At 47.8% G+C, this 57671-nt stretch carries 50 protein-coding genes (2 of these 50 only partly in view); 8 read left to right on the top strand and 42 right to left on the bottom strand.

Annotation, left to right across the window (positions count from 1 at the left end):
- The 16 genes from tssM to LRP49_RS04725 all read right to left on the bottom strand — a co-directional run.
- A protein-coding gene (gene tssM, locus LRP49_RS04800; protein WP_274140584.1) for a type VI secretion system membrane subunit TssM crosses the window boundary here: on the bottom strand, positions 1-2205 show its 5' portion. Its footprint begins 1341 nt before the window's first position; 2205 of the gene's 3546 nt are visible here — the first part of the coding sequence; the start codon lies at positions 2203-2205; its stop codon lies beyond the left edge, outside the window.
- 19 nt (positions 2206-2224) lie between these two features.
- Positions 2225-3637, bottom strand: a complete 1413-nt coding sequence (gene tssA / locus LRP49_RS04795; RefSeq protein WP_274140583.1) for a type VI secretion system protein TssA — start codon at positions 3635-3637, stop codon at positions 2225-2227.
- A 2-nt stretch (positions 3638-3639) separates the two neighbouring features.
- Positions 3640-4317 (bottom strand): type VI secretion system-associated protein VasI, encoded by a 678-nt coding sequence (gene vasI, locus LRP49_RS04790; protein WP_274140582.1) that lies wholly within the window; start codon positions 4315-4317, stop codon positions 3640-3642.
- A gap of 3 nt (positions 4318-4320) precedes the next feature.
- A complete protein-coding gene (locus tag LRP49_RS04785; RefSeq protein ID WP_274140580.1) occupies positions 4321-5871 on the bottom strand; it encodes a sigma-54 interaction domain-containing protein in 1551 nt (516 codons plus the stop codon).
- An 80-nt stretch (positions 5872-5951) separates the two neighbouring features.
- A complete protein-coding gene (gene icmH / locus LRP49_RS04780; protein ID WP_274140579.1) occupies positions 5952-6743 on the bottom strand; it encodes a type IVB secretion system protein IcmH/DotU in 792 nt (263 codons plus the stop codon).
- Complete coding sequence (gene tssK / locus LRP49_RS04775; RefSeq protein ID WP_274140577.1) at positions 6744-8078, bottom strand: type VI secretion system baseplate subunit TssK; 1335 nt, start codon at positions 8076-8078, stop codon at positions 6744-6746.
- A 2-nt stretch (positions 8079-8080) separates the two neighbouring features.
- On the bottom strand, positions 8081-8548 hold the full coding sequence (gene tssJ / locus LRP49_RS04770; protein WP_274140575.1) for a type VI secretion system lipoprotein TssJ: 468 nt from the start codon (positions 8546-8548) through the stop codon (positions 8081-8083).
- Positions 8536-9981 carry a type VI secretion system-associated FHA domain protein TagH gene (tagH, locus tag LRP49_RS04765; protein WP_274140574.1) on the bottom strand — a complete coding sequence of 482 codons (1446 nt, stop codon included), beginning with the start codon at positions 9979-9981 and terminating at the stop codon, positions 8536-8538. The genes tssJ and tagH overlap by 13 nt, the downstream gene beginning before the upstream one ends.
- A 26-nt stretch (positions 9982-10007) precedes the next feature.
- A complete protein-coding gene (gene tssG / locus LRP49_RS04760; RefSeq protein WP_274140573.1) occupies positions 10008-11039 on the bottom strand; it encodes a type VI secretion system baseplate subunit TssG in 1032 nt (343 codons plus the stop codon).
- Positions 11003-12769, bottom strand: a complete 1767-nt coding sequence (tssF, locus tag LRP49_RS04755; RefSeq protein ID WP_274140572.1) for a type VI secretion system baseplate subunit TssF — start codon at positions 12767-12769, stop codon at positions 11003-11005. The genes tssG and tssF overlap by 37 nt, the downstream gene beginning before the upstream one ends.
- A gap of 3 nt (positions 12770-12772) precedes the next feature.
- Complete coding sequence (gene tssE / locus LRP49_RS04750) at positions 12773-13210, bottom strand: type VI secretion system baseplate subunit TssE (RefSeq protein ID WP_274140571.1); 438 nt, start codon at positions 13208-13210, stop codon at positions 12773-12775.
- A 3-nt stretch (positions 13211-13213) separates the two neighbouring features.
- Complete coding sequence (gene tssC, locus LRP49_RS04745) at positions 13214-14689, bottom strand: type VI secretion system contractile sheath large subunit (RefSeq protein WP_274140570.1); 1476 nt, start codon at positions 14687-14689, stop codon at positions 13214-13216.
- Positions 14690-14717: 28 nt separating this feature from the next.
- Positions 14718-15227, bottom strand: a complete 510-nt coding sequence (gene tssB / locus LRP49_RS04740) for a type VI secretion system contractile sheath small subunit (RefSeq protein ID WP_274140569.1) — start codon at positions 15225-15227, stop codon at positions 14718-14720.
- A 388-nt stretch (positions 15228-15615) separates the two neighbouring features.
- Positions 15616-15900 (bottom strand): type VI secretion system PAAR protein, encoded by a 285-nt coding sequence (locus tag LRP49_RS04735; RefSeq protein WP_274140568.1) that lies wholly within the window; start codon positions 15898-15900, stop codon positions 15616-15618.
- Positions 15901-16218: 318 nt separating this feature from the next.
- Positions 16219-17064, bottom strand: coding sequence for an MORN repeat-containing protein (locus LRP49_RS04730; protein WP_274140566.1), 846 nt, complete (start codon positions 17062-17064; stop codon positions 16219-16221).
- A gap of 168 nt (positions 17065-17232) precedes the next feature.
- A complete protein-coding gene (locus LRP49_RS04725) occupies positions 17233-18009 on the bottom strand; it encodes a phospholipase A (protein WP_274140565.1) in 777 nt (258 codons plus the stop codon).
- Positions 18010-18332: 323 nt separating this feature from the next.
- Between LRP49_RS04725 and LRP49_RS04720 the strand changes: the two genes are divergently transcribed.
- From LRP49_RS04720 to LRP49_RS04705, 4 genes are read left to right on the top strand one after another with little or no spacing between them, the layout of a single operon-like run.
- Positions 18333-19106, top strand: coding sequence for a class I SAM-dependent methyltransferase (locus tag LRP49_RS04720; protein WP_274140564.1), 774 nt, complete (start codon positions 18333-18335; stop codon positions 19104-19106).
- Positions 19103-20659 (top strand): transporter substrate-binding domain-containing protein, encoded by a 1557-nt coding sequence (locus LRP49_RS04715; protein ID WP_274140563.1) that lies wholly within the window; start codon positions 19103-19105, stop codon positions 20657-20659. Before LRP49_RS04720 ends, LRP49_RS04715 begins: the two co-directional genes overlap by 4 nt.
- A gap of 5 nt (positions 20660-20664) precedes the next feature.
- Positions 20665-21285, top strand: a complete 621-nt coding sequence (locus LRP49_RS04710; RefSeq protein WP_274140562.1) for an ABC transporter permease — start codon at positions 20665-20667, stop codon at positions 21283-21285.
- A complete protein-coding gene (locus tag LRP49_RS04705; RefSeq protein WP_274140561.1) occupies positions 21285-23309 on the top strand; it encodes a hypothetical protein in 2025 nt (674 codons plus the stop codon). The genes LRP49_RS04710 and LRP49_RS04705 overlap by 1 nt, the downstream gene beginning before the upstream one ends.
- Positions 23310-23406: 97 nt before the next feature.
- Here LRP49_RS04705 and phnR read toward each other — a convergent pair whose 3' ends face one another.
- The 4 genes from phnR to LRP49_RS04685 form a co-directional block, all read right to left on the bottom strand.
- Positions 23407-24111 (bottom strand): phosphonate utilization transcriptional regulator PhnR, encoded by a 705-nt coding sequence (gene phnR, locus LRP49_RS04700; protein ID WP_274140560.1) that lies wholly within the window; start codon positions 24109-24111, stop codon positions 23407-23409.
- 9 nt (positions 24112-24120) lie between these two features.
- The gene (locus LRP49_RS04695; protein WP_274140559.1) at positions 24121-25845 is read right to left on the bottom strand and encodes a putative 2-aminoethylphosphonate ABC transporter permease subunit; all 1725 of its coding nucleotides are present in this window, start codon (positions 25843-25845) and stop codon (positions 24121-24123) included.
- A gap of 12 nt (positions 25846-25857) precedes the next feature.
- Positions 25858-26982 carry a putative 2-aminoethylphosphonate ABC transporter ATP-binding protein gene (locus LRP49_RS04690; RefSeq protein WP_274140557.1) on the bottom strand — a complete coding sequence of 375 codons (1125 nt, stop codon included), beginning with the start codon at positions 26980-26982 and terminating at the stop codon, positions 25858-25860.
- Between the two features lie 192 nt (positions 26983-27174).
- Complete coding sequence (locus LRP49_RS04685; RefSeq protein ID WP_274140556.1) at positions 27175-28182, bottom strand: putative 2-aminoethylphosphonate ABC transporter substrate-binding protein; 1008 nt, start codon at positions 28180-28182, stop codon at positions 27175-27177.
- Between the two features lie 286 nt (positions 28183-28468).
- Here LRP49_RS04685 and phnW point away from each other — a divergent pair, with 286 nt between their 5' ends.
- From phnW to phnX, 3 genes are read left to right on the top strand one after another with little or no spacing between them, the layout of a single operon-like run.
- A complete protein-coding gene (phnW, locus tag LRP49_RS04680; protein WP_274140555.1) occupies positions 28469-29572 on the top strand; it encodes a 2-aminoethylphosphonate--pyruvate transaminase in 1104 nt (367 codons plus the stop codon).
- Between the two features lie 14 nt (positions 29573-29586).
- Entirely contained in the window at positions 29587-30972 is a 1386-nt protein-coding gene (locus tag LRP49_RS04675; protein WP_274140554.1) for an aspartate aminotransferase family protein, read from the top strand.
- Between the two features lie 13 nt (positions 30973-30985).
- Positions 30986-31807 carry a phosphonoacetaldehyde hydrolase gene (phnX, locus tag LRP49_RS04670; RefSeq protein ID WP_274140553.1) on the top strand — a complete coding sequence of 274 codons (822 nt, stop codon included), beginning with the start codon at positions 30986-30988 and terminating at the stop codon, positions 31805-31807.
- A 78-nt stretch (positions 31808-31885) separates the two neighbouring features.
- On the opposite strand, the gene LRP49_RS04665 is transcribed toward phnX, so the two are convergent.
- Positions 31886-32830 carry a hypothetical protein gene (locus tag LRP49_RS04665; RefSeq protein WP_274140552.1) on the bottom strand — a complete coding sequence of 315 codons (945 nt, stop codon included), beginning with the start codon at positions 32828-32830 and terminating at the stop codon, positions 31886-31888.
- Positions 32831-33098: 268 nt separating this feature from the next.
- Between LRP49_RS04665 and LRP49_RS04660 the strand changes: the two genes are divergently transcribed.
- The gene (locus LRP49_RS04660) at positions 33099-33959 is read left to right on the top strand and encodes an urea carboxylase-associated family protein (protein ID WP_274140551.1); all 861 of its coding nucleotides are present in this window, start codon (positions 33099-33101) and stop codon (positions 33957-33959) included.
- Between the two features lie 144 nt (positions 33960-34103).
- Here the strand turns inward: LRP49_RS04660 and LRP49_RS04655 are convergent, their stop codons facing one another.
- The 21 genes from LRP49_RS04655 to LRP49_RS04555 all read right to left on the bottom strand — a co-directional run.
- Positions 34104-34640 carry a M15 family metallopeptidase gene (locus LRP49_RS04655; RefSeq protein ID WP_274140550.1) on the bottom strand — a complete coding sequence of 179 codons (537 nt, stop codon included), beginning with the start codon at positions 34638-34640 and terminating at the stop codon, positions 34104-34106.
- A gap of 73 nt (positions 34641-34713) precedes the next feature.
- Entirely contained in the window at positions 34714-35289 is a 576-nt protein-coding gene (locus LRP49_RS04650; protein ID WP_274140549.1) for a DUF6714 family protein, read from the bottom strand.
- Positions 35290-36567, bottom strand: a complete 1278-nt coding sequence (locus tag LRP49_RS04645) for an eCIS core domain-containing protein (RefSeq protein WP_274140548.1) — start codon at positions 36565-36567, stop codon at positions 35290-35292.
- Positions 36568-36600: 33 nt separating this feature from the next.
- The gene (locus LRP49_RS04640; RefSeq protein ID WP_274140547.1) at positions 36601-37035 is read right to left on the bottom strand and encodes a hypothetical protein; all 435 of its coding nucleotides are present in this window, start codon (positions 37033-37035) and stop codon (positions 36601-36603) included.
- Positions 37036-37049: 14 nt separating this feature from the next.
- On the bottom strand, positions 37050-40382 hold the full coding sequence (locus LRP49_RS04635; RefSeq protein WP_274140546.1) for a DUF6519 domain-containing protein: 3333 nt from the start codon (positions 40380-40382) through the stop codon (positions 37050-37052).
- 10 nt (positions 40383-40392) lie between these two features.
- Positions 40393-42477 carry a hypothetical protein gene (locus LRP49_RS04630; RefSeq protein ID WP_274140545.1) on the bottom strand — a complete coding sequence of 695 codons (2085 nt, stop codon included), beginning with the start codon at positions 42475-42477 and terminating at the stop codon, positions 40393-40395.
- Positions 42474-45173, bottom strand: a complete 2700-nt coding sequence (locus tag LRP49_RS04625) for a baseplate J/gp47 family protein (RefSeq protein ID WP_274140544.1) — start codon at positions 45171-45173, stop codon at positions 42474-42476. Before LRP49_RS04625 ends, LRP49_RS04630 begins: the two co-directional genes overlap by 4 nt.
- A 1-nt stretch (position 45174) precedes the next feature.
- The gene (locus tag LRP49_RS04620) at positions 45175-47700 is read right to left on the bottom strand and encodes a baseplate J/gp47 family protein (protein ID WP_274140543.1); all 2526 of its coding nucleotides are present in this window, start codon (positions 47698-47700) and stop codon (positions 45175-45177) included.
- Positions 47697-48080, bottom strand: coding sequence for a GPW/gp25 family protein (locus LRP49_RS04615; protein WP_274140542.1), 384 nt, complete (start codon positions 48078-48080; stop codon positions 47697-47699). The genes LRP49_RS04620 and LRP49_RS04615 overlap by 4 nt, the downstream gene beginning before the upstream one ends.
- A gap of 15 nt (positions 48081-48095) precedes the next feature.
- Complete coding sequence (locus LRP49_RS04610; protein WP_274140541.1) at positions 48096-48419, bottom strand: hypothetical protein; 324 nt, start codon at positions 48417-48419, stop codon at positions 48096-48098.
- A gap of 18 nt (positions 48420-48437) precedes the next feature.
- The gene (locus tag LRP49_RS04605) at positions 48438-48953 is read right to left on the bottom strand and encodes a phage baseplate assembly protein V (RefSeq protein ID WP_274140539.1); all 516 of its coding nucleotides are present in this window, start codon (positions 48951-48953) and stop codon (positions 48438-48440) included.
- On the bottom strand, positions 48950-50077 hold the full coding sequence (locus LRP49_RS04600) for a hypothetical protein (RefSeq protein ID WP_274140538.1): 1128 nt from the start codon (positions 50075-50077) through the stop codon (positions 48950-48952). Before LRP49_RS04600 ends, LRP49_RS04605 begins: the two co-directional genes overlap by 4 nt.
- On the bottom strand, positions 50077-50421 hold the full coding sequence (locus LRP49_RS04595; protein WP_274140536.1) for a LysM domain-containing protein: 345 nt from the start codon (positions 50419-50421) through the stop codon (positions 50077-50079). Before LRP49_RS04595 ends, LRP49_RS04600 begins: the two co-directional genes overlap by 1 nt.
- Before the next feature lie 49 nt (positions 50422-50470).
- Positions 50471-51091 carry a hypothetical protein gene (locus tag LRP49_RS04590; protein ID WP_274140535.1) on the bottom strand — a complete coding sequence of 207 codons (621 nt, stop codon included), beginning with the start codon at positions 51089-51091 and terminating at the stop codon, positions 50471-50473.
- Positions 51092-51301 (bottom strand): hypothetical protein, encoded by a 210-nt coding sequence (locus LRP49_RS04585; protein ID WP_274140534.1) that lies wholly within the window; start codon positions 51299-51301, stop codon positions 51092-51094.
- A gap of 82 nt (positions 51302-51383) precedes the next feature.
- Positions 51384-53453, bottom strand: coding sequence for an ATP-binding protein (locus LRP49_RS04580; protein ID WP_274140532.1), 2070 nt, complete (start codon positions 53451-53453; stop codon positions 51384-51386).
- Positions 53453-54760 (bottom strand): Pvc16 family protein, encoded by a 1308-nt coding sequence (locus tag LRP49_RS04575; RefSeq protein ID WP_274140531.1) that lies wholly within the window; start codon positions 54758-54760, stop codon positions 53453-53455. The genes LRP49_RS04580 and LRP49_RS04575 overlap by 1 nt, the downstream gene beginning before the upstream one ends.
- Positions 54757-55722: a hypothetical protein gene (locus LRP49_RS04570; RefSeq protein WP_274140530.1), complete on the bottom strand. Its 966-nt coding sequence runs from the start codon at positions 55720-55722 to the stop codon at positions 54757-54759. Before LRP49_RS04570 ends, LRP49_RS04575 begins: the two co-directional genes overlap by 4 nt.
- Positions 55723-55734: 12 nt before the next feature.
- The gene (locus tag LRP49_RS04565) at positions 55735-56541 is read right to left on the bottom strand and encodes a hypothetical protein (RefSeq protein WP_274140529.1); all 807 of its coding nucleotides are present in this window, start codon (positions 56539-56541) and stop codon (positions 55735-55737) included.
- 10 nt (positions 56542-56551) lie between these two features.
- Positions 56552-57079: a phage tail protein gene (locus LRP49_RS04560; protein WP_274140528.1), complete on the bottom strand. Its 528-nt coding sequence runs from the start codon at positions 57077-57079 to the stop codon at positions 56552-56554.
- Between the two features lie 72 nt (positions 57080-57151).
- Positions 57152-57671: the end of a phage tail sheath family protein gene (locus LRP49_RS04555; protein ID WP_274140527.1), read on the bottom strand. The gene runs 1427 nt beyond the window's last position; the window shows 520 of its 1947 coding nt (coding positions 1428-1947); its start codon lies off the right edge, out of view — the gene reads right to left on this strand; it ends in the stop codon at positions 57152-57154.

Here is a 57671-nt window from a genome sequence, read left to right as displayed (position 1 = left end):
TAACTTAGGCATAAAGAACTGCTCAAAACCATCATGAGACAGGAACTTCGGTATATCTACGCCTTCTCTGTTCGGGTTTTTCAGTGTAAATACAACATCAAACACTGGGCCGATAGCCGAAGAGAGATTAATGGGCGAACCCAACACCAGCGCAGCCTCTTTCTTAAGACCCATATAGACCCGTTGTTCCAAAGGAATGTTCAGTAAGTACTGCTGTGTCGATTTAACGAGATCATCATAAGGAGCGAGGCTGCGTTTTGCCCTTGTGTTGCCTGCTAAACGTTTCGCGCTCAAGTCGGTTTTCACGAGTGCGTATTGTAAGTGGTTCATCAGGCTATCTTGTGTTTCTCTCTCACCTTCGTATTTTTCTTGCCACATTGTTGCAAAGTACGTTTTTACAACATCACCATGGCGACCTGAACCATCGGTCAGCATGCGGAAAACCCTGAGGGCGGTTAGTGTTTTTTCATCTGTCGAGGCATCCGCGATATCGAACGCGAGCACACGTAACAACGCCGGCAGATAGCGCGTTTCGACCAGATCTTGATAAGTTTTATCAAGCTCTACACCAATTTTGTTACCTTGATGAAGTCCGAATCCAGACAACAGCACTTTCCTGTTATCGGTCTCATCCATCAGAGCTTGCGCTTCTCTGACAAGGTTCAATTGCGCTAAAAGGCCCTCTCCTGTTGCAGGATAGCCCGATGCTTTCGTCACTCTGTCAAACTCTTGTACCTTCGCCAGAGCAATGGCCGAATGCTTAACGTTGGACTCGTAGTACTTGTGCCAGGAACTTATCAACAATACAGAGAAAATCGAACAGGCAAACACCGTGAGCCCGAGCGAGCGACGATAGGATTTTTGCGATGTATTGCTGTCTAACGCAAGGCCCGCTTCAGGATAGAAAACGTCATTAAAAAGCCGTTTAGTGAAATACGTGGTCGAATTCGTCGCATTCTGCGCACTATTCACCACTTGAGATAGCTGATATCGACGCGCTGCCGAGTCAACAAACGCATTGACGGGCACCCCTTGTTGATAAACCGAGGTGAAATACAGCCCTCGAAGTACCGGCGGTGTTGAAAATTGGTCCGCACTGAACGTCGATTTTAAGAACTGAGCCAGCACATCTTGAAGTCCTGCCATCTGACGGTAGAAGCTATAAATGGCCGTTCTTTGCTCCGCGTCCGCAGACTGAATAAAGGCGGTCGGCAACAAGTGCTCAAAATCCTGCACCAATGCACTATAGCTGCGGTCAAACTCTTCTAGCCACTGATTGTCAGTATCTTTGTCATTAAATGAGAAGGTAAAGCCCAGTGCTTCTTCCCGTTCTTTTTGTTTGAGTCCACTAAAAAACGGGGCAAACCCATAGAGCAAATCGAGCTTAGTTAAAGATACGTACACAGGTGGACGATTGGAAAGCGTGTTCATCAACTCGTTTAGACGCGTACGAAGAATGGCGGCATGGGCCTTTCGCTCACTCACGCTAGCACTGGCTAATTTAGCAATATCAACGGTCACAACAATGCCATTTAGCGGTCTGCGATTACGTGTTTTGTTTAACCAGTTTAAGAAATGCGTCCAGAGCCTTTGCTCCATCTCACCATGCCCATCTGCATCAGTGATCCGCTGAGTAATCAGCTCACCTGCGGGGTCTATTAATACCGCATCTTCGCCAACCCACCAGTCAAATGAAAAAGGATTTTTACTTTTGGTTTCTTGGTTTGCACGCAATGCAGAGGAAAACCCAAAGTCTTGGCCTGACCGATTAATTAAGCTGGTTTTACCGGCATTTTCTTCACCTAATAATAGGTACCACGGCAGCGCGTAGAGGTGGTCTTTCTTCCCCAAACTGTCTTTGAGCGACTTAACAATTCGATTAAGTTCTATGTCCTGTTGCTCTTCAAATCGTTTGATTGGGTCTTCTTGCTGCTCAACCTCTCTTCTCGCTCTATCTTGATAAACAGAAAGCTTCCGCCATTGATTGATCCCCCATATCCCAAGCCAAAAAAGGATGACGATAGAGCTTGCCAGTGCTCGCGCCCAAACCGAGTGCAACGGCTGGGTATCACGAATCGTTAGCCAAGGGCCAGCCCACCAAATCGCAACGTTTAACATGATAAGCACCAATACCATCAGAACAGGCAATGACGATCTGATTGACGGTAACATGGCGGAAAAAAGTATTCTTAGCTTACTGAACATAGTAATCGTTCCCTGACCTCTATCTTGCGTCGGTGATGGTTTCTAGGTGTTTGATTAGAGAAGGCTCCCAATCGATCAGTGACATCGATGAAATCTGGCGTAGCAAGGTGCCGTACTCTTGTTCCGCCATTGCCGTGAGTTGATGGTGCTCCAAAAGATCTGCTGATAGTAATCGCCAGTAGAAGCGATCTCTGGGTTCTTCCGCTTTTGACAGCCCACCGTTTAACATGGTGAGCGCATCAGACAACCCCTTCTCTTCCGCAAGGGAAAAGGCTTCTTTTCGTTTGCTGTCCCAGCTTGTTTCTCCACTGGCGCTCAGTGGGTTTTTATCGCCTTCTCTCAGCCATTGTTGGGTCGACGCCGAAATAAAAGGCATTCCCCCTTTAAACTTCAGTTCAAACAACACAGGCATGCGAAGCACAAAACTTTTTACTTCAGAAGCAATCGCATTAGCGGCATCGGAAAGTCCAAGCTTCATGGCAATGCGGTAACTCAAGTAGTGCCCGTCTATCCAGTACGGCGATACTGTTAAACTCTGTTCCACTTTTCGCCAAAGAGAATGGTCTGCTTTCAGATTCAACAAATCCTCGTATTCAGAGATACGCTCTGCAGAAACAGGCATCAAAGGTGTTTCAAAATCAGCATCATGTTCGGGAGGGGAACTTATCGAAAACCAGATAGCGAAGCGTCGTAATCTCAACGACGTAGAGCGTCCGCCTTCCATTTCGTTCATAAAGTCCGCCACTTTCAGTAAGGTGAGCTTTGTTGCTCTCTCCGAACTGATGTCAAATGACAACGGGCCGTCACTGGCAGCCCCCTTCTCATCACTTTTTTGCTCGGAGACTTCATTTTTTTCCGTCCCACCTGAGGCTGAAGTGGCTGGTGTGGCTTTTACTCGCTTACCGATTACTGCTGTAATCGTACCAATACTGTCATTCGATAATTGATGGGTACTCGCTGCCAAACTAAGGGCATCTAGTGCGCTATTTAGCTCCGATAATTGCGTTTCACTTATACGTGAAACGTCGAAACTTTCTGCGCTACTTTCCGTCCTCTGAAGAATTTGCCCATAAAATCGCTTCCGTACTGGCTCCCCCTTCGCCCCGGGGGCAGGAAGGCAGGTTTGCCAAAAAGCATTGATAAAATCCGTCAACAAATAGATTGATAGGACAAATCGCTCGACATCGGCTTTGTGTTGAAGACAACGTAGTAAATGCGCCAATAGCTTTATGTCTTTTGACTTGGTTTCGAGCAGCGTAATCGCGTGATTTTCAGCTTCATCCCACTTCACCTCACTGTGAGACAGCGAGCCTATCTTCATCATCTGCGCGTCAACAAAATCCAATGCAGGATCGTCTTCTATTCTGTCGCCTACTGGATTATCAGAGGTGATTGGCGCAATAAGTCGTTTCCGGTAATGTTCCGTATCCACCTCTACCACCCACACATTTTTCTGAGAGGTTTAACCGCCTCGTTAATGTTGCTGATGTCAAAACGTACATCACCAACAATGGCAGAATTTGAACGCAGTGAAACTGACGACTGCGATAGCATGGACTTCATGAGAACAATTGCCGGCATTCCACGTCCTGCACTTAATACATATCCCGAGTCATCGCTCATCCATGCTCTTGTGTCTTTGTTCTTCGCATAGGTTGTGATGGGTACTCGCCCCGAATTAACCATGTTTGGGAGAACCAACTCAACACGGCTAATGTCGTCAATACAACCGAACATCAAAATGGCTGGAGCTTGGTCGGTTTCCACGACGGCAGGACTTGTCACCCACGCACCGGGCATCGATTCCATCTCGTCTGAAACGTTAACAATAAAGCCGGTTTGCAATGGCTGTCTTCGCTTTTCACTTTCCGCCGCCTTAACCCACAAAGCGGGCTTTCTCGGCGCAGTACTAAGAGCCAGCTCATGAGAAACTGGGGTATCAAATACCTTGTCAAAACACGCTAATCGCTCCAATCGGGATGGAATCAAGGTGCAAGTCTCAGCGGCAGAAACTTGATTATCAGCCACTGCATTCGACAATGCAGGACTAGTCTGAAATAACGCAAGAACACCAGCCAACTTCCACATCGCGTTACTACGAAATCTGTGCATGCCTCAATCTATCTCCATCTTCAGGCACTTGTGCGCGAGCGTTCTTTTTGGCAAACCAAGGCTTTCAGCCGCTTTAGATCGGTCACCACCAAAACTTGTCAGACGCGAGCGTATAACGTTGATCTCAAAGTTCTGAACGGCAGCCTTCAGATTGTTTATGTTTGCAATGTCCACACCCAGATAATTATCGGGAGCGGATTCATCATTACTTGCTGTAAACGGCACTCGCTGTTCAAAGAGACGCTCGCTAATACTGCAAGGGCTGATTTCTGTGCTGTTACCTGACAAAGTGCAGGCGTACTCAATCAGATTCTTTAATTCCCTCACGTTGCCCGGAAAGGGATGACGACTCAGTAAATCAAGCGCGGTATAGCTGATGCGATCAACATTCACATGCTGATTAGCGCGGTAGCTTTCGATGAATTTGTTACACAACTGAGGAATATCTTCGCGTCGCTCTCTTAGTGCAGGGACCTGGATAGGAAACTGATTCAGTCGGTAATACAGGTCTCGGCGAAACTCGCCACATTCCGTTTTTTTCTCCAGCTGAACATGGGTAGCCGACACCAACCTAAAGTCCACTTCGATTTCTTTTGAACCACCGACAGGGCGATAGACCTTTGTCTCCAAAACACGCAGAAGCTTCGCTTGAAGGCTAATTGGCATATCACCAATTTCATCGAGGAAAAGGGTTCCGCCATCAGATTCTGCAAGGAGTCCTGACTTTGCCCGTTCTGCGCCCGAAAACGCACCTTTGACGTGACCAAACAATTCACTTTCTAAGAGATTCTCGGGGATAGCTGCACAGTTGATAGCAATGAACGGTTTTCCTTTACGGACCGACAGCTCATGAACTGCTTTAGCAACCAATTCTTTTCCTGTTCCCGTTTCGCCGCAAATCATCACATTGAGCGAAGATTGAGCAGACTTAACGACTTTGTCGCGCATGTCTGACATTTTCTTGCTAGAACCAATAAGCACCTTTTTCAGTTCAAACGCTTGCTCGCGCTTATGCTCATTCTCGCGGATCTCCGCAATCGATGAGACCAAAGCATTCTTCTGCCATGAATCTTGGCCAAGCTGCGTAATCATCGCGCACTGGTTACTGTAAATTTGGGCAATGTGCTTCCAATGCTCACACGCCAGCACTTCGCTAAGGCTAGTGTAAGTGCCTGTCATCACTGAGATAGCGCGAATGACGCCGTCATTTCCCACAAAAGGCGTTATCAATAGACTGTCTTTTAACTGGCGACAGACAGCCAGCGTTTTGAAAACGTCGTTACCCATCCAATAGTTCAATTTTTCAGGGTCAAGCAACATGCTAGAAGCCGACTGCAACACGTGTGAAAACGGGTGGCTAAAGTCATCAACTTTCCATGCGAGATTTAGCCCATCCGCATTAATGCGCAACTCTCTCCCCTGTGAACACGGGTACAGCACCCAACAATTAGAAATACCACCAAGAGAATCTCCAAATTCACAAAACGTATTGGAGAGATCATCTACATCTCTTAAAGTGGTCATTTTTGCAGCAAAAGATATCCACTTATCCATTCCTTTCTCCGTGTTCAGTCATGCAAATTCAAGTTCAGAGATTGCTCGTAAGCCGCTTTCTATTTGTTACTAGTGCCTTATTACAATAAGGTGCTAAGTTGCAGTAATACGCTATCGATATTTTTATTAATCGACATTTGATAGAAGCCATATACTGCAAGGAGCATAAAAGAAAAACCGATAACAACACCAATAGGTGTCACTCTGTTGTTCACCTTGTAATTTTTCGGCATCACATTATGAGTGGCAGGTTTACGGTTAGAGTGTGTTTCTTCGTCATTGTCAGAAAGTAATGCATGTAATTCCAATAGCACTTTTCTGTGCTCATCCTTTCCCTTGTCCATTACTTTATAACGACCTTCAAAGCCCAACGTCATACAAATAAAAATGAACTCTAACAACTGACGATATCTTTCTGGGTCGCCTTTTAATCGCGTTAATATTGAGAATACTTTCTCACCACCCCATGTTTCATTATGAAAATAGGTCAGCAACGAGTTTTCAGCCCAATAACTCTCTGAGCCCCAAGGCGTGCTCATTACCGCTTCATCGACAACGGTGCATAAAATGTATCGGTAAGCCAAAATAATGGCATGGTCATATTGATTTTCAGCCAATTCAACTTCGATATTCTTTATTTCTTCTACCGCTTGGTTGTACAACTCTTCGATATTGTGGCAAAGCATCAATTTTCGAATGCGTAAACTTAATCCAATGAGCGGTGTTGCAGCACAAATCAGTCGGTTTGACTCACTACAACGGAGTTTGAACCAGTAATCTTGATCCGCATCGATATTCGAGACGTCATCAAAAAGTAAGTCATCCAGATGATGACGCTGTTTGGTTTTTTCTTGATAGATGTCCTGCACCATCTAGCTCCTAATCGCCCAAAACTGAAGTTCAACATCCGGAATATGCCCTGCTACGTGGAACGCAAAACCACTGCCGTTAATAAGCATGCTCCAGGCCTGACTAGATTTATCCAATTGGTAATAGATGTAGCCCGCGTGGTACGGCAACTGTCGCGGCGCAATAGGTAACGGAGACAAAGGAACCCCAGGAAGCTGCAGAGAAATAAGCTCACGAATTTTCTCAACAGAAGCCACTTTGGTCTGTTGAGTAAACAGCTTACGTAGCTCTTCCTGAGGCAGTTTTGCCCTCACTGCAACGATAAACTCAGCATCATCCAATAACCCAGGATCGTGTATTGGCGCGACCATCAATCCATATTTACGTTGGTGAAGCTGTATAGAGACGGCTTTAGGCTCCAATACAATGCTTAACGACTGCCTCAGCTTCATCAGTAATTCGTTTAGTGCTTCCGTTGGAAGATCGTGTCGATACGCTTTGAAGTCCGGGGCCAAACGGCTTTCATCGGTGAATGTAGAAAGCTCTCCGCAAATCGCACTTAGTTCGGCATAAAGACGTTCGGGGTGCAACGTGGGTAATTTGGACAGATGCTGAAGCATTGGCTGAAGACGGTTAAGTGCCTGCAACAACATGAAATCCGTCACCTCAGCCACACCACCTTGAGACGGCGTTCCTAACCGATAAGCAATGTTTTTCGCCCGTTCGTGCATCAGTCCTGCCATTTCTCCGACAAATCGATAGAGTCGTGGGACCGCAGAGATTTTCAAATGACAAGGAATGAACGTTTCATCCAGCAATACACTGCCATCCGGGCGTTTTTCGAGGATTCGCCCAATCGCAATCGACGCGTAGGCACTGCGATCGTGACTTTCCAGCATGATTTTCGGGCAGACTGGACTCACATCAATAACAACACCATCCCCATTCTGGCTATGCGTATCTCTAACGTTTTGCCTTTTTGAATTAAAACGGGCATTTATTTCACTGTCTGGCCAGTTTATTTCCGTCGTAGTATCACTTCTTAATGGAATCGATAAATAGACAATCTGATTTGCCACGTCATTACTGCTTATTTCCAATGCCGTAGGCAAAGTGTCTTCATTTGGAACGTTAAATACCGTGCCATCTGGCATTACACCTCCCACTCTTTCCAGCGCAACTCGACCAAAGCTTAAATATTCCGCATTAAATGCAAGGTCAGTAATACCATAAAGGTGCTGATTTAACGTCGCGACCCGTTCTTCAAGTTGATATTCAAAGTTTCGTTGCATTTGCTGAAAATGCTGAGGCTTAATAAATAGCCCTTCATTCCAAATCACTCGATTTCTGACTGTCATTTTTATTCCACTTTATCGAGAATGATTTCGTTTTCGTTTATATACATAAGCAAGTGATACTCGTGATCTTGTGGAAGCACTTTTATTACCTTCTTCCACTCACTTCGATCAGGATCAGCAAAGCGCCCCATGATCGCGATATATCTCGTATCGTGCTCTAACTCAAATGAATTAATAAACTTAAACTGGCCTGGAATAAGCACGAAGTCTTTATGGTCGACATAATTACTCTTGAGTGCCGTTTTCGCATTTCTGGCAAGATGCTCGTAATCCGAAGAAAGGAACATTGAATCATCTTCTAACTCGAACACTTGCACTTCAATGGGCGTACCATCGCCGTTTAAGTTCGGGTTAACGAGTTGCGTGGCTAACATACTGTAAGTAACGGTTGTCGGCTCGCTCAACGGCTCAGTGCTGGAGCTACACCCTGCAATTTGCAGCAATGCTAAAGCAAATATCAGACGGAACATTCCTGCGCCTCCCTGAGTTTATCGCGAAGGTTTCGGTCATAAGCTTGATCGAAGATTTCCCAGAATAGCTTTTCAAACCCACGTTGACGCGGTGAGATGAGCTCGTTGTAGTAGCTGTTGTACATCTCCCATGCCCAAGCACTGGCTTGCTCATTGGTTGGGTTTTCCACACGGCTATACGCTTTAAATCTGCGCATTAACACTGCTGGTGAGAATGCCATTAGAACTTGTGCTAACGCCTCTGTGGTTGCTGCTTGCACAGCGTCGTTGTGGTAACGAATATTGGCCAGACTTTCGCTGATGGCTGACGGTGCAGAGAGATGAACAGCACTTCTTTTGCCATCGAACATAATTTTCATGGTTTCTTCGTAAGACAAGCCCAATCTCAGTGGGTTATCTTCGATGGGTTGGAAATTTTTATTCATCACACCATAGCGGCTTTGTGCGACTTGATGATGCAGGTTCAACAAACCGTCAATGGCGGATTTCATCGACGCGCCGATCTCCTCAGAAAGAGCCTGCATCTCTGCCATATCGTCGGTTTGACCTACCGCCGTCTCTAACCCTCGCATCAGCGGGCCACTGATAACATGATTTGAGACACCAGACACTGGATAGCCTTCTCGATGCGGATCAGCGGAGAGATAGTCTTGCCTAGTGAAACCGTCTGATGGCTTTTTATCTAGCAAGTCATTTTCAACATCCCGCTCTAAACGCTCTATGCTTTTGAAATCCATCAACTCTCTCTCCTTAGGTGTGTATTGCGTAGTCGTCACGGCAGATGAAAGCTCGCTGCCCATGTCCTCGTAAAATCCCGCATCACTGTCGTACGATGGGTTATCCGTTAAGTTGTATGAAACGCGGGACGCAGTGCTACGATCCGCATCCTCAATCAATTCCGCTGCTAAATCCGCTTCTTGCAAGGAGGCCTGCGCTAACGCTTCGAGTGCTTCCAACGGGTCGTCGATGGCGGCTTCGAGGTTCGAATCCGCTTTCTCAGCAAGTTCGTTATTTTCTTCAGCAAAAATGTCGTCATCCAAACCGAATACAGACCCTAATGATCCTTCGCTCCATGCATCAAATCCGGATGTCGTTTTCAAACTCGCTCGGATCTGGTAGCCGCCAATCTGAATCACATCTTTATCTTTAAGCGCAACGGCTTTTCCTAAGCCAACAGGGATGGTAGAGCCATTAATAAAGCAGGCGTTATGCAGGTCAATCAGGCACATTTCATGGTCGATATGCACCAGTTCTGCATGATATGGCGCAACATCGCTTGTTCTGTTGTCCAAAATCCAATCGGCAGACGAGCTTGACCCAATCGTTCCACCATCCGTAGTAAAGACATGCGAAGCAGATAAGCCTGGCGAGAGAGATTGCGTATTTGCGACCACCAGAACGAGTTGCAATTCAGTTTGTGTTGAATCCGTCATCCGAGAATTTTCCTTTACGTCAGTACCTATTGCCGTGCTTGAATCGTTACATTACGAGGACCTGTTGCTCCCCCTAAAAATGATGACCATCCGAGGGATTGCGAACTATCTCGACCGAGTTGAAACGCGGGAACATCCCCTTCAACCAGTTCGAGCTCTAGATCAAACGCCATCTGCTCACGCAAAATGAACTCTACGAGCGTGATCAATGAAAGAAACTCTGTCCCAGAGGGTAAAAATTCATTAAAGCGTTCTATCGACAGCGTTTTTATACAGATAGTGAACTTGCCACTTCGGTCGGCAATACGGTCCCCAATCGATGTATCCACGCCCAATGCGCCATTACTTACGCCAAGGCAGCACTTTTGCTCCTCGGGTATCTCTACGTGCCTTAAGCACCATTGCCGTATTTCGACACAGTCCAAGTCAAAATAGTGTTGGATAATCCCTGACACGATCTGAGGAGACCGTGTTCTGCCCGCCAACAACCCCGAGTAAGACAGCATCTTGCACCAGTTAAGTGGTGTTTTTCCTCGTAGGTTTTCATCCGCCAGCCCCACCAAGGCAAACAGTTGCGTTGAGAATCTGTCTGATGCATCTTCACGGTATCGCACGTAATAGCGATATTTCCTCCACGCCTGAAATAGCAACGCAAGCAAACGATGATTGAAGAAATCCATGAATATCTTGCGCATGCCGGTTTCAGCATCTTCAGTAACGATGTCTTCCAGAAAGAACCCTGGCAGAGGTGATTGCGCGCCACTCATGCCAAAAAACGTGGTCTCTACATTTAAAATTTCTTCAGACAAATACTTCATGCCTGACACATCGCTAGCCGCAAACCCTAAGCTTGAACTCGAGCTAAAATGAAACTGTTCCGATGGCCAGGAAAGCGACTCTGGCTCTGACTCGTATAGGTCGCACAACAACTCTAATAACTGATAAAAGTTGTACTGTTTTACATCATCGAGTAGACCGCTTTTTTGTGCCGGAGACCCCTTCTCTTCGGTGTGGGGCTCAGCTATATAAGCGGGTACTCCCCGCTCTGGATGCCCCATGAGTAGCGTTCCTTGTTGTTGGCGTTTATCACTACCAGTTCGTGAAAAGAGTTAATGCTCGCGTAAAGCGAAAAAAAACGACTGAGTATAGAGCCAAACAAATAGAGCTCACCTTCTGAGCCAAACGCACTTTGATCGAGCGTAATTTCTGATTTCAACCCTCGAACCGGTAACCCCTTAATAAGCTTTTCGACCGGCGAAGTCTTTATGTCCACAATGCTCTCATTGCGAAGCTTCGAAATACGCTCGGCTTGTCTATCGACCAATGCCCGAAAGTCATAAGCCTTAATCACTGACGACAAAGCTTCTTTTGATAAAATGGATAAGTAGTTCAGCGAGAGATTCGAAATAAGCGTCCAGAGTAAGGAACCATCAAGTGCTGGACGAATGGGTGCTGTCGGTTCCGTGATGTTTTCGAACGTCGCAAAGGTCGGTGAGCTATCCGTCGCGACATGAATGTCCCCGACGCCAAGTTCTAAAGGCAACTGACGATTAGAGCAGGTCAACGACAAGGAGATGGCTTCACTGTCACCCACACACGCCGTTTCATCTCCCCGAATAAAAGAGATGTAGTGCTCGAGCCCAGCTAGGGTCATCCCCTCTTTCACTCGCACCCTGTAATACAACGCTACCCGGTTTTTTGCGCGCTCTATCTCGTGACTAAAGCTTTCAAACGGTTGATATTCACGAAAATGCCCACGGAATTTACCTTGTGCAGCATCAATCCAACCTCTCACCCCTTCAACACTGAACACTTCAAAGTGGCTTGGCGAACGGTTGGAAGGGCTTATTTTGTATTCTGTGCGCTTACCATTAAGATCAATGGGTTCGGCGTCGTGCTGAAAAAGGTTAATAGCAGGTGTGCAGTAGAGTGAAAATTGATTGTCCGTGACGCGCACATCTGAAGGCAGTGCTTTTGAAAAAACAAACCTGAGCGTAATGTCACCTTCCACATCCCCAAACAGAAAATCGTTTAAGTCCGAAATATCGAAGAACTTAAATACCACAGGAAATGACAGATATTCCTGAAGCACTCTGTAGCCTTCATACACATTTTGCGGATAAGGAAGAATGCCGTCTTCCGCGTCAAATCCCACCATGGATAAGCAGGATTTCGGAATGCTGACCGTCTCTTTGTTTGTGACGATCTCAATCTTGGACAAGTGGTGATTTAACCAAAGATAGAGCGTTTCAGAACTGTAGTTGTCGCCACCGAGGAAAAACCGCAGTTTGGTTAACCCAATTTGATCTAACTTCAGTCCATTTTGAATTTGCAGACCAACATCAACGATTGAGCTATCACGTGAGTGGACAGTCTTCGTCGTTGTCCTGTCAATCGGGTAAACATCAACGTCTCGACAACTGGTATAACGACAAGCCGTTCCATAAACAGGTGTAGATTCAACTTCCGTCGATTGTTTTACCGTCTGTTTTTCCGTGATGGACTTAGCCACCGGATTGAACTTTAAAATGCAAATGCTCGGTACTTGACGTAAATAATTCGGCCAAAGCATGTTGATGATCGAGTGCGTGAGCTCGGGAAATTCGTCATCGATTTTTTCCCGAAGTCGACCAGTCAAAAAAGCAAAACCTTCCAGTAAGCGTTCCACATCGGGATCGGTACTTCGACTGTTGAGAAAGCGCGACAGCTGTGGGTACACCTTTGAAAACTCAACGCCTTGTTCTTTTAGGAACGTGAGTTCTTCCCTGAAATAACGATTTTGGCCCACAGTTTAAGTCACTCTATATTTTCGGTTACTGTCTAACAGCAAGTCGATACGAACATTTCGGTGCATGGCACCAACGTTCACGGAGGCAGCAATTTGAAAGCGAAGGTTTAGCGGCGAGCTTTCATCCGGCAAGACCAAGATTTCCATGTCTTGTATCCGTGGCTCGTAAAGCCGAATACAACGAGTGATTGCGCGCTTAATCTGGATAGCCAAATCGTGAGAGCTCAGGGATGCATCGTTGAAGTCGATCAACCCCAACTCCGGTGCGCTGAGAGCCTCTCCGACTCTCGCGTTCAGCAAATTGGAAACACTGAGCTTTAACGACGCCAACACATCTTCGGTCGCCGGACCTTGTATGTAAGAGCTGTGTTGAAACCCAGTGTCCATACGCTGAAACAAGCTGACACCAAATGCTGTATCATCCGCATCAGGGATAGCCATGAATTACGCCTGATCCAGTCGCCCAACAAGAGACAGCTCAAAGCTCGCTCCCATGTATTTGAAATGCGGACGTACAGCAAGCGAAACGGAATACCAACCTGGCTCGCCTTCTACATCATTCACTTCGATTTTCGCAGCACGCAGCGGCCTGCGGCTTCTGACTTCTGCTGGCGGGTTTTCCTGATCAGCCACAAATTGGCGAATCCAAGTATTCAGCTCACGCTCAAGATCCTGACGTTCTTTCCATGAACCAATTTGCTCACGCTGAAGCACTTTGATGTAGTGAGCCAAACGGTTGATGACCATCATGTAAGGAAGCTGCGTACCTAACTTGTAATTGGTTTCCGCTTCTTTACCTTCTTTGGTATTCGGGAATTGTTTGGCTTTTTGAATGGAATTTGCTGAGAAGAATGCCGCGTTATCACTGCCTTTTCTCATTGTCAGAGAAATAAAGCCTTCTTCTGCCAACTCAAATTCTTTTCGATCAGTGATCAACACTTCGGTTGGGATCTTGGCTTGAAGCGCACCTAACGACTCAAATAAATGGACGGGCAAATCATCAACCGCCCCACCGCTTTGAGGACCAATAATGTTTGGACACCATCTGTATTTTGCAAAGCTGTCAGTCAATCTTGATGCGAATGCAAACGCTGTATTGCCCCAAAGATAATCTTCATGGCTGTTGCTTACATCCTCACGATAATTGAACGATCTGACCGGGTTTTCAATCGGATCATAAGGAGTTCTTAACAAGAATCTTGGTGCAGTAAGGCCGATATATCTCCCATCTTCTGACTCACGAATCGCCTGCCACTTGGCATATCTTGGGCTTTCGAACGTTGCAGAGAGTTCTTTGAGAGACGGCAACTCTTCGAAAGAATCGATACCGAAGAACGTTGGGCCAACAGAGGAAATAAAGGGTGCATGTGCCATGGCTCCGACAGAACCAACATATTGCAACAACTTCATGTCAGGCGTTGACGGCGTAAAGGCGTAGTTACCAATGATTGCCCCAACTGGCTCTCCACCGAACTGTCCATAGCCTGATGCATAGATATGTTTGTACAAACCCGATTGGTTGTTCTCAGGCGCGAATTCAAAGTCATCAAGCAACTCTTGCTTTGTCGCATGCAAAATATCGATTTTGATGTTTTCACGAAAGTCTGTTCTATCAACAAGAACCTTCAAGCCGCGCCACGACGACTCCATTTCCTGCACTTCAGGACAATGAAGGATTTTGTCCATTTGTGCACTTATCTTCTTATCCAGCTCCACAACCATTTGGTCGACCAGCGCTTTGTTAACCGGAGCTTGGTCTTGATTGGTGCTTAAAAGATTTTCGATAAACGCAGCGACTCCGCGCTTTGCGATTCCATAGCCATCCTCAGAGGGAACGAGGCGCGTTTTAGCCATAATATCGTCAAGTAAACTTCCTGACTCTTTCGTAGCTACTTCAAGCTGTTTTTCTTGCAATGACATTTAAGAAGTCCTTTTCAACGTAGTTCTGTCATTCATCGACGGATGGCGCAGGTGAAGCAGCAAGCTCCAATTCAGCCAGAAGTTTCTCTCTCGACTCTTCGGAAGATAAAAGCTCCTGCAACTTACTGCGAAAAGCCGGAATGTTGCCAAGCGGGCCTTTCAATGCGACCAATGCGTCACGAAGCTCAACCAGTTGATTCAGCTCTGGAACTTGTTTAGCAACTTCATCAGGGGAGAAATCAGCAAGCGAAGAGATCTTTAATTCGATTGGTAATTCTTGTCCGTCCTCCTCAGCGAGGACATTAGCGACCGTAGTAGAAATAGAAAGGTCACTCTCTTTCATAACTGCGGTAAAATTATTTTTATCTACAGACACCGCTTCACGATCTTCAATTTGGGTTTCTTCTGGGTGGCCTTTAAAATCACCCAAAACGACCATTCGAAGCGGCAACTCGACTTCAGCCTGAGTATCACCATTAGCGGGAACGTACTTAATATTAATTCGCTCTTTAGGAGCGACACTTCCTTCTTTTGCCATTACAAGCCCTCTGTCTTACGACAACTAAAAGTTAGCCAACTTACACGAAAAGATGTATTCCGAGCGTATTTTTATCGATTAGATATTCGGCGAGAGGACAGTAACAAGATTATGACTATTAATAATTATGTAGAAAACAACCTTCACGACTAACAACAAAAACAATTGCATGCAAATTCAACATGCATTCAAATTTTATTGATTTAGATCGAAATTGAACAGAGGAAAATAAAAGATAGAGATGACTATAGTTAGTGTTAATTATAAATAAAGTAATCTAAAGATAAGATTGTCGTTAGATTACTTTATCGTTGAAAATTGAAACACTTTGAAACAAATAGCCAAATTTACTCATTGTTTTGAAAATTTATTTCGTCTGTCTTTTTTCTTAACCAACGTTGACAGTTCCACCACCCACCACAACGCCTCCACATCCAACCGCATCACCGCTTCTTGCAACAGGTTTACCATTTGCAAAAACTGTTGAAGAACCGCCGGAAATTGCACGACCATGAGGCGGGCTTTTAGGCTTATCATGTGCTGCGACAGAATCCCCTTGCCGCGCAAGCGGTGTGCCATCAACATTTACGTTCGGCGACGCTGACGTAACAGGTGATGGATGAAACCCATCATGCCCCGTACCGATATCGCCCAATACAACAGCATTACCCATATCACCCTCTTATTTAAATCAGAAAAACAAATAACAATTAGAGGGTAATTAAATTCATCTTTCAATAGTTAGGTTGAAAATAAGCAACTCAAACCTCCTTGGGCAAAAATTCGCCCATACAGGCAATATATTACTCAAAAGGAATGATTTACCAATGGGCGGCATTCCTTAATCGTCGGCCCATAAAAATAAAGGTGTGAATACACGATATATAAAAAGAGACATGAAGAAGTTTGGAACCCAGCAATAAGGCCAAGTAATTGAATGAATTTAATGCTGTGTTATTTTCTATAAAGTTGCCATACATCTGTTAATCATTTAATCCTGGCAAATTAACTCATCAAGACGGCGGCCATTAGCAAAATGTCCGGTGTACTTGCATCCATTTGTATATGTTATCTGGCCATGACCATGCATTCGACCATTTTCCCACATACCTTTGTAGCTGTGTCTATCGACAAGCGTTTCGATGCCAAAACCACTGCGACGATTATCTTTAAAACCGCCTTTATATGTAGAACCATCAGGGAAAGTAATCTCCCCTTGTCCGTTCAACATATCACTAGACCAATCACCTGAATAGCGGATACCAGAGTTCGGATGTATAAACTCTCCCTTTCCTGAACGCTGACCGATATCATCATATTCACCCACATATGATTGCGCCATATCAATCGGTTCCCGCCTACTTACAAGTAAGCCATGATTGTAAAATTGGACTAATGTTATTTCAGTGGATTCATAAAGGTGAAATTTACCGTGCCTCCTGCCATCAACATAGGGACCAACCAATCGACTGCCATCTCTTCTTTGCTCGATAACTCGACCGACTAGTGTACCTTTGATATATAAGCCATTAAGAGAAACATAGGCCTTTGACTGGGTGCCGATACCATGTGGTAAACCGTTACAAAATCCACCTTGATAATACCAACTCCCTATCTCGAGGTTTTCAACATATTCGATAGGAGAGCATGTCTCTTTTAACTGCTTGCCAGTTTCGTCAGCAAAGCACAAAGACGACATGTAAGCGGAGACGATAACAAGCACGTTGATAGATTCTTTGATGGCGCGTTTAATTTTTGCACAACGCATGTCAGTATTTAACATCTTGTTTCGAAACTCTATGCCGAAAGTGATTAATGAATACCAAATTTTCAGCATGTTAACATACACCTATGTGATTTAAGGTGTAGAAAATGGGCGTCCTGATCTAGAAAGGCACAGCTTTTTACTCTGCACACTCAACTGAGTATTCACACTGCACGCTCAATGGTGCTTTTGAGGAAAGCACCATCGGCAAAACGTAGGTTTCGTTTTTTTGTCCAATCACTAAAAACTAAACGCGAACCCTACCCCATACGCGGTTTCATCAAAGTTATAGTTTGAAATGGTTAATCCGTAGCCTGTTTCGGCTTTCATATACCCTCGCAAGCCTTGGTATAACGGGAAATTCCACGACAAGCGATAGAAGCCGTTATTCCAATCCTTCGTGAACATATTTGCCAGCTGAAGCTTAATTTCGTGGGAGCTGTAAGGGAGCCAACCTAACTCTACTTCGCCATAACCTAAATAATCGGAAATATTGGGGTTGTAATTCACAGGTCCGACACGAATCCATGGCTTAAAGCGCACATAGCCCTTTTCGAAATCACGCTGTATATCAACGTAAACACGATCCCAACTCACTTCTACATCGCCACCCGCCCCATTAGATTGGTGCTCAAAGCCGAGCGAGAATTGCCAAGGGTCGTATTGCAAACGGTAGAATATTTCAGGGTTATATTGATCGTCTCGGAAGTAAGCTGAACTGTCATACGCTTCCCAATTGGAGCGTTGTGTATAGGCGACGTACAGTCCATCTTCATCAAACGAAATGAGTTTGTACTTAATGCTCAGCTGAAATTGGATGAACGTGTCTTTGGCTGCGTGTCCATTTGGGTTCAAAGGCGCAAAGCGCGCTTGGTTGACATGGGATTCTTTATAAAATGGGAGAAAATAATTGTCTTTGTGGGCGGAGAATTTGCTTTCTTCGGCCTGAACTGGCGACACAAAGATAGCACTTGAAAGTAATGCTGCCACACCTGACAACGTCCACGCTCTGATCATGTTTATCTGCCTTCTTACATCATGTTTATCGCTTGCTCCATGCGTCCAGCAATGAGGTAAACGATTCCGTCAGTAAGGATTATAGGAGCCCTCCTTTGCGCCTGTGTCTCAGTTATTTGCATTGCTGAGAAAGTCCTTCGGCGGGAATTTTTGATCGTTCATCAATCTTATTCAACCCATATCTCCGAACACAGTTTCACAAATGTCTCTCCCCCCTCGTCTTGAACAGGTGATTTTTGCGGCTCGATAACACGTTGTCGCGAAAAGAAAAATAGAAACCGTCTACCTGAACCCACTTTTTAGGCCAAAGAAGGAAGTCACTAGTGAGAGACCCTCAAACGAAGTTAATCGCTCAATCATACGATGACTATTACGAGATAGGTTTATATAAATCTCGCTACCCCTGTGCGAACCCTCGCGTCCTTTCTCTCATCCTTTCTCTCGTTAGAAAAGAAAACCACACCGCCCCAATTCTAGATTTTGGCTGCGGCCGAGGACGGTATATCGATCCAATTTTGCAGCAGACTGATGCCCAAGTAATGGGCTTTGACATCAGTAAAGTGGCACTTGAGCAGACGTCCTCTATTCAGCGTTTATACCCAGACCGATTGGCTCTATTTAGCAAACATGACGATCTGCACCATTACATTATGGAAAACGGTGCACCTCACCTAACGCTCCTCTTGTTTGGTGTACTCGCACATGTGAAAGGTAAGCAGCAACGCATCGCGCTGCTTCAGTGGCTGCATCGCAATATGTTGGATGAAGGCAAACTGGTGATTTCAGTGCCTAACCGTCATCGACGTTTTTTCCTCCACCAGTTTTCACAGGCAACACCTTCATCGGATATTCAATATGAAAGAACGGGCGCCGGAAAAACGATCCCGCTTTTCTATCACCTATTCACCACCAAGACGCTAAGAACGCACCTTGAAGCATCGGGTTTTGAAGTGGAAAAAATCCTTGCCGAAAGCATGCTGCCTGAGAGCTGGGTAAATCGCTCGCAACATCTATCAAAGCTAGACCAACTGCTTTGCCGCATGCTGCCAGCATCGTGGGGTTATGGCCTGCTTGCGATTGCTAGGAGAATAAAGTGACGCGATTTCAATCAACACTCCTGTGTCTGTTACTTTTCATTTCAAGTCATGTCTTCGCACAAGATTTGCTAGAAACAGTAAGACAAAAAGGCACTCTGGTCGTGGGTGTGAAAGTTGATTACCCACCATGGGGTCACCTTGACGCTGATGGCCGCAACGGTGGTTTTGAAGTTGATCTGGCTAACGCCATTGGAAAAAGCCTTGGCGTTGATGTTCATTTCAAAGCCGTTTCTACTGCGAATCGTTTTCAAAAACTGAATTACGGCCAAGTAGATATCTTGATTGCAACAGTGGGCGATACGATTGAACGTCGCAAAAAAGTAAACATGGTTCTACCCCACTATTTTCGCAGTGGGGTAACCGCAATATCGAGAAAGTCTTACGGTATTGATGGCTGGGAAGATCTGATCGGCAAGCCTGTGTGCCTGACAGCCGGGGCTTACTTTAATAAATCCTTGATTCGAAACTACCGTATTGAGCCAGTGATTCTAAGCAATAACCGCGACCTAAAAATCGCCTTGCTTACCAACAAATGTCAGGCGTGGGCTTATGACAGCGGCATCTTATATACCCTAAGCAATCAGCCGGCTTGGAGCGAATATGAAATAGCGCTCGAAACCATCATGCCCACACATTGGTCATTTGTGACACGAAATGATGCGAACTCTAAGTCGCTAGATACTTGGTTATCACGGTTTCTATCCAGCAGGATCCGAGACGGATACATTAAAAATCTTGCTAAAAAGTGGGCACTACCTGAGCAAGATTACCTCACTCAACAGCACAGCAATTGGAATCAAATTGATGCCGAATCTCGCCCTCTTTGCAACATTAAAGACAGACATGACCAAGCCAATACGTTTTGCTTTGATGCTGTGACCGATTTGTCAAAATCTGCTCAAAGTGATGGCCCCCTTATCGACAATTTTGATGTAAAGATGATTGTGCAGTCATTGCTTCATACAGCGTTGTTTACGGCTATTGTTATTATTTCCGCTATATCGCTCTCTGTTTTTTTGGGGTTTTTAACCCTCAAATCACCACATTGGATAGGATCTACTGTTTTATCTCTGACCAATATACAAAGTGCCATCCCACCAATTTTAATGCTGTATTTCACCTATTTTGGTGCTTTGGCAGGATTCCAAGAGCATGCCCAATCTTGGTATACCAGCGGCGCAACAATTGCTTGGCTCATCTTGTCACTTTATACGGCATCAGGAATTAACAATCTCATCACAGCAGATCGCCATAAGAATATATCGATGACAAGCCGCTATGCCGCGCATCGGCTTGGGGTTAAAAGCAATTTGGTGAATCTGGCAAAAGCAGCCGGTATGGCAAGTGTCATAGCCTCGCCCAATGCGGTCCTTATCTTCAACTCCGTCTCTTCAAATTCAGAGTATCCATTCCTTCTTATGAGCGCACTGGCCCTTTTTTATTACATTGAAGTGCTTGTATTTGCTCACTTCATTAAGCATTTTCTGTCGATTATCCCTGACCAAAGAAAGATTAGTGAAACTGACACTCAACTAGATAAGCAGGAGGCTTAAACTAGATGTTTGAACTGAATGTGATTTATTCGTTTATTGCGGCGTTCATGGTTAATTTGTTCATCTCTGTCGCCGCCATGGGGGTGGGATTTCCTTTGGGTTTTTTGCTATTCAAGGCACTCACAACACGCATTTCATCTCTGAAATATATAGCGCAAGGGTTTCGCTCTCTTATCGGCAATATTCCTAGCTTTGTCATGCTGTATTATTTCACCATTGTCATCCCGATGAGTGGGTCTATTTGGGGGATCGCTTACACGCTACCTCCGATTTTCAATGCCGTGTTAGCCCTGTCGTTACCTGTTATCAGTTATAGCTGCGATCTTTCTCTACAAAAGCGTAGAGAGGGCAAAAATGTATCTTTTCGCGCGCTTAATCAGTTTTTCTTAGTCATTTTAATGGCTTCAACAACGGCTTCCGCCATTGAGGTAACGGAAGTGTTAGCGACTGCCAATGCTTACATTGCATCCACGGGTGATTCCACCGTCATGCTCAAAGTCTATGCAGTGGTCGCCGCGATTTTTATGCTCACGGGGTTACTGTTTAGCACATTGGCTTTGTTTGTTGAGCGTCGTTTTGGTCATAGTAAGTCAGCTATGACACCTTTTCAGGGAGTGCATATTTAATGAAAGTGCAGACTCGACTTGACAGGCTTCGCGGTCAAAACTTGATTTGGTTTTCATCTGTTATTTGGCTGCTATTTTGCGTGGCAGCCTATATCAAACTCAGTTGGCAAGAAGAGGTAGACACTAAAATCCGCCGCTATATTGTCAATGAAACCATTTCTGCATCCCATCTTGTGAATAAAAACCTCAATAAACTCACCGAAAGTGTCACTGCGATTGGTCAACTGGCAACACACAGCAGCGACAATCACGACAGATTAAGGCATGTTATTAAACAAACCGTGCTCAACACGCCAGGCGCAGTAAATGGAGGTGTCGCCTTTTCAGAAACTGGCTCCAAGCAACAACAGATATTTTTTTCTAACGACGCGTTGGTAGGCCCTTCAGACAATAGTTCTCGGACACGTTTACACGCCAACAGAGTTACTACCGCGACATGGCTGCCACCGTATTACGATAAAACCGCAAAAGCATGGTTTTCTGAATACGTTTTACCTTTTAACACCCAACAAGCCTTAAGCACAGCGACGGCGAACAAGGGCGTTGCTTACCTTAACTTCTCTCTAGAAAGTTTAAGTCAGCAAATGTTGAGCTTTAAACTAGGCACGAAAGGGTTCGCATTTTTAATTTCCAATACCGGGCAAATTCTTGCTTACCCGAAAAACGCGGTATTGGGTCTTAATATTTCCGCTTTCGATGCGACCGATGAACCCTTGCTTTCTTCTCTGGCCTCTCAACTCCACTTGGGCAAACTTGGGAGTTTTAAACACCCAGTAACCGGAAGGGAACATTGGATAGTATTGGATCAGATTAACCATATTGATGCGAAGTTGGGCCTGGTTATTGAGGCAGATGAACTCAGACATAGCCTTTCACCAACCTATGAATATTGGGATCTGGTTTGGTTTATGGTACTCGCGGGCCTTATTTCTTTGTTGGCAGCCATTCACTTTCCCACTGACAATAAAACTAAAGCAAGTCGCCTTTTCACTGCGCTGTCTTTGTGCCTTTTCTCTTACTTGCTGTTGCTCTGGTTTCAAGCTCTGGCACCGAAGCCACTGAGTAAAGACGAGACATTATTGATTGATCATGAGAGTGCCACGCTCGCGGTAATGGAAAAAACACAATCTCCGGAAGACGTCAGTGATAAGAAAAGCTTAGAACTGAAGCTGACCGTTCATGCCATCAGCCTTGAAGATGCAGATAAGGTTAACATCGTCGGTAAAATCGTCACCGACAATACCAACACTGATACCCCACCGTTGCTAATCAACAACGCAACGGAAAGTGAGTGGACCTTGATGAGAAACCATCCAGACAGTCAGGTTTGGCAGTTCGTCGCGGTTGTTAAGCAGCCTTTCGACTACGGTTCTTTTCCCTTTGACCGAGAAGTGATTGAGCTTTCGATGATTCCAGCTCCGGACACACAAAAAGAGATATTGGTCCCGTCTTTCTCCTCGTACTCCTCCATGCGACCTGAATCCCATCCCGGCATTGCGATGTCAGAGCAAAAATTCGGAAACTGGAAGATCCTTCAAAGCTACTTTAGCTACTTAAACGAACCCATCAACGCACAAGACGTGCTCACGAATCTTAAGTACAACATCGTGATACAACGAAACATCACTGGCCCATTGATTTCTCACATCATGCCGCTTTTGGTCGTGAGTTTTCTTACCTATTTTATGCTTTTGCTTTGGACGAAAGATGAAAAGCAACAGGCGTTATGGGGCTTTAGCACTGCAACGGTATTGCAGTATTGCGCGTCACTGTTCTTCATCTTGGTGATTGCACACGTGGCATTACGCGAGGAATTGAATGCACAGGGGGTTATTTTCATCGAGTACTTTTACTTTCTCGCCTATCTGCAAATTATCTTTACCGCCATTGGCGCGCTGGCTTACACCACGGAGATAAAAATTCCAGTGCTAGAGCATGAGCAAGGGTTGAAACTTAAGCAATGGTATTGGCCGATCATTTTGTTTCTGTCACTCGCCATTACTTACGTATTCATTGATCATTGAGTCGGCCGTGATAGTTAAAATGGCCGTATTGAAGTGCATGATTGGCGTCTGCAGACGCCAATCATTTTTCAGAGATACTGCTTGGTGACACAGCAGGTTAGCGCGTGAGGTTAGCCACTGACTCTATGCTTATCGCATCATGTCGCCAGTACTCAATATCGCAATCTATCAACAAACCATGCTGGTTATAGTTGACGCGCTCCACCACCATCGCAGGCGTGCCTGATGTTGCACGAAGTGCCTGCGCCTGAAGGCCAATCAACGAGCTCGTGCTTATACGGTATCGGATGGACTGATAAACCATGCCATAGTGCTCACGGTAGATATCAGTCAACGAGTTAGCCAGATCGTGATCTAACAGTTTTGGGAAAATATCAGGACGGATGTAGTTGGTCACATACACCACGGGACGCTCATCCAAATAACGTACACGATTCACCTGATAAACATCCGAAAACGGCTTTAGCTCCAGTAAATTCGCCGCCTGTTTATTGGCAAGAATACTCTTTGCGCTAACAAGCTCTGTTTTGGGCTTGCGTCCTTGCTCCAATGCCATATTGGTGAAGTTCAGTGTTTGTGTCGGGTCGTAACGCAATGGCTCGGGAGAAATAAACCACCCACGGCGATCTTCTCGATAAATTCGCCCTTCTGACTCCAACAATGACAAAGCTTCACGCAGCGTGACACGCGTTGTGTCAAAGGTTTCAGCCAGTTTTCGTTCAGCAGGCAACTTCTCTCGTGGAGAGAGCATCCCCGCATCAATCTGTTCTACGATTGCATCTTTAATTTTGACGTATTGCACATGGTGTCCTTATCGTTTCCGCCATGCTTGGGTTCGGCTTTCTAGCCATTTGGCCACAGGCCATTGAATAAGCTTGGCGCACACCGCTGAGAGCATAATCATCACAGCCATTGCCGCTGCTGCGCCAGTTTGGCCTGCATCATCCATATTCAGAACTGAAACGGATGCAGGAATGGTATCTGTGGAATATAAGAATACTACCGCAGAAGTCGTGGTAAGTGCATTAACAAACAGGTACATACCGATATCAAATAACGCTGGCATACAAACCGGTAGCGTGACTTTGTAAAACAGTTTGAACTGCGGCATTTTTATCGACGCAGCCGTCGCTTCAATTTCCGCAGGCAGTTGCTTGAGGGCTGCCAGCGATGTCATATGCCCTACCGTGTAATAGTGCACCACCGTACTGATAACCAACAGAGCCATGGTGCCATATAGTGGGTTTAATAAATTATCACCATTATTGAAGTAGAAAATGTATCCCAAACCCAATACCATTCCCGGCACCGCCATCGGGATGATGCTAATCATTTGCAATGCCTGACGAATCGGCGCAAACGCCCTTCCTTTCTCGACTGCATAGGCCGCAATGAAAATCAGTGACGTACCGAATACCGCTGTCCAAAATGCCATTTCCAAAGAGTTGAAGAACGGACTCCAACCATACGTACTGATTTCAGTGAAATTGTAATTGTTCAGTGTCAGCGTTTGATTCCAAGGCCAGAAAGTCACCAGCGATCCGTAAACCGCCATTCCCAGAACCACCAGCACCATGATGGAGATGAAACTGCAGTAAATAAAACACAAGGTGTCTCGGGCTTTATTGGGTGAAGGTTGATACACAACAGACCGCGTATCAATCAGGCTCTTTTGTTTTTTCTTCACCCAACGATCTGCACTAAAAGCAAGAATGGCAGGAAAGAGCAAAAGGATAGACGTCACGGCACCCATAGCAAAGTTTTGCTGACCCACGACTTGCTTGAAGATGTCTGTCGCCAACACGTTGTCACTGCCACCAATGACCTTCGCCACACCAAAATCAGTGATAACCAGCGTGAAGACGACAATCAGCGTGCTAATAAGGCCGAACTTTGCGCCTGGCAAGGTAACAATCAAAAAGGTTTTTAAAGGCGACGTATTTAGTGCTTTTGCGGCCTCATAGAGCCTCGCGTCTGACGTTCGCATGGAGGTCGTCAAAATCATCAATGCATGAGGAAATGTCCAGAATATCAATCCCAATGAGATCCCCACCAAGCCATAAACGGACTGTCCACCGAGCAAAGATTTCGCAATTCCTTGATTACCAAACAGAAAAACAAGGCTGATCGCCGGTAATAGCGACGGAGCCAGAATCGGTGCGGTTCCCAGTGCTTTGAATACGGTTTTTAAGGGCATACAAGAGCGGGTCAGCGCATAGGCATACCCAAAGGCTGCCAATGTCACAACCATAGTGACAGTGATGCCTAATGTTAGGGTGTTAGATACCGACGCCCACACACTGGCGGAAGAAAGGTACTCGGCAAAGTTTGTGAGGCCAACAAACTGTCCGTCAGCATTCTGAACGCTTTTTTGTAGCATGCTCCACAGAGGAAACAGCAGAAAGAACGCGAACAGCGACATAACCAGTGAGAGAACCAAAATCAGTACCAGATTGTCTTTGCTGACCCGATGAAAAAGTGACGTTGGCTTACTCGGTAATATCAGTGCGTTCATCGTCATTGTTTTAGCTTCCATGTGATGTACTCGTTAGGCTGCGTTAGACAAGGCTTTGTCGCAAGATTTGTGGCAAGCTTCTTTGGCATAAGCACGAAGACCCGTTTCGGCCAGTTGTATATAACGCACTTCCCCACGCTTCAGTCCTAGCTGCATCGCCTGCTCTACCGACACATCGACCATGATCAGATTGGATTTACTGTCATGCAGCAATCGGCAATCGACGCGATAAAACGCACCAAGAAACTCGGTCGCCACAATCTTTACAGGAAGCGTATTTTTTGGGGAGTCCACAAAGCGAATTTGTTCAGGGCGAACGGCAAGATCACAAGCATCCCCGCGTTTTAACGCGTGATTATCCACTGTCGGCGTTGCAATTAATGACTCAGCGATACGCACCTGCGTATCGCTCGCCACAGACATAGGAATAAAATTCATCGTCCCGACGAAATTCGCAACGAAACGTGTGGCGGGTTGTTGATAAATTTCCTGAGGTGTCCCGACTTGCTCAATGACGCCGTGATTCATCACCACAATACGATCCGCCATTGATAGCGCTTCGTCTTGATCATGCGTCACCATGATCGTGGTAATACCCAGCTTGCGTTGCAAGCGGCATATTTCTTCACGAAGGTGGACGCGAACTTTTGCATCTAAAGCAGATAGCGGCTCATCCAGAAGCAGCAAGCCCGGAGATAACGCGAGCGCACGCGCTAGAGCAACTCGCTGTTGCTGACCACCAGAAAGTTGATTAGGAAATTTCTCTCCCGATGTCGGTAACCCAATGGTCTCCAACCACTCTTCCACTTTCGCGTAAGCGGCTTTTTTCGGTGTTCCTTGGTTAATCAGTCCAAGTGCTATGTTTTCTTTCACCGTCAGGTTCGGGAACAGCGCGTAAGATTGAAAGACAATGCCAAAGTCACGCTTTTCTGGAGGGAGAAAAGTGGTGTCTTTATTCGCTTGGTAGATCGCACCAGAACTTGGCAAGTCAAGGCCTGCAATGGCGCGAAGTAATGTGGTTTTACCGCAGCCAGAAGGGCCGAGGAAGCATACAAACTCACCTTTTTCGATACTAAGTGAAATCTGTTTTAATGCCGTGAAAGCACCGAATTGCTTAGCGACGTTATCAATTTGAAGGTAAGGTTGGTGGTTAGTCATATACACACTCCTAATGGTATATACCAGAATCTAAAGGAGCTATATTGCATCGACATGACAGGTTTGTAGTAGTTTGATGACACGTCTTCGAATACCCAAAAATCATCATTAAACCTGTCGCCAAATACGCCAGTGAAAATGAAAAAAGAGAGCAGAACGCTCTCTTTACTGTGCTTGAACCAGAACAGATTTTTATGATTTAGGTTCTGATTTCGAATCGAATTTCTCAGACCATGCTGCCAGCACGCTGACTCTCTCAATGCCCATCTTCGTGAAGTCCATTTTCGCCATCGATTTCTCTACTTCTGGGTAGTTTGGTACTTTCGCCTTAACATCTTTATGGCCTACAACAGGATATGCTTGCACATAGAGTTCATTCGCAGATTTTGATACCGCCCAGTCCACAATGCGTTGACTTGCTTCACTTGCTTTTACCAAACCGACTGCATCCACATCCCAACCAATGCCTTTCGGTACAATGATATCCAACGGTGCGCCTTGGTTTTTAAGTTTGGCAGCTCGCGTTGCCATTGAAATGCCAATGGCAACTTCACCCATGGCAGCCTGTACACACGGCTTAGATCCCGAATGCGTATAGTGCGCGATATTGCTGTTTAGCTTGTCCATGTAAGACCACGCGCCTGCTTCACCAAAACTGCTTATCCAACCGGAAACTTGCATATAGCCCGTACCGGAGGAAGCAGGATTTGGCATCGCAATATGGCCTTTATAAACCGGATCGGTAAGATCTTCCCATGAGGTCGGCTTAGGAAGATTCAACTGTTTCCCGACGATTTCGTTGTAACAAATCGCATTGAAAACCGCCAAGTTTCCGAACCAAGCTGGATCATGCTCGCCATCAATGAGTTGCTCTCGCAACTGTTCAACACCTTTGGGTGAATATGGCTTAATAATCCCTTCTTCCTTCAATAATGCCAATGATGAACCTGCCAGCCCCCATACGACTTCTGCGCGTGGGTTTGATTTTTCTGCGAGCAGCTTAGCCGTCATGATTCCGGTGGAATCTCGTACCCAGTTGATATTGATATCTGGGTTATCCTTTTCAAATGCCGTTTTGAATTTAGCGAGCAAATCCGTTTCGAATGCGGTGTATACCGTGACTTCCTGCGCAGCGAAAGCCTGAGCGGACATGAGTGTAAAAAGTGCAGTTACCGACGCTTTCATCATCTGTGTCTTCATTGTTTTCCTCTCCCTATAAGCCGCCAACTTTCTCGACGCCAGTGTTGTGCAGCCAATTTGGTGTGTACCAATTTGTGAAATACCCTAATTTCTACAGATGACGTTTATATGACCGGAATTTGGCATTTTGAAGAAATAAACCGGATAGATGTGCTGAAACGATCGGTTTAACGTTGGATGTGAAAGTTTTATGAAATTGAATCTCGCCCTATTTACCCCGTCAAACACCCACTGATAGAGTAATTGCGTATTTTGGTATATTCCAGTTTGAAGGATGAATACGTAAATGAAAAATGAATACCTGCTACTCACCCCGGGCCCGCTGTCTACAACAGAAACGGTTCGTAACGCCATGCTGAAAGATTGGTGTACGTGGGACGACGATTACAACAAAGACATTGTCGAGGTTATTCGCTCCAAGCTGGTGAGGCTAGCGACGTCTTATCAGGGTTATACCAGCGTCTTGATGCAAGGCAGTGGCACCGCATCGGTAGAAGCAACCATTGGCAGCGCAATCAGTAAAAACGGCAAGCTACTTGTCGTGGATAACGGAGCCTACGGTGCGCGCATCGCCCAGATTGCAGATTACTTGAATATTCCGTGCGCAGTAATTTCGCCAGGAGAGACCGCGCAACCTCAGCTTTGTGACATCGAAAATGCACTGCTAAGTGACACAGCAATCACCCACGTGGCCATCGTGCATTGCGAAACCACAACTGGCATGCTCAATCCAATTGAAGCGGTCGCAACACTGGCCAAGAAGCACGATAAAGTGGTTATTCTTGATGCCATGTCGAGCTTTGGCGGTATCCCTATGGATATCGGAGAGCTGGGTATCGACTTCATGATCAGCTCTGCCAATAAGTGTATTCAAGGTGTACCAGGCTTTGGTTTCGTCATCGCAAAGCAAAGCGAGCTAGAAAAATGTAAAGGTCAGGCGCGCTCTCTGAGTTTGGATCTGTTCGACCAGTGGCATTGCATGGAAACCAACCACGGAAAATGGCGTTTCACCTCCCCTACACATACCGTTCGTGCGTTCTATCAGGCGTTGCTTGAGCTCGAACAAGAAGGCGGTATTGATGCACGCCACACGCGTTACCAAACCAACCAGAAAACACTGGTCGCAGGTTTAAAAAGCCTTGGTTTCACGCCATTGCTGAATGAAGCCCTTCACTCTCCCATCATCACATCGTTCTATTCGCCTACCCACAGCGATTACCAGTTTAAAGCGTTTTACGATGGCCTAAAGGAACAAGGGTTCGTGATTTATCCGGGCAAAGTGTCCAATGCGGATTGCTTCCGAATCGGCAACATTGGCGACGTGTACCCAAGTGACATTGAGCGTTTGATCGGGGCCATTCAACACGCCATGTACTGGGACGTAAAGTAAACATGAGGCCCGTAATGACTGGCAAAGAACACGCCACGCACCTCCGCAGCGAAGGCGATATCAACACGACGCAGGCTCGCCAGCAATGGCACGCATCTCTCTCGGACAGTTGCACGCAATCATTACTTGAACGCGACAGTAAGGTGTTTTTACATCAAGCCATGTCAACGCCATGCTTGGACGCATTAAATGCGGCCGAAGGTATTTATCTTACCGACTGTACTGGTAAGCGATACATCGATTTTCATGGCAATAATGTTCATCAGTTAGGTTACGGGCACCCTCATGTTGTACAGCGAGTGACTGAACAACTGGCAATATTGCCGTTCTCACCTCGACGCTTTACCAACCCAATTGCCATCACTTGTGCTGAGAAGCTCACAGAGATATGTGGCGGTGACCTCAACCGCGTCTTGTTTGCGCCCGGCGGTACATCCGTCGTCGGTATAGCGTTAAAGTTGGCGCGTCACGTCACGGGAAATTTCAAAGTGGTGTCGCTTTGGGACTCCTTTCACGGCGCGTCACTTGATGCCATTTCTGTCGGTGGCGAAGCCTGTTTTCGACAAGGCATGGGACCATTAATGGCCGGCGTTGAACGCATTCCCCCTGCCACTACTTATCGCGGCGCATTTCCATCAAGAGATGGCAGTGATGTGCATTACGCCGACTATCTTGAATATGTCATCGAAAAAGAAGGCGGCATTGGTGCCTTTATTGCGGAAGCCGTGCGCAACACCGATGTTCAAATACCCAGCAACGCCTATTGGAAGCGTGTTCGAGAGATCTGCGACAAGCACAACGTGCTGCTGATCATCGATGACATTCCAAATGGCATGGGCCGAAGCGGTGAATGGTTTACCCACCAAGCCTACGGCATTGAGCCCGATATTCTCTGCATTGGAAAAGGACTCGGCGGCGGCATCATGCCTATTGCCGCCTTGATCACCAAAGACAAATACAACACCGCCGCTGACGTTTCTCTAGGGCACTACACCCATGAAAAAAGCCCTCTAGGATGTGCGGCAGCTCTCGGCACCATTGAGGCCATAGAAAACGAAGATCTCCTTACCAAAGTAAAAGCAGACAGTGCATTTGTCCGTGAACAATTGGAAAGGATGAAAGCCACCTACCCCATTATTGGCGATGTTCGTGGTATTGGGCTTCTTTGGGGCGTAGAGCTTGTCACTGACAGAGCATCAAAAGTGCGTGCCTATGAAGAAGCAGAAGCCGTGCTTTATGAATGCTTAAACCAAGGGCTGAGTTTCAAAGTTTCTCAAGGAAATGTCATTCAACTTAGTCCACCACTCATTATTTCACGCGAAAAGCTTGCTCGCGCCCTCGATATTTTCGAAGGCGCTATCGATAAAGTTTGCCGCGAATTCCAGTATCTTGAACTTTAGTAGGAACAAAAACATGTCTAACACTACATCATCTATTCAAGCGGTTATTTTCGATTGGGCGGGTACCATTGTCGATTTTGGCTCCTTCGCTCCTACAAGCATTTTTGTCGAAGCGTTCAAACAAGGTTTTGATTTTGATCTTTCTCTAGAAGAGGCCCGAGGCCCCATGGGTATTGGTAAATGGGATCATATTCAAGCGGTCGGCCGTATGCCGGAAGTAGATAAGCGATGGATTGAAAAATTCGGTCGTTCCATGACGAACGATGATATCGACACCATCTATGCCGCTTTCATGCCATTGCAAAAAGCCAAAGTGGCAGACCATGCAGAGCCTATCCTCAATGCTGTTGAGGTGGTAAATAGCTTGAAAGCCAAAGGCATTAAAATTGGGTCATGCTCAGGTTACCCTCGCCAAGTCATGGATGTGCTAATCCCTGTCGCCGCTGACTATGGTTATAAACCAGATTACATTGTCGCCACCGACGACTTACCACAAGGCGGCCGCCCTGCGCCGTTTATGGCATTAAAAAACGTCATCGAATTGGGTGCAACCAATGTGGGTGCATGTGTAAAAGTAGATGATTCAGCTCCAGGTATCGAAGAAGGTCATAACGCGGGCATGTGGACAGTGGGCTTATTGCTTTCCGGTAATGAAGCAGGCTTGACGTTTGAAGAGTACCAAGCGGCTGACGAAGCCACATTAGAAGCAGCACGCGAAAAAGCACACGCGAAACTGATCAAATGTGCGCCTCACTATCTGATTGATACTATCACTGACTTACCCGAGGTAATACGCGATATTGAGCGTCGTATAAATGAAGGTGAGCGCCCTTAGCGTTCCAAACCTTCATTCAAAAAATAAAGCCATCGCGCTGCAATGGCTTTATTTTTCAAACACCCTTTCCCTAGATGCTCATAAATACATCGGACTTAAGCATGTGTCATTTTCTATCGAAATCAAACGAAGTGCTTTATCCTCTCCTAGAATATCCTCTCCACTTTCAAGAAGGGTTATCGTATATCGCTTCTTGTCGTGATAGATCACTTCCTTTGGTGGACTAGAAGGTAAGAATTCTCTGCTGCCTATGTTTTCATTCGCACGATAAAGCAAACCTCTAAGCGTACTATTTGTTAACCAAAACTTATTGTTTTGTGTGCTTATCAGCTCTTCACTCGAACCTAACAGACTTTCCGCTTCGCGGTTTCTATCGATAACTTCTGAATGGCGGTTAACGATCAGTGCGGGATGGCACAGTTGCTCAATAAAGTATTTCAAGCTGTCTGGAGTAGCACACTTCGCTCTAAACTGCTGGCCGGCTTCCCAAACACCAGCCATTAGCGGCTGAAACGCAGATAACAAATCAAGCACTCTTCGTTTGATGTCTGGTTTTTCAATATCATAGAAAACATTAAGTGCTACCCAATGGTCTCTTGATGTATGCACAGAAAGGACTGCACAATCATTAATACCTTGAGGTTCAAGCCACTCTATAAACCCCGTTTTTATTAATTCTTCTCTATCAACGAATGTAGATAGTGCATAAGGAAATATCGGAGGATTATTTGCTTCTACCTCAGTCCAAGGATCGATGTCTTGGTAGTGATGAATGTATTCGTCAATTTCTTTCCCTGAGAAACCAAAAAACATTGGGCTTTGAAGCTCAACTCTAACATCCTTTGGAAAGTACAGATCAGCATCCTTTTTGTCTCTCAACGTCAGAATCGCTTTTTCCGCGCCAGATATCAATACAATACTTCTAAGCACGTCATACCAAAGAGTCATATTTGGTATTGTTTTATATAGTTGTTCTTTTAAACATTCGATGTCATCCATAACATCTATAGGCAAGTGACTCACATCCTCTCCTATGTTATTAATCAATAACGTATTTAAGCCAGCAGCAAGATTTTAATTCTTATAACACTATTTAAAATGGAACGATACATCAAACCCAATCATCGTTTAAAGATACGTTGTAATATATGCAATACAACCATCTCATGCCCACTTTTTCCTACAGCTGCGTTCTATTCTTGAGGATAGCTAAACCGCGCTATTTCAATAGTGCAACAGCATACAGCGTCTATGATTAGCTATACCAACTACTCTGGTTCCTGTGATCATAATGACGAGTAAACAATCTTCTGAGAAAAATACCACTGTCCCTATAGATGCCATAAGTCGCGAATCCGCTAAACCCGTTATCTGTTATTCAGGCGATTTGTGGCCTTTTGATGATGCTTTCTACCGCTCTGCTCGACAGTCAGCCACGTTAAGACAATCTCTAGAAATCATGCCACGAACAGGAGAGTGTTTCGAAGTCCCTGCCGGGAGTTTCTTTCGTATATCGTGCCTCTATGGCTCTCAAGTAGGTGATCTCAACCTATGGCAAAAGGACAATTTGGCCGAACGCTTTTTTAGTGGCAAAACACGTCAACTTCACGCAACGCACCTTACAAGGGGCGATCGCTTATGGAGCAGCATGCCTTACTTAAGGCCCCTCGCGACCATTACTGCTGATTCCTTAGAATGGTATGGCTGGGATGAGGATGGAGGCGGTGTGCACGATGTCATTGGCACCCGATGTGACCCTTACACGCATGAACGTTTACATGGTGATATCTACCACTATTGCTGTCATTCAAATCTAAGCAATGCACTCGCAAAACACCTCGGGATCCCATTTAGTCAGGCAGAATTTCATGTGCATGATGTATTGAACGTATTCATGTGTACGGGTTTTACCAAAGACACACATCAGTACTTCATGAAAGCAAGCCCGGCACGGAAAGGTGATTACATCGAGTTTTTCGCAGAAACAGACCTGCTTTGTGCGCTCTCGGCATGCCCAGGTGGTGATTGTAGTAGTACGCATTCAAGCGATGATGCACAGTGTTACCCGTTGACTGTTCACATCTATGAAACCGACACAGAAGCACTTCAAAACTGGGAACCTTTTGAAGTAAGCCGAGTGGGAACGGCATAATGTTAACGATCAGCCACCACGCTTAATCTAAACAGGAATAAACTAAGCAGCGACAAACTAAGCTGGTAGAGTGAAATGTCAGTCACCCTACCAACTGATGACAAGTATCGCGGAGATTCTGGGAACCATGCTCATAAGCAACGATTAACCAAATCGCTCCCTCATTGCGGCATCGATATCACTTAGCGTATAAATTTTCCCCGGATGCGACTCCGCTCTGGATTGCACGTGCGGCCAGTCTTTAAACGATCGCCAAAGCCCACCCGCTGTAATCCCTAATCGATTTGCGGTTTCCGCATAAAGTCTGTAACCATTTACATCGTTCACTTTTGTACGGTCAGACCATTCAGCTTTGCCATTTACCAGCCAAAAACAATCCATCGCCTCTCCCCACTGGTGCCAAGAGTAACCGGGAATTGCGTTGGTCACATGCCTGCCGTGTTGAGGACCAACTTGCTCTATGCAAGAGGCCAAATAATCTGCGCCACCGTCTCGCAACGCGGCCAGTTTTGATTGAATTTGTTCTGTTGAACGAGATTGTCGCCACAAGGCGGCTTGTTCTTGTGGCGTTCTCAGGGTGAAATAAGGGCGCATCTCCACACCCAACGAATTACATTCATTAATTAAGTCTTTCGCTTGCTGTGCAAATTCCGAGGTCAAATCACTTAACTTTCGGGACATAAATCCTCCCAAATCACACGTTGTTGATCCTTCAACGAAATGCTAAAAATTAAGTCCCTAACGTTTGTCCTATCTAGGACACATTCCAGTGACGCTCGATCACCTCCTTTATCTCATCTTCGTCATATTCATTTTTTGCGTAGGTTTGTAGCCATGTCAGCACAGCCAATACGGCTTGCTTCTCAGGCTCACTCAGTGTTCCATAACGATGTAAAAACAAGGTATCCGGCCAACCTGATGAATACCACTCGTGAAAAATCCCCCCTAGTTGAGCAATAAACTGGGATTCGCTCTTTCCCTCGAAGCGTTCGAGTTTCCTATCAGCATCACCTACACGCGGGCGCATCAAACTGTCCAGCATCTCATCTGAGAACAGACCCATATTTCCTTTATCTTTCAGCATCGCAGCAAGAAATGCCGGAAGGTAATAATGAAACGCCACGGGTGTGAACATCCATAAGTTACTACTCACCACATCGCGAATATCATCTGGCGTTAAATCCCAAGGTTCTTTTTGAATTAATAAAGCCTCTAAGGGCTCTCTTTCAGGGTCGAGCGCGTCAGTGACAAGCAAATGTTGATTGTCAGGCTTTTTTCTTTGGCTGAAGGCTGCTTTCAATTGCTCAATTATTTGTTCTTTTGACTGCATTTACGCTCCGTCGTCTTCGCTTGGTGAAATGGCTTCTTGCAATGATGTCAGTAATGCAATCAATGCCGTTGCAGTCGCCGTTATCGCTGCGGCCTCGCTTGCTGTTATAGCTGCTGCTGCCAGCGCTGCCAAAATGGCCTTAATTAACACAATGATCGCCGCAATCAAGGCGACGATAGCAGCAAGAGCCGCCATTGCCATGCCTGCCATAATCGCGGCGTGAGAGGACGCAACAACTGCTTCCATTGCCTCCAATAATTCAGGCGAACAGTTAGAGCCCGCAAAAAATCGCTGACAACGCATGATTGAATTAATAAGGTTACACACACGCTCTCGGTGCCCTCGATTACCGCCCCTAAAACATGTTGCATCTAACGAGATTCTTGACGTCATTTCTGTCGCCATGGCTGCGATTTTTATTGCCAGCAAAACACAACTGTCCGTCCCTGTACACCGTCCCAAAGGGTTAGTTATTTGCTTGGCCGCAACCACTGCCGCACGCAAGGGAACATAGGTAGCCCAGCTACAATCGCCAGGTGGTGCAAGCCCATCGCCAGGAAACGGCCCAGGCCCAGGCGGGCAGGCTCTAGCAATAAACGTGCGGTTTGTTCGAGTGGTGATTTCTGGTGCAACTGACCGCTGAATCGTCTGTCTTGCGCCACCTTGTTGAATAACGTGTGTTAGTTCATGTGCCAGAAGGTGTCTTCCTTCAAACGAGCTGGGGTTAAATTCACCTTTTCGGAACACAATATCACTGCCCCGAGTATACGCTCTGGCATTAACGGCGCGCGCAGCAGTATCCGCAGTGGAATCAGTATGAACACGAACGCGACTAAAATCCGCACCAAAACGTGACTCGAAAAAGGACTTCGATTCAGCAGAAAGCATATGCCCACCAGAAACTTGATTGAGCGCATCTGCTGTCTGAGCGGAATACTGTGTCGGAGCGTTCGGTGTTTCACTGTCACGCATCACCATGCCGTCTTCTTCTTCACACGCCGCACACTTTCGTTGAACTGCAGGCTCGGTAGCGGAATGAACACCTCTTTGCATTGGCGATCTATCATCCATGACAGCGTCTGCAACACTATCCGCTTCACGTTCATACATATCACCCGGTTCGCTGATACTGAGTTTGGTTTGGACAAAAGGATTTCGTCTGCGGCTAAACACACTCTGTGGCATAGACAGAACATTACTGACCTGACGCACCAACACTTGATGCGTTTCAGTTTGGCTTTTTCCTTGAGACAACGTCGGCTGTGTAATGTATGACATGGTTGATTACCTCATCGCACTGCATCAATTCGGCTATTTCTTTGTCGTGCGTCTTTTGGTTGTCGGTGTCGTCACCTTCCTCTTGGCTGTCGCTTTCTCGATCGCATCGGTATCGACGTTAAGCACTCGCGGAGTCCGAGGTTTCGGTTTTGGCTTTGGCCGTGGTTTTGGTGTTGGTTCGGGTTTCACATCTGTTGTTGGAGAGTCTTTCTCTTTCACCATGTCTTCAAAACGCCCAATTTCGCTGAGCTGTTTTTTCTCTCGTTCAATCGCTTCATCAATTTTCTTGTTGAAGGCCGCACGTTGTTGTTCCAACTCAGTGATCCGACTTTCTACCCGTGATTTTTGTGCGGTCGCCGCTTCCCGCGTTTTAATCAAGGGGTTTTTCACACTATTTGGTTTCGCGGCTTTCTGCATTTCGGCGACGAGCGAAACGTGCTTTTTCAAAACGGTGCTTGCCTTTGCCATGATTCACTCCTTAATTAAGCCTGTGTGTTGAAGCTCGATTCTGGGGACGGGAACTCAGGATGATTGATAACAGTTCCTCGCACCACGTTGCCGATATATGGCCCCGGCATATTGTTGAAATCGAACGATGGAAGGAAGAAGGTGCCGGATTTAACGTGATTACCCATCACCGAAGCGTGATGACCATTGAGGATCACCGTGGCTCCGGAGGCGATGTTGTCGTCATTGTTGCCGACATGCTCAATAAAATTGTTATTGAAAAGGACCCGCTCAAAACGAAAACGGATATTGTCAGTCAGGCTGCTAGAGCGAATTTGCACCATGGTGTCAGCACTTGAACCCAGAAACTTGTTATTGGCAACTTGTGCCGCATAGCCAAGAAGCACAAAGCGTCTGTCACTGATAGGGAACGAGAGTTCAAACAAGCCTTGCATCAACAGTGCCCGGTTTTCCAACACGCTTTGGCGAGTAAGTAAATCAGAATACGACACCAGATTGCTTTCAATTCTGGCTTCCAGCACAAACAAGGCACCAATACCTACAGCAGCCTGCGAATTTACAACCTCATCTTCACCCACACCGGTATTAAGCACTTCATTCGATTCAACATGGCATTCACCGAGCTGGAATAGCGCCATAATCGAAGAAACGAAAATACCTTGTGCAGCGGAGCCTACGTAGTTAAGACGATTAGCAATAACCCCTGCCCGCGCAATACACAGCAACAAAACAATACCGCCGTGAGTACAGTTGGAAATCTGGTTATTGCTAATATCCACACGAGTACAGCGTTCACAGGTAATGGCGATACCACCTTCAAGAATCTGATTGCTGATGATCTGAATGTCTTCACACTGGCTGGCAAAGACTGATACGGTGACATTTACAAAGGCGTTGTTCTCTACGCTGGCTAAATCGCATTCGGTTACTGACACGGCTAATTCCGTACCACCATCGCCAGAGATATCATTGTTATCGACGCGGAGCCCCGCAACACGCTCGGCAACCACACCCCCGTTACAACCTCGGATCCAGTTTTGCGCCACGGTGATCCCGCCAGAGAAAAGATCGCTATCACTGCCGACTAAGATTGCCACTTGAAGCTCAATCTGTTCTTCCGTCTCGATGCGATTGCGCTCTACCAGCGTTCCCACGCCGCGCACCATCACACCGATACTGTCTTCGGCTAACAATGTGATCTGGTTTTCAGACACTGTCCCGTTCGCGCAGTTACATTCCACCGCCACGGCGTCCAACTCACCCGCCATTCTGCCAAGCGTAATTCGGTTACCTTTCACTTCGCTGTGCGCAGCAGTGGAGAAAGGTGCACCGACAGGGTCATTGTTTACAACTACACCGCGGACAAAACCGTCGATATCGTTGTCCAACACGCGCACCCGGCCCGTAAGACGCGCAATAGCTACACCAATGAGCCCGCTTAGTTGCTCATCGGAATAGGAAATCACATTGCCTTGCACCACCAAATCCTGACCATCGTCATCCATCCAGACACCAATCGGTGCACCTTCAAGTGTGCAATGCGTGACCCGCACACGTTCGCAATCAAACAGGGCAATGGCGGGATTACCAAAACCTGACGTAATACCGTCCAAAGAAAACACACGGCAATCTTCCATTACGCTGTCGTCCACACTTCGGAAAGAGACAATGCCTTGCGGCATCTCTGTTCCCCCTCGGTTTACTACCGAAAACATAGAAAGATGAATGCCAGACAATCGTGAGTCATCATCAGAGCGCACCAAAATTGCTGAGTCGTTGCTCAGATTTAGAATTTGCGCCCCGTGGCTTTCGCCATGCAAGGTCACATTGGAATAACGGATAACCAATGGTCTGTGAATAGTGTGTACACCCACTTTTAAGCACACACATCCGCCAAATTCAGGAGAGAGACTGTCCAATGCGGCCTGAATGTCTTCGCCAGGACGAACAACAACGGTGCAGCACCCTGCCGTACCAATGGGATCGCGACAATCCTGAAATACTGGGTCGACAAACTCACCCTCACTGACATCGACGACAGCGAGGCGGCAATAGTGATGATGGAATGCTTGCGGAGGCGCATCAGTGAGCACTTCGACGGAACTGTCAGCATAACGGGTCACGAAACTCCAGTTGTCACCAACATGATAGTCACCACCTGCCGCGTCGAGGTCAATCGCGGCTTCAACCCCATCTTCTAAGGCAATGAAGACGCCTTCGGGTGCAGGAATTAACCCTTCGCTGTCTGGCGCATCAAGGTTCACGATTTCATTGCCATCCGAATCCAGTACCACGCCAGATTGATCCCAACGACGAAGGATCGGATGGATCGATTGATTGGCCGCCGTTGATGCTGGCACCAACATGATTTCACCGACGGCCAATGGGTTTTCCAGCACAATGGTGTTGGTTGCATCATTCACCGAGAGAATCCGCACCATAGAGCCGGGATTCCCCTCCAACACGCGCACATCGTCGGTGATTTCCGCCCAATCACCTGCACTAAACCTCAAGTAATCGTCTTTAGCCACTTGCTCCAGCGTCAAAGTGTTATTCGCTGGTTGGGCGAGGATTTTTCCTGCAAATGCGGCGTTAACCTGCGACCATTTCAGCAATGCTAGGCCATCTTCATTCACGTCATGGACGGCAACCATGTAGGTTCGATTTTCCAATCCCCGATAACCGCCTTCTGGCGGCAATCGGCAGGGATCGTTCACCGCTGAAGCTGCATTCGCGCGCGTCGTCAGACGTGCTCCAGACGCTTCAGTAAATGCTTCCCATCCTTCAATGGCATCATCGTCCGTATTACAGGTAACGCCGTCGTCTACTGCGAAGAGTTTGACTTGCCAAACGGTTTGCATCCGCGCACTGGTATCGACACCAATAGCAGGATCGATCAAATCGGGGTCTTCAAGGAAAGTAACCGGACGCTTCCACACATCCAGAAACGCAAGGTAGCGGCCGTCTTCTAGATCAAGAGGCTCCAAAATTGGCAAATAAGGCTGAAACTGAAACGGTACGGGTTCGTCACTACGTAACTCTTCTAAAGGGAGATAGAACTCGTGATCACCATGTCCAAAGTTTTCCGCCATCAGGCCATCAACATAGTAACGGCCGGGATGAATGCGCAATTCCCCGCCAGAAACGTCGATTCGGAAACTGTCAGGGAGGTGTGCGGGATAACCACTAAATCCCGCCAAATCGATAGATTCAGCACGGAACCGACGATCAACAATCGCTGCCCCTTCATTGAGTGGCGTGTCTGAAACTACCCTTCCCTGCATTGAAATCAGTTCGGAGTAGTTATGGCGCGAATCAAACGTTTTTCCGGAAATATCTATAGCCATGAGTCCCTCCTCAGGTCACATAGATCAAGCCCGCATCAAGGCCGATGGGTAAAAATTCATTGAGTCGAAACAGCAAAGCATCATGCCGCTGCGGGTGATAAAGATGGTGATAAACGCCCATTTCACTGCCGCTGTCCGCGCCACGCCGTAACTCTTCTGGCGCAGAGAGTAATAGCTGTCCATACGCGGGAGCGTTATAGCGAGTGGACGTAAATGCAGGAACTACACGGGCGCGAACGCCACGCGCGATGTGGCTTTCCGCTAATTCTGTGAGCGACGGATTTCGTAACTGCGCTGCTTCTATGGCTTTGGACACGGCAAACTGAGGCTGACAACGATGCTGTCTAGGCACACGCGACTCTGGTGGAATGTAGGAGAAACGTGCGCACCCGGTTTGACGCTGCAAGGCCCAAACAGGCGCGGTCCACGCATCCGCATCATCAAGTGAAGCATCGAGAATGGAATTTGAAATCAACGGAAAAGAACGTGCAGCAACTTTGCCAATCACCGTCGATTCACACAGTGTCAGCATGCCACCATGACTCATCCCATCCAGTGAAGAAAACGCCGTTCCCGTCTTCGATGTCGCATCTATGATGCTGTCTTTTACCGTCACAGAGGCACCTTCCACGGTGCGAATGGAACCGAGTATCGACTGTTCGATTTCGACCGTCACATTCGGAATTTCAACCACCAGCGACGGTGAATTTGGAGAGACGGGCTCACCGTGTATATCAAGTGACAACCCAGGCACCATAGTGACATTGCGAAGCACCAAACGTCGCAGGGTATTGTCACCATTATCTGGAACAATCACGCGCCCGTTGGTGATCACCAGTCCATCCAGCACAATTTCAGACTCTGGGCCACCCTCTAAGATCATTTCATCGCCTTCGAGATCGATAAAAGCGCGATGGCCATCAGCTGCACGGAGTGACAAGGTTTGGTCGGTATCAACCGCTACATTTGGGCTTTCTGCAAAACGGTGAGAAACGCCAATTTCAGCAATGCCGCCCGTCACAAGTAAATCGAGTGCAACCTGAATCGAGTCACCGTCACCAATCGACTGAACTGCAACATGTGAAACGATAAAACCTTCACTTCGCGAGTACGCACCGCCGCCAATATCTGCACAGGCACCATAATGGTAAGTCACTTCCAATGACTCAGGCTCAGGTAAGCTGGCAGGTAAAGAAATCCTTCCCAGTTCTGGGTCGACAGAGACCAAGCTCACCGGTGAATGCGCCCAATCGGCTCCCGCATCACTAAGGTTACAAATTTGGATCTGATCATCCGTCAGCAATATGCCATCAATGACCAAAGTAAACGCGTGTGGATAGAAGACACTGAGCCTATCGCCCGCAATGGCGTTGCGCTTTAACGCTACAGGAAGGTTTTCTTCGTTGGCGAGGTGGTTGATATTTGGCTCGGGAATTGGCTGGTTAAACAAGGGCGTATTGCAGCCAAGTGGATTAAAAAGATAACGGCGAGCAGCGAACCGGTAGGCAGGCAATATGGATTGACGGTACTGCCCTAAACGCCACAGGAAAATACCAACATGACGGAAGTGATGACGCCCTTCCCCCTGACTGATCCTGCCTGTTGCCATGGAATAGCTTGCTGAATCAAACGCCGAACCTATCGCATCGCATTTGGTACTGTCGCGCACATCGAGGGTGTAATGATTCTCAGGGCGAATGGCCGCTAAGTGCTCTGGTCGTGCGAGTAATTGGAAAAACTCAACCACTCTGGCAGGCCAGCGAGTCGTGTCAGTCGCCAGTTGCTCCAACGCTAATGCCACGCCGCGTTTGCGCGTCAGCCGGATCTGATTTGCCGCAGCCGCGCGCTGACTGACGCCTGGGATTTCAGGGCCATGTCGATAGCCGACTAACTCGCCCAAGTAGGGCGCTGCCCACTCGTCACAGGTTTCAATAAACTGATTGTCGTAAAGCCTGTCGATATCATGTTTAACAATACCCGCTTGCTCAGCCAGAATTTCCATTAACGCTTTAAGCGGAAACCCTTGCTCTTCATCACGACGTCGATAGATTTCCGGCAGAAGTTGATAAAGTGACTCGGGTGACAAACTACTCATAAGCTGGCCTCCAGATAATCCAACGCTCCGGGATGCAGGCTTAAAATTGACGCGCCCACCACATCATCACCCATCTTTTCGGCCAGTGGCGCAGCAATACCATCATGTCGCTTGGGTGTTTCGCCTGTATAGAGGCGATCTATCACCACCGCTTCGACACCCTCTACGTCATGCAGCATGCCTATCACTTCACTGGCAAACACAGGCTGACCAAAGCGTCGTGCATCAAATGAAAGCCGCGCTCGTAACATGGCTTCTGCACGAGTTATCACATCGTCACTCAAGTAGTCGGCATGCACTTTCAGTCTTACACCAAGATGAAAATAGGTTTGACGGAAACTTCGAAGAATAAAATGCGCAAACGGATCGCCTGCTGCGACTAATGCATCGGTTAATGTGTCATGTAAGTCACTGCCTATTGGCACCTGCGCACCGTTTTCGGCCGCTACTGTCACCACGACTTGTGGCCCATTATTCAGATGTAGCCATTGCGAGGTTGCTTTCGCGATCCCACCATATGCACGGGAAAAATCCGCGTAATCCGTCAGTGAGACGACACGCCCAAGCGTTCTGCAAGAAAGCGGCGCACTGATTTGTATTTCACTACCGCTTTCAGGATCTGCCCCACCATCGGCATCCAACAGGTTTTTCACCGCTTCAACGCCCAAGGGCTGAGACATAAGAAGATTCAGTTGCCCCGCTTTCACACGACCTTCTAAGCCCAACGTTTTGCGGTAACTGGCTCGAATGTTTTGCTGACCTTTACCCGGCATTGCCCCCAAGAAACCTTCGCCGAAAGTGACATGGCTATATCCGCTTTCATCGATGCGAAGGGTGTAAACGCGGTCAGTTGGATGTGTATTTAAGAAGTTGGGCACCTGTTTCCACAGGATCTTGTTGACCCGAATATCCATCGTCGGCTTAACCCCTGTCGCCGTCGCGGCAGGAACAAAGGTCTGCGGAGCCTGTTTAGACATAAACGCCAAATGGGGTGTCGCGCTGCCATCCCCCATCACTTCCACAACAGATTCACCTTGTGTCGCGTCTGCAACATTGGCTGCTATACGCAGGCTTTGTGGCAGATATGGCGCACCTAAGGTTTCAGTAAATGTCAGGGTAGTACCGCCTTCTTCTGTCAGAGCATGCGAAACAGATTGAATAACTCGAGTCGTCACGACGGGTTCATCCCCTTGATCAGATGCGACACCACGTAGAATGACTTTCCGCCCCTCTTCCAAACCCGGGTACCACCCATTAAGAGCCACGGAAATGCTGTCTTCGTCTAAGGGTGTCGTGATAGGTGGCTTGGCGATGGTTATCCATTCACTTGCGCCATAAACCGTGGTGCCACGAATCGACAGCGTGCCAAAATGCGACTGTGTATTCAGTGTTAAGCGCGAGCTTTTTCCCGTCACAGAAAAGAAAGCTGCCGTGGTTTCAACAGCATCAGTCACGTTGTACCGAGACCAGTTGTCACCGTCTTTCAACACAACCGTGCTGTGTTTAGCGATGTCAGACACGGTGCGCTCAAGGAAAACATGGTTTAGATTCCCTTCATCCATGAGGTTTAATGATCCTGCATCTGCCCACGTCGATGCAGTTCTGTCGGCATAAGGCCCTTCAGAAACGTCTTCTACTACCACGCCGCTGCTGTTTTTGGTGAATATGGGAGAGGTACCTGTTAGGGAATAGTGCAAGGTACTCAGAGGAGGAGCCGCGTGACCAAAAATAGCAGCCTTCGCGCGAAAAACCTGTATTTGACGAGTTTCATCCGCGCTTTTTAATATTGGCGAAAAGAAAGCTTTTTCTTTGATTTCCTCCCCAATCAATACCCCTTTCAATTCACTCGCGCCAACAGTTTTGTCTTTGTACTCACCCAGCGTGGCGGCAAACACCGTTGTAATACTGCCCGTCGCACCAGAATGTGTCGCCACAAGCGGTTCCGTCGAGACCGTCGACACATCAAGCCAAGTGAGATCTTTTGCATCCGGATCGTTAGCAATGTCAGCTAACACTGGGGTGACCGCACTGATAGTGGCAAAAACCTGATCGCCATTATCGGCGACAAAGAACACGGCATCACCGGGTTTAAGATTCAAGTTGGAGCCAGGAAGAGGAATGCGCGTCGTGGTTGATGCCAAGGGGTGTGGAGCTGTCAATTTCGGACGAATAGCGTTCCACGCTGCGCGTGTCGTAAGGTCTTCTAGGGTTTCGTAAATGACCGGTTTTTCATCCTGTCCCGGCGTACTCTGGACTTTGGTTCCTGCCGGCACAGTAATCACCTCGGGAATGCCTTCTCCCGCAGCAATGGTAAACGCGAGATCTGCTGTCGCGGCAGCCCCAGGATGCGGCGCATAATCTATTAAGGTTGCCAATTCATGAAGCGATGCTGTTTCCATCGCCGTATTCACAAACGCTTCATTAAGCCACATCTCGTTATAGAAGGTGAGCACATCACAACTTGCCGACCACGCATCAATTAATGCCAGCGTAAAGTCACTACTATCACGAGATGTTAACGTGCCGAGCGCACCGTATTTTGCAGAAGACAGTCGTGCCGACATGCTATCGAAGAAGTCTTGATACTCGCCACTGCGATAGGTGATACGTCCAAGCCCAGCGGTATTAGTTGGAGCTTTCGGTGTCAACACTTCTGTGCCGTCACATGCGCCGCAATGGGATTCATGGCTTGCCATATCAACGCCCTCCTTCAAAATCGAACAAGAACACGCCGTTACCCGGATGGCTTACATCATTATCAATCCGCGCAATTTCAGTGCGGCTGAAGACCAATTCTCTGTCGACCAAACCGCTGGTTCTTGGGTCGCCAAATCGGCGAAATAGCAAGGCTTTCGCCGCGATGACCCCTTCGATATTTTGCGCCGCTGCAAGCCAAGGCGAGAGATGCAGCGTCTCCCCTGCTCGAAAACGGTCAGGATGCAAAAGACCCAATGTTCCATCAGGCAAACGTTGAGACGAAAACAGCGTTAGCAGTCGCTGTCGTACGTGAGATTTCGAAGCATTTGGCGTAACACAAACATGCAGCGTCACTTCCAGCGGCACATAAACGGGAGTCGATACTTCCACATCGTGCCCTGCCAATCTGAATGCCTCATAGTGATTGCGAAGCGTTGTACGAAGTGACTCAGAGACCTCTACCCTGTCTTCTGGGTCAGGCAATGCAAACGTGGTAATCCAACTGCCTGTGTGGATATACGCACAACTGACATCCTGCACACCGGCGACACGTCGTCCCAACGTTTGATAATCTTCTCGCGTTACAGCTCGCTCCTGCGTTTTAAACAAATACGGAGCGCGCTTGCGGATCTCCGCGTTTGTTTCAGGGTTCCGGCCGCCAATACCCGGTGTAATGTTGCGAACTTCAATCACTTCAGGGATAGGTAGAGCAAGATGATAAAGCTTGTCTGCACCGATATGTCCTACGCTTCCTACGCCTACCCGGTAGGTTGCTGTAAACTGGGTTTCCGGCAAGGGACGTCTGCCAAAGGTGTTATCACCAAAACGGAGATAAACGGTGCCATCACGCTCAATTTCTGTCGTGAATACGGACGCCGATTCGTCCACCGCCAACAAATCTCGCACCACACTAAACGGGCGCACTTCTACCCCGTCATCAGCAGACAGTGAGACGCTGGCATACGTAGTATCAGGTTCTGGTGTTTTCAGCAGTTCGGAAGCCGGTGCACCAACGCCATATTCGGGAGAAAACGTCAGGGGTTTATTGGCGAGTGTTGGACGATATCGCGGTACGATGGTTTCAGCTTGGTCTTGCTCACATTTCGTATCTGCACAGCTCAATCCTTTCCCTGACGTGCTTTGGTCGCCAAATCCCTTACCCGGAGCCCAGCTTAACGTTGGTAGTGGTACATCAGGTAGTTGCTCACCAGATAACGTCTGACCATGATCCACCAGCACCATGTTTCCTCGCGCGACCGAAACAGGCTCGATGTACTCGCGACCTTCTTCAATAGAGGTTTCCGATGACAGACAAAGTGGAAAACGCAGAGCATCAGACCCATGCCAACTGATCTCGGTTATCTCCTGTTCCGTGACAGGATCGAGCAAAGGCTCACCATCCACATTTAGAAATTGTACTTGGGCCAGTAACACCACTTGTCGTCGCTCAAGCATCCTGTCAGCACGGTTACCACTTCTGGCTCCAATGATTTCCTCGAACGCGAGATACATGCCTGCAGATAATTCAGGGAAATGGCCTGCCAATGTCGCCTGTGTAGCGCCTTTCGGCAGATGACAGCGTCCATTACTCCACGTGTAAAACTGCATCTCATTGTGCTGCGCAAACAGAGCTGAAATATCAAAGCAGGTTTCGTACACCGCCCCACTTCGCGCCAGCAAGGCATCATCCCGAGTGAAGGTTCTAGGCTGCTCACTGAGTTGTGTACAAACCGCGCTGCCCGAGGGAATCACCACCGTCGCGGGAGCCATAGGCAAAACATCGGCTGAAACCGCCAGATGACAAAAACAGCGTGCGTTGCAGCCTTCATCAATGGCGTAATCGACCAAACGGGTCATGCGTTTAAGTGAGATGCGTGAACGTGCCTTGTTTAAATAGGCTTCCGTGGTTGCAGCATCCTGCTGATATGCCAATTGGTCAGCGGTATATGCAAGAACATCGACCAGAGCCGTCGACAAATCTGCAGGATGACCACTCGCTGCTGCAGGGGCTGTGACGGACAATCTATCTAGCATCATTCGGCGGAATGAGTAGAAATCCCGTGCGGTATAGTCGATGTCGGTGTCGATGTTTTCCGGCTCAGGACAGTCGCAACGAGATTGACAGTCAAAAGGGGTCGCGCATTCCACTTTGAACGAGAATGTCACCGAGGCAAGAGCAGGATCAATTTCAGGCGGCGGCAACGGATTCAGTGGGCTTGTTACTAAATTCACGGAGTAGGCCGAATAGTCGCCGGGTTGGGCCACTTCAATGACAATGACATTCGTCTGCCCACCTAACCCCATAGTGGCACTGACTATCTCAATCGCGTTCGGGCCTTCAATGCGAAGGTTGTCCTCGCTGTATACGAATACACCTGGGTCATTCACTAAGTAGAGATGCAGGAAGCGTTGTCTGTCGGCCTCAACCAAAGCTTCTTGGTCTATAACCTCAATAAAATCAATCCCGTTGAAGTCTGACTGCCTCACCGCTTCGCGACGCCGCTGGTCGCAGCAAAAATAAATCATGTCGCTACCTCGCGCTCAAATATGGCCTGCTGTGTTTCACCCGACGGCAACACCACATACGACACATCAATGTACAAGGCTCCGTTTTCGAATCTCACGTCAACTTCGGTGAGCTCGATATCGTCCTGCATCCAGGTCTGTAATGATGTCGCGACTAAACTTCGGGTGTTTTCCACCACTGCATCGCTTATTCCCGCAAAAAGTAGACGACCAAGACCACAGCCAAACGTCGGCATCATCACCCGCTCACCCGGCTCCGTGAAAAGCACCTGTTCAATGCGATCACGAATCACGTCAAGGTGGGTGGTCGTCGCGGTCCGCCCTTGCGTATCTATGTGATAGGGAAAATCGGGACGATGAGTCGAGTCAGGATATGCCATCGTTTCATGCTCCTTTTATGTTGCCAACACACGCGGCTGAACCACAGCAGGCATTAAAGGCGTGCCTGTAGGCGCACAAACAGACTGCCCAGTCTGAATCACAAACGGTTGACCAAGAGAAACAACCCGCACTGAACCGCTTAGCCATTGCCCGCTCACACAAGGTCCATTGCCCGCATTGGGCGGCGGCATGGCGCAACCTGCCACCACATAGGGCGACGTTTGCAACACCGTTGGCTGACCTGACACCATGACTCTAGGATTCGGCACGGTGGGCGTAGCCTGCCCGCCATGCATACACATAACAGTGGCTCCAACATGTACGATTGCACCTGGCATCTGTCTTCATCCTCCCAATCAGGTAATGGTGAGCGCACCGTTGTTGATATCCACGGTTGGGCCCACCATGGCTATCTGCGCCCCTTTTCCGTTGTTAATGAAAATGCCCGCATCGGTCACTGAAAGCGTCGCACCCGTTGCGGTTGTCAGCGTGACGCCTCCCATTCCCATAGGCCCGCCGATATCACTAATCACAATGCCGTTTCTGGCCATGGTCTGAAGCGTCATAGCTGAAATAGGTGGAACTGCCGTGCGCGACAGTACCGGAATATCTGACGGTCCACCTGCATAGCAACCCGTCCATATGGGGTAATCGATATCGCCTTGTTCAAACTCAATCCACACGCCCGCACCAATCGGCGGCACCGCAAATATGCCGGAATTCATACCCAGCACGGGTAGGCATGGCATACACCAACTTCCAGGCACCATGCCGGACACATCCGGCACAGTCGCAAGAATTCGCCCTTGTTGCATTGGGTCGATATTGTTGATGACAGTGCCACGGAATTTGCCGTAAAACTTTTCACTCATGCCGGTACCCTGTTTCCAAGTGGAAGTAATCCGTCCCTGCTAAGCTCAAAACTCTGCTTGAGCTCCCCTTCACTTAACGTGGTGGTCACCGACTCCACGTAGTGCAATCCGTTAAAGGCATGACCTGCTCCGCGAACCGACACCAGCCTTCTCGCCTGAAGCAGAGACCCATAAGCCAGTACGTCCAAAGAACCGTTCATTTTTACCGCGCGTACTGCTGTCTTTGCCGCTTTAGCAAGACCGATCAACGCCGCTTGAACCGGAGAATATTTCGCCGTCCCTGTTATGGGTCTATTGTCCAGAGGGATTGGCCGTACAAGTGCTAACGGTGGATTAAGCGGGTTAACATCTGGCACCGGAATGCTGATCGGCACTTTGGTCTGCGGATTCATGATGGTGACAATGGGGATTTTTCCATTTTGGGTATCCACACTGCCTGTCAATGACACCACGTTTCTGTGCGCATCCAGATCGTCATTGAGCGGTCGCTGCACCTTGCCAATGCGCACATCGGGGCCCCAATACGCAACGGATACACCCACCACGTCAGTTGGGTCCATGTAAAACACATACCCAACGCGCTCCGCGAGTGATTGGATGTACTCTAAATCTGTTCCCTTATGTGTAGGAATGCGCTGTGTCGGCACGGGAACATCTATCAACACAGAAGGGATTACCTTTGGAATCACACCGAGAAAAGCGTATTTCGCCAACACCAAATTGATACGGGCAAAGTCCGGCATCGCGGGATAACGCATAAAGGAGAAATCGATATAATCGAGCACACGCGTCAGATCTTCCCCCGTTATCGTTAGTCTCGATACGCCCGGGCCGCTGCCAGCATTAACGCTGTGATCAGTGATCACGCCATCAATCAGCACCGAGGTTTTGCCAAACATTTCCACCGCTATCACAGCGCGAACCATTGGAATGGCATTACCTGCCGATAACAGAAAAACGGTATGCAACGGTGAGTTATTGTCTATCTCAAAGACCAACTGAAAGACCGAAGGCCCTTGCGTATTGTTTTTTACTTCGCACGACACAAACGCATTGATCACCGCTTTAGAAACGGGAACGGGTGCAACAGGTCCAATGTAGAGACTCATGACGACGTCAGACATCACCCCTCCCCATTGCCTGTTGAAAGGGCTATTTTTCGTCCGGGTGTTGCCACCAAGTCTTGCGGGTAGTCAATCAGGTTGGCATCAACAATGTGCCACCATGCTGAGGCATCGGCGTAATAGGCCGCACCGAGCAAATCAAGACGATCCCCTTCTCGCACTAACAACATCGGTCCCGCACCGTTCTCTGCAGGTTGCGGAACAAATCGGCGACTAACAAACACCCGTTCACGGCCGCTGCTATCTGTCATCACTTTCAACGGCGCGCCAGCATAGCGGCTGGTTGACGTGAAATCAGCCGTTTCATCGGTATTGCTGAGCAAATACTGGGTTAAATCTGTCATGACCAATTACGCTCCTTTCTTCAACCAAAGGCGGTGAATCTCAGTCTTGTTAAGTAACCACTGGCTTGATGACTTTTGCTGCCTGCTTTTCTATTCCGTCGAGATAATGTAAGAACAACGATGACGCTGGATGATCAAAGCCCAAGTCATCCACCGACAAGACTTGCAATGACAAACTCACTTTGGCGCGCAACGGGTTGAGCTTGGCACTGAAAAACTCTTCGGAGAGGGAGATACTGCCAACCTTCACAGGCATCCTTCGTTGCAATCCCCAACTAAAAATGGGCAGTGGCTGTGTCATAGGAATGATGGTTAATCGACCTTCTCTGGCACGCGCGTCGTTGTCCAAAAGTTGGCGTTTGGTCGGTGAGATCAGGCTTCGTAATGCCGCAATGTAGGGGCCGACCCCGTACTTCATCGCATCTTTATCGCCACGTTCTAATGCATCGGTCGCATCAAGTATTGCGTCAAAACTGATCGTTTCTTTGGGCGGCCCGTTGAGACGAAGCTGTTCGTTCCGTGTATCCGATGTCGTCGGGGATTTCACTTCAAATTGCGTGCTAAGCGATTCTGGATTAACCAGCAAAGGAATCGCGCTGATTGGCTCACCGCTTTGTTGATCAAGTAGCACGATCCCTGCTTTCAGAAAATTCGGTTGTGATGACAACATCTAGCGCGCCCTCCCTGCTGAAAGTGTTCTTACTAACTGTCTTGCCGTCTGAGAAGACGCGCGCTGTTGTGCCTGCTGCTGCCTTTCTGGCGTGACATTGGGCATGTTCGGCCAGTGTTGCCTTACCGCGTCAGACACCGCGCGATAGACCTCGCGATAGCTGGCATTGTCCGCTATTTGGATATGGTCGAAACGAATATTCACTTTCATACGCTCTCCTGCGGAATGGCTAATTTTGCTGGAATCCTTGACCGAAATGGCGTTGCATCTTTCAGGGCACAAAGCCATGAACTCAGCCATAATCCAAATCTCCCGCTTTAATCGGGCGTTCAAGTTTTTGTAACTCGCCAGCGGCAGCTTCCATCAACCAGCGCATGGAAACAGGCTCGTTATGCTGTGCTGATAGAAAAGCACCGTTCAATGCAACGTTGTGAATGTTTCCCCCAGTTAGATTTAGCCGCGCCAAACGGGCGGGATTAAAGTCATCCGCCATTGGGGTTTGAGGAGGAAATACCGAACGCCAAATGCGCTCACGTTCTGTGGGGCCTGGGAAAGGAAAGTCGACCACAAATCGGAGACGACGCAAGAAGGCTTTATCAACGCCACTCTTCAGATTGGTCGCCAGAATAGCCAACCCGTTGTACATTTCTATTCGTTGCAGAAGATCATCAATGCCAATATTGGAAAAGCGATCATTGCTGTTTTTTGTTTCACCGCGCTTTCCAAATAGCGCATCGGCTTCATCAAAGAAAAGAATGGCACCACAGCGTTCAGCGGCCTGAAACAGCGAACGCATTTGCTTTTCTGTCTCGCCGATATATTTGCTGATCACACTGGCAAGGTCGATGCGATATAGGTCCAGATTAAGTGCGTTGGCCAACACCTCCGCAGCCATGGTTTTACCCGTACCGCTTTCGCCACTAAACATGGCACTGATCCCCATGCCGCGACTCATCTTGTCACGAAATCCCCACTGCTGATAAACGCAACTCCTAAGTGCTACCTGCGCGCTCAGCTGTTTTAGCATCCGTGTTTGCGCCTCAGGCAGTATCAGTGTGTCCCATCTCGCTTTGCACTCGATGCGTTGCGCGAGCTTAGAGAGCCCGGAAGACGCACCACGCTGACACACGCGCCACAGCGCACGTTCAAATGCATGTGCATCACCATTGTTGGACTCGGCAAAAGCGACAGACGCTGAGCGGTGAATCTCTTGCTCGCTCATGGAGAACTGCTCGGCCAATCTCGCGGGCAAGGTCTCATCGGTTTCATTAAGCGTTTGCAGCCACAGCGACTCCTGCTCTTTCACTGTCGGACGCTTCACTTCTAACGGCAGGCTTCGTGGCACAAGGCTGATGGGTGAATGCCCTGCATTAATCAGAACCAAGCCCCCCAAACGGCCAACAAATTGCACCAATGACCGATGAAACGAAGGATCATCAGCCCCTTCGATAAATAGCAGCATGGGCAGTAGGCCCGCGTCACGAAGCCAGAGCCGTGCCAGCGCGTCTACATCAATCGCATTCGTCGGTAAACTGGAAACATTCAGTCTCTGGAGATTAACCCCAAGCTGCGTTGCCACTGCATGCGCCATCGACAATTTCGCTGTAACATCATCCCCAAACAACTCGACCACCGTTGGTCCTGTGTTGGAGCGATAAGTGCGATTCTGTTCGAGAAAAGTAAGCATCGTTTCAAGTTGTACACACTGCGACGGCATCAAGGGAGAAGGTAACGCTCCCCCTATAGGTTCAAGCAAGACGCTCAAACGTTCATCGACGTAATTGAGCCCACGAACAAAATTCATTACGCGTTCGTCAAGAATCAGAAATGCATTACCCGCTTCTGCAGGTTGCCATTCAATCAACAACCAATAGCGAAGTGGCGCATGCGGCGGAAAACTCGACCAATCGGCGTCATCTAAAAGGGAAACGGCTAACGTTGCCGTCGGATTTCGTTGGGTTACCGAACCCGAAAGCGTCATGCATCGCTCAGCAACAGCAGGCTCTAAGGATGCGGCAAGAAGCAGAGCCAACACTGCCTGATCACTGGTATTCAGACCAAACTGTTCAACCAAGACATTAATGGCAGAAGGTGCATCGTGCTCACCATCGCCGCGATAGCGAGCATTGAGTTCGACGATAGATTCCACAAGAGATGGGACAACATCGTCATTCTTCGGCCAATCACTGCTTGGCTCTGTACTATTTCGCTCTTCACTTCGCCGCGCTGCACTGTTGCTGTTCAGCGAATGCATCACCCAATCGATGGTCGCATTCAGATGAGCATCGTTGTTCGCCTGCCATTTTTCAAACGCAGATTCGGCGTTACTTTGGGGGAGTGGAAACTGAATAGACGCAGTCATCACGGCACCGTTATCACTTGAGTAGGGTCGTAGATTGGTGCGCGGGGGGCAAAATCCGGTGCAATGGGTGGACGGTCTTTAATGATGAACCAGCTATCGACCCCATCAACCCGCAGCCTTGCGGTGTATGTGCCTGCCGGAATCGCCCCAAACACAAACACCATGGTGTCGGTTGCAATGCTCACTGTTTCTGCAGTTGCGCCGTCCGAACCCAGCCATAACATGGCTTGTTGACCTGGGAAAAAGTGTGGCGTCACACGAAGTGTCACGACAACAGACGTTCCGTTTCTGACGACACTGGTTGGCGGAAAGGTCATCACCGGCGAAATTTGAGCGGAAAGCAGATTAGATTGTTGCGTGTTCCCGCCGTTGTCTGCAGAAAATAAAAGCGAATACATGCCCGCCGCCCAACTGGCAGCAGCGTTAGGTAATGTCACCGATTGCGTGCGTGCAGTTCCACCCACCGCTGCATTTATCGTATGTGCTACCTCCTGAGAAACATGAGAAAAGGTAAATCTTGGATTCGTGCCATCAAGGGCAAACCCTTCAACATCCAAGGTATCGCCAAGTCGTGCACTTGATTGAAGTGCCGGTGCGATAATCCGGTTGAGTTGTGGCAAGGCGGGCGTCAGTGTCGGGTGCACATCAGGCCCCGTGTTGTCGACACCAATGGTTAACACAGGGAGCGCATTTCGTGTCGGATAATCGGCTTGCATCAACACCGTGGAGACTCGGTAAGTGGCTGACTGGCGATACTGACTTTGAAGCGCACTCCACAACGCTGATTTCTCGGACACTGGCATCATGTGCGGCGCAATACGAATCGCTTCTGCCTGATCGGCCAATCCGGTATCTGCCAACGCTTGCAGCAAGGGGGGCAATCCAGCCGCAATGGCTGGCGACGGGTTCAATGCCGTTTGAATTTCAGCACGCGTAAAGCCCGGATGTTCATGCAAAATCTGCATGGCGTAACCCAACAGTACGTCATTGTGCAAATCCGCTGTGCCATAGGCACTCACAATGTAAAACAAATCCAGCGGCAAGGGCGTATTGTTGATGCGGTCGCCATCACTGTTGCGCGTAGGCACACATTGATTCGCCCACGCCGCGTTTACTTCGGTGTGATAAAGAAAAATGTTCAGTGCAGGCGCGTTATCTTCTTCCTGAGCGAGCATTTGATCTGGCGGCAGCGCATGTACTGGGACATTGGTATTCACGATGGTCGCCACATCGTTATCCACCAATCCATCATTGAGCAGATCCCGAAGCAACTGAGTGATACCTGCAATAGCCAGTGCACTACTCATCGTTTACCTTCCTTACGCTCGCGCAAATAGTCACCGAGACTAATGGGAGGCTGCCAACTCGGCGTCCTTGCTGTTGGCGCTTGATGCGATGACACAATGGACACTTGGTTGATAGTGACGGATACCTCTAGCGGTTCAGGGGTAGCGTCCGGCGTTTGATATGGCGTGACACTTTCATTGTTCAACGGCGATGCGGATTCTCTGCTTGAGGAAACGCTAGCCAGCGATGAATCATTACCCAGAATGGCAGCGGCAACCTGCTGAGTGAAATCACGACGCCTTGAGCGAATAGAAGCATTCGTGTTCGAATTGAAGCCCATTGATTCGTCTTCGATGCTTCGTTGGGGAGAATTTAGATCCTGAGTTGCTTGTTTATCCACATATGCGGATGTCGTTAGACCATTGCCAAATGTCTGCGCATCCTTGTTTACCACCAAAGAGGAAACCGATCTCGGTTGCTCGTCGTGCGTTTCATTCGGCGCGTTGGGGCCATCAACACTGGCAGTTTGAGCGGCTGTCAAAAAGTCGTTTCGTCTTGTTGCATCATCATTTGCGTTATTTAAAACAGAGGGCGTATCACTGGTGGAAAGTGTGCGGTTTTGGGGAAAAGGAAATGCCTGAGTACCACGACTATCCTCATGCATGACCTCTGAGTCTATCGTCGTCTCTGTTCGTTCTAGTGAATTACCCTCTTCGACACGCGTATCTGACGTTGGTGATGCATAGGAGCGGGTTGCCGTCGCTTCTGTATGCCCCTTGCTATCTTGCGCGCCTAAAGGTGTGAATCCTCGGTCTTCGTGCTCAACATTCCCCTGACTTGATGTGACACTGTCACGCGAAATGGCATCACTACCACTTATTCCCCTTGCAGAAACATCAGAATAGTACGAGCGCACAATCGGTTTTAAGGACTGCTGCCCTGTGATATTACGATGAATAAACCGACTGAGAACTCGACTCATACTGTCACTTCCTCACTCAATGATCATGGCGATATGACGACGACGTCGCGCTGGGCTCATCCCCAGAATGTCCTGACTCGACCAACCGTAAGCAGAAGCCAGCAAATGGACATCCCATAACTGCTTTTCGACGTTAGCTGAAAGCTGTGCCCAAAACTGATGTGCAATATCAAACTGGTGCGCCGTCTCGGCACCACATTCAGGACAAGAGGCATTTAGCGTAACAATGGATAATGGTTCGAGAGCCAACATGGCGTCTTCAAGGTCGGTGAAAAGTTGCTCCCACGCGGTTTTGCTGTCTTCCATTGCAGAGAAGACTTCCTTTATCGCTGCAAAATCAACAGGGTTGATCACCCGCTGTGCAAAGAGAAGTAAAGGGTCATCCGCGTATTCCAAGGCCCGCAAATCACCCATACACGGCAGACGGAATCGGCATTGCAGCCCCCTTACGGTTATCTCACCATATCGCGGAAGATAAACGTCGGTATCAATCGTTCCTGTCTGCGCATTCCACGCGTTGTAGAGTTCAGTGGAAGCTAACCCCAATATTTGAGATGCGGAAAAGCCAAGCTGGTTTTTAGCGTCACACTCGGCGCAACGTCCCTCTACGCTGATGGCATCGCCAAATTGGAGCTGATAAGCCAGCAGTAACAGATGATCCCTGCCAGCTACCGTCCATTCAGGTAACTTTGAAACAACGGTAATTGACACAAAGGCTTCAGCCAATGCTATTGCCCGTTCTTGGGCATTCACCGACGAAGCAAACTCCCAGATCTCTACCTGTTGGTTATCATTTAAGGGCTTCAGCAGCATACTCATGCATCGCTACTCATTGTTCAGGATGCACAAAACTGGGTTCTTGTGGGGCGGTTACTGCGTTACTCTCCCACCCTTCGTTTTCCAATTTGATTGACTGGATCATAAACGCAGAGCTTGACGCATCAAGCGCAGGGATCGCTTTGTATTCCGAGACCCAGCATTTGTATACCGTATAGCTAAGCACCTTCTGACCAGCCTCATTTAACACGTCAATGATGATGGTTTTCCGAAAATCCTGAAGCGACACTTCACCCCCCAGATCCGTACCTATACGCCACACTTTGTTTGCCCACTGCTCAAACTGAAGATTTTCTGTCACACCACGTTCGAGTGTTATCGCTTCAAATTTCGCCTGACCTGGCGATTTACGGGTATGAGATGGGTCCCCCCCCGCGCGGTACTCCATCACTTCGACAGTGCGGCTAAGCCCAGAGACTTTCTGTATTGCTGCCAACACGTCACCACCGGCCTCTTTCACAATGAATTTGTATCCGGGGTATGGTACAACTCGCTGACCATTAACGTTGAGCTGAGACATGCTGCCTCCTCCCTAGCATTCCAATAGAATTCAAAGAACCTGCACCGCCAACATCATCAGCGGTGCTTGATTTTAGCTGCCGCTGTTGTTCATCAGTTGTAGGCTGACGACCACAAATTCAGCCGGTTTTTTAGGCGCAAAACCCACAAGCAAATTGACAACACCTTCATCGATATTCGCTTGCGTTGTCGTTTCAGCGTCACACTTCACCCTGAATGCCTGCTCTGGCGCACTGCCTTGGAACGCCCCCTGACGATAAAGCCCTTGCATGAAGTTAGTCACGGCAATGCGTATTTCTGACCATAACGGCTCATCATTTGGCATAAACAAAGACCACTGAAGCCCGCGGAAGAGCGTTTCTTCGATAAACAACGCTGTCCTTCGAACAGGCACATACTGCCATTCAGACGCCAATTCATTTGCACCGCGTAGGGTACGTGCTCCCCAAACAATGTTGCCGCTGATACCGCCATTTCTCAGACAGTTGAGACCAATAGGATTGAGCTGACCAATCTCGTTATTGGTCATGTTGTGATTAAAGCTGATGACATTGCGAAGGTTCGCTGTAATGCCTGCCGCCGCGGTCCAAATA

The organism is Enterovibrio qingdaonensis (assembly GCF_028683135.1).
Lineage (GTDB): Bacteria > Pseudomonadota > Gammaproteobacteria > Enterobacterales > Vibrionaceae > Enterovibrio > Enterovibrio qingdaonensis.
This window is presented reverse-complemented; position numbering and strand designations above follow the sequence as displayed.

Bases quoted from the DNA above. Each gene is read 5' to 3' on its own strand.
- LRP49_RS04605 (WP_274140539.1), bottom strand. From the start codon at position 48,953: ATGAGTGAAAAGTTTTACGGCAAATTCCGTGGCACTGTCATCAACAAT.
- phnW (WP_274140555.1), top strand. From the start codon at position 28,469: ATGAAAAATGAATACCTGCTACTCACCCCGGGCCCGCTGTCTACAACA.
- LRP49_RS04575 (WP_274140531.1), bottom strand. From the start codon at position 54,760: ATGAGTAGTGCACTGGCTATTGCAGGTATCACTCAGTTGCTTCGGGAT.
- LRP49_RS04615 (WP_274140542.1), bottom strand. From the start codon at position 48,080: ATGGCATATCCTGACTCGACTCATCGTCCCGATTTTCCCTATCACATA.
- tssC (WP_274140570.1), bottom strand. From the start codon at position 14,689: ATGTCATTGCAAGAAAAACAGCTTGAAGTAGCTACGAAAGAGTCAGGA.
- LRP49_RS04710 (WP_274140562.1), top strand. From the start codon at position 20,665: ATGTTTGAACTGAATGTGATTTATTCGTTTATTGCGGCGTTCATGGTT.
- LRP49_RS04675 (WP_274140554.1), top strand. From the start codon at position 29,587: ATGACTGGCAAAGAACACGCCACGCACCTCCGCAGCGAAGGCGATATC.
- icmH (WP_274140579.1), bottom strand. From the start codon at position 6,743: ATGGTGCAGGACATCTATCAAGAAAAAACCAAACAGCGTCATCATCTG.
- LRP49_RS04620 (WP_274140543.1), bottom strand. From the start codon at position 47,700: ATGATTTATTTTTGCTGCGACCAGCGGCGTCGCGAAGCGGTGAGGCAG.
- LRP49_RS04645 (WP_274140548.1), bottom strand. From the start codon at position 36,567: ATGTCATACATTACACAGCCGACGTTGTCTCAAGGAAAAAGCCAAACT.
- tssB (WP_274140569.1), bottom strand. From the start codon at position 15,227: ATGGCAAAAGAAGGAAGTGTCGCTCCTAAAGAGCGAATTAATATTAAG.
- LRP49_RS04595 (WP_274140536.1), bottom strand. From the start codon at position 50,421: ATGACAGATTTAACCCAGTATTTGCTCAGCAATACCGATGAAACGGCT.
- LRP49_RS04730 (WP_274140566.1), bottom strand. From the start codon at position 17,064: ATGCTGAAAATTTGGTATTCATTAATCACTTTCGGCATAGAGTTTCGA.
- LRP49_RS04725 (WP_274140565.1), bottom strand. From the start codon at position 18,009: ATGATCAGAGCGTGGACGTTGTCAGGTGTGGCAGCATTACTTTCAAGT.
- LRP49_RS04610 (WP_274140541.1), bottom strand. From the start codon at position 48,419: ATGCCAGGTGCAATCGTACATGTTGGAGCCACTGTTATGTGTATGCAT.
- LRP49_RS04570 (WP_274140530.1), bottom strand. From the start codon at position 55,722: ATGAGTCGAGTTCTCAGTCGGTTTATTCATCGTAATATCACAGGGCAG.
- LRP49_RS04630 (WP_274140545.1), bottom strand. From the start codon at position 42,477: ATGAGTAGTTTGTCACCCGAGTCACTTTATCAACTTCTGCCGGAAATC.
- LRP49_RS04560 (WP_274140528.1), bottom strand. From the start codon at position 57,079: ATGTCTCAGCTCAACGTTAATGGTCAGCGAGTTGTACCATACCCCGGA.
- tssK (WP_274140577.1), bottom strand. From the start codon at position 8,078: ATGACAGTCAGAAATCGAGTGATTTGGAATGAAGGGCTATTTATTAAG.
- LRP49_RS04685 (WP_274140556.1), bottom strand. From the start codon at position 28,182: ATGAAGACACAGATGATGAAAGCGTCGGTAACTGCACTTTTTACACTC.
- phnX (WP_274140553.1), top strand. From the start codon at position 30,986: ATGTCTAACACTACATCATCTATTCAAGCGGTTATTTTCGATTGGGCG.
- LRP49_RS04695 (WP_274140559.1), bottom strand. From the start codon at position 25,845: ATGGAAGCTAAAACAATGACGATGAACGCACTGATATTACCGAGTAAG.
- tagH (WP_274140574.1), bottom strand. From the start codon at position 9,981: ATGACGGATTCAACACAAACTGAATTGCAACTCGTTCTGGTGGTCGCA.
- LRP49_RS04690 (WP_274140557.1), bottom strand. From the start codon at position 26,982: ATGACTAACCACCAACCTTACCTTCAAATTGATAACGTCGCTAAGCAA.
- tssJ (WP_274140575.1), bottom strand. From the start codon at position 8,548: ATGTTCCGTCTGATATTTGCTTTAGCATTGCTGCAAATTGCAGGGTGT.
- LRP49_RS04660 (WP_274140551.1), top strand. From the start codon at position 33,099: ATGACGAGTAAACAATCTTCTGAGAAAAATACCACTGTCCCTATAGAT.
- LRP49_RS04565 (WP_274140529.1), bottom strand. From the start codon at position 56,541: ATGAGTATGCTGCTGAAGCCCTTAAATGATAACCAACAGGTAGAGATC.
- LRP49_RS04600 (WP_274140538.1), bottom strand. From the start codon at position 50,077: ATGTCTGACGTCGTCATGAGTCTCTACATTGGACCTGTTGCACCCGTT.
- vasI (WP_274140582.1), bottom strand. From the start codon at position 4,317: ATGCACAGATTTCGTAGTAACGCGATGTGGAAGTTGGCTGGTGTTCTT.
- LRP49_RS04785 (WP_274140580.1), bottom strand. From the start codon at position 5,871: ATGGATAAGTGGATATCTTTTGCTGCAAAAATGACCACTTTAAGAGAT.
- LRP49_RS04640 (WP_274140547.1), bottom strand. From the start codon at position 37,035: ATGGCAAAGGCAAGCACCGTTTTGAAAAAGCACGTTTCGCTCGTCGCC.
- LRP49_RS04585 (WP_274140534.1), bottom strand. From the start codon at position 51,301: ATGAAAGTGAATATTCGTTTCGACCATATCCAAATAGCGGACAATGCC.
- tssE (WP_274140571.1), bottom strand. From the start codon at position 13,210: ATGGCTATCCCTGATGCGGATGATACAGCATTTGGTGTCAGCTTGTTT.
- LRP49_RS04635 (WP_274140546.1), bottom strand. From the start codon at position 40,382: ATGGCTATAGATATTTCCGGAAAAACGTTTGATTCGCGCCATAACTAC.
- LRP49_RS04625 (WP_274140544.1), bottom strand. From the start codon at position 45,173: ATGGCAAGCCATGAATCCCATTGCGGCGCATGTGACGGCACAGAAGTG.
- LRP49_RS04655 (WP_274140550.1), bottom strand. From the start codon at position 34,640: ATGTCCCGAAAGTTAAGTGATTTGACCTCGGAATTTGCACAGCAAGCG.
- LRP49_RS04705 (WP_274140561.1), top strand. From the start codon at position 21,285: ATGAAAGTGCAGACTCGACTTGACAGGCTTCGCGGTCAAAACTTGATT.
- LRP49_RS04735 (WP_274140568.1), bottom strand. From the start codon at position 15,900: ATGGGTAATGCTGTTGTATTGGGCGATATCGGTACGGGGCATGATGGG.
- LRP49_RS04580 (WP_274140532.1), bottom strand. From the start codon at position 53,453: ATGACTGCGTCTATTCAGTTTCCACTCCCCCAAAGTAACGCCGAATCT.
- LRP49_RS04650 (WP_274140549.1), bottom strand. From the start codon at position 35,289: ATGCAGTCAAAAGAACAAATAATTGAGCAATTGAAAGCAGCCTTCAGC.
- tssG (WP_274140573.1), bottom strand. From the start codon at position 11,039: ATGGGGCATCCAGAGCGGGGAGTACCCGCTTATATAGCTGAGCCCCAC.
- LRP49_RS04590 (WP_274140535.1), bottom strand. From the start codon at position 51,091: ATGTTGTCATCACAACCGAATTTTCTGAAAGCAGGGATCGTGCTACTT.